Below are 57,196 nucleotides of genomic sequence, written 5' to 3' on the forward strand. Positions count from 1 at the left end.
TCCGCCACGACCGCAGCAAAGCTTTTACTCTAGCGAAGAGTATAGTTATATCGACATTGGTGATTCAATATAACGTTGTTTGTTCTTCTTTCATAAAGAAAGAATGGTGGCTACTGCGGGATTTGAACCTGCGACCCCATCATTATGAGTGATGTGCTCTAACCAACTGAGCTAAGTAGCCATCTGAGAGCGAAGTAATATAATATAATCTCGCTTCCAATGCCATTATCTTTTTAAAGATAATTACACTTTAAATAGTGGCTGGGCTACCTGGATTCGAACCAGGGAATGCTGGCATCAAAAGCCAGTGCCTTACCGCTTGGCGATAGCCCAACAATGATATCACTTAAGATATCTAAATAATGGTGCGGTCGGAGAGACTTGAACTCTCACACCTCTCGGCGCCAGAACCTAAATCTGGTGCGTCTACCAATTCCGCCACGACCGCTTTACTTTCCTAAAAACTCTTGTCGTTAATAAACATGTATTTAATAACAAACAGAGTGCTTAGGAAATGGTGGCTACTGCGGGATTTGAACCTGCGACCCCATCATTATGAGTGATGTGCTCTAACCAACTGAGCTAAGTAGCCATTTCCAAATTGTCGTTCATTTCGAGACGTTGCCGCTTCGTTGTGAACGGGGCGCATTATGCGTAGTTGAGCGAAACCCGTCAACTTTTTTTTTGAATAAATCGCGAATAAACATCTGTTCGGTTTCTTTTTAGGCAAAGAGGCGTATTTGTCGACAAAAAACAGGTCAAAAAGGCGATATATATAGGAAGTTAAGTTTCTGATGAGGGGCAATTTAGAAAGGGGAAAAACAAAAAGGCCAGTGAATTCACTGGCCTTTTTTCTAGATGTTTAATCAGAATTATACGTTGAAGCGGAAGTGAACAACGTCACCATCTTTAACAATGTATTCTTTACCTTCAAGGCGCCATTTACCTGCGTCTTTCGCTCCGCTCTCACCGTTAAATTCGATGAAGTGATCAAATCCAACAACTTCAGCACGGATGAAACCTTTCTCGAAGTCTGTGTGGATCTTACCCGCTGCTTGTGGCGCAGTTGCACCTACAGGGATTGTCCAAGCACGAACTTCTTTAACGCCAGCTGTGAAGTAAGTTTGAAGAGTCAGTAGTTCGTAACCAGAGCGGATCACTCGGTTAAGACCTGGCTCTTCGATACCCATATCCGCTAGGAACTCTTCGCGATCTTCGTCGTCAAGTTCAGAAAGCTCAGATTCGATTGCTGCACAAACAGCAACAACTACGTTGTTTTCGTTTTCAGCGTATTCACGAACAGCGTCTAGGTATGGGTTATTTTCAAAACCATCTTCTGCAACGTTTGCGATGTACATTGTTGGCTTAAGCGTTAGGAAGTTTAGGTAGCCGATTGCTGCCGCTTCTTCTTTGCCAAGTTCAACAGTACGCGCCATCCCACCTTCTGTTAGAACTGGAAGTAGCTTTTCTAGTACAGTGATTTCGAATTTAGCGTCTTTGTCGCCGCCTTTTGCTTTCTTCGCGTTACGTTGAATTGCACGCTCACAACTGTCTAAGTCAGCCAGTGCAAGTTCAAGGTTGATCACTTCGATATCTTCGATTGGAGATACTTTGCCAGCAACGTGAACAATGTTTTCATTTTCAAAGCAGCGCACAACGTGACCGATAGCGTCAGTTTCACGGATGTTAGCTAGGAATTTGTTACCAAGACCTTCACCTTTAGATGCGCCAGCTACTAGGCCCGCGATATCTACGAATTCCATTGTCGTTGGAAGGATCTTCTGTGGATTAACAATTTTTGCTAATGCATCTAAGCGTAGATCTGGAACCGGAACGATACCTGTGTTTGGTTCGATCGTACAAAATGGAAAGTTTGCTGCTTCGATGCCTGCTTTAGTCAGTGCGTTAAACAGAGTTGACTTACCAACGTTTGGTAGACCAACGATGCCACATTTAAAACCCATGATATAAACCTTATTCTGCTTTGAACGTATGTAAGCGATTTTGTGCTTTTGGTAGGCCATCTTTCAATAAGATGTCTAGGCTGCGAACCGATTCGTCAACGACGGCCTCGATACACTCTTGCTCTTTTTGAGGAGCTTTGCCTAATACATAACCTGCAACTTTATCTTTGTGTCCTGGATGGCCAATGCCTAATCTAAGACGATAGAATTCTTTATTGTTACCCTGTTTGCTGATGATGTCTTTCAGACCATTATGTCCACCATGACCACCACCTTTTTTAAACTTTCCAATACCAGGAGGCAGATCTAACTCGTCGTGAGCGACCATGATCTCTTCAGGTTTAATTTGGTAGAACTTTGCTAAGGCTGCAACTGCTTTGCCTGACAAGTTCATAAAAGTAGTTGGGATCAGCAAACGAAGATCTTCACCGTGAACCATGATACGACCCGTTAGGCCAAAGAACTTTGGTTCGTTCTTTAGTGTCACGTTATGTACACGCGCTAATTCTTCAACTACCCAAGCACCCGCATTGTGGCGAGTTTTGGCGTATTCTGGACCTGGATTAGCCAGTCCAACGAGAAGTTTTATTTGTTGGCTCAAGGTATGGATCTCTCTTGGGATTTCAAAAAGCGCCGTATGATATCACAGTTTATGAAAAAGGTGCGAGCTAGCTGATAGCTGCGCGATTATTCCTGTTTGTGATAACTAGTAGGGCAATATTACTCAGACATAAAAAAAGCACTTCATTGAATGAAGTGCTTAATGTTTTTCTCTCACGTGTTTCTAAAACAAAGCTATTGAGCTCTGATTAGTTGAACATCGCTGAGATTGATTCTTCGTTGCTGATACGACGAATCGCTTCAGCAAGCATGCGAGAAAGGCTAAGTGTTGTCACTTTACCAGTCGCAGCCATCTCTGGAGATAGAGAGATAGAATCCGTTACGATAACTTGGTCTAGAACAGAGTTCTTGATGTTGTTCGCAGCAGTACCAGAGAAAACAGCGTGAGTTGCGTAAGCGAATACACGCTTAGCACCGCGCTCTTTAAGTGCTTCAGCTGCTTTACATAGTGTGCCACCTGTATCGATCATGTCATCAACGATAACACAGTCACGGCCTTCAACATCACCGATTAGGTTCATTACTTCAGAAACGTTAGCACGTGGACGACGCTTATCAACGATAGCGATGTCAACATCACCTAGCGCTTTAGCCGTTGCACGAGCACGTACAACACCACCAAGATCTGGAGAAACCACAACTGGGTTTTCTAGGCCACGGTTAGCCATGTCTTCTAGAAGAACTGGAGTACCGAAGATGTTATCAACTGGTACATCGAAGAAGCCTTGGATTTGCTCTGCGTGTAGGTCGATAGTAAGAACGCGGTCAACGCCAACGTTAGAAAGGAAATCTGCAACAACTTTTGCAGTAATTGGCACACGAGCAGAACGTACACGACGATCTTGACGGGCATAACCGAAGTAAGGGATTACAGCAGTAATACGGCCAGCAGAAGCACGGCGCATTGCGTCAATCATTACCACCAATTCCATAAGGTTGTCATTGGTTGGTGCACAAGTTGATTGAATCAGGAATACATCGCTACCACGAACGTTTTCATTGATTTGAACAGCGACTTCGCCATCAGAAAAACGGTCTACAGTAGCATCGCCAAGAGAGATGTATAGACGATCAGCAATACGTTGGGCTAGTTCAGGTGTTGCGTTACCAGCAAATAGCTTCATATCAGGCACGGTGGAAACCTCGGGTTGCGTCCAGTTTTAAATAGATTGTGGGTGGGCTGATTGGTATTCAGCCAGAGTTTCTTTTAAAGGAGAAATGTTTCTTCCTTTCGCTACGAAAGCGGAAACTGTGTCAGGCAGTTGTTCTCGCACCAATTCGGCGTCTTTTTCGCTGTTAAATTCAGCAAAAACGCACGAACCTGTGCCAGTCAATCTCGACGGCGCGTATTGTAGCAGCCATGAAAGTTGCTTATCAACCTCTGGGTACAGCATTCGCACAATTTTTTCGCAATCGTTTACGTATTCTTGCTCTAGAAGCGTTGATAGCGCTCGCTTTGGCGTGTTTCGAGTTAATTCTGAATGTGTGAATATGTCTACAGTTGCTATGCTCACTTGAGGTTTAACCACAAGATACCATTTCTCATCCGGATTAGCTGGCTGTAGCTGTTCTCCAACGCCTTCAGCAAAGGCGGCGTAGCCTCGAACGAAGACAGGAACGTCAGCACCAAGCTTCAAACCGATCTTAGCGAGCTGATCATCCGAGAGGTTGAGTTGCCATAAATAATTCAGGGCGACCAACACGGTTGCTGCGTTTGAAGAGCCTCCACCAATACCACCACCCATAGGCAGCACTTTCTTGAGTTCAATATCCGCACCGAAAGAGGTCGATGTGTATTGTTGAAGGGCCGTAGCCGCTTTCCAAATAAGGTTGTCTTCTGTAGCAACGCCCGGAATTGCAGGGCTTATTGTGATCGCACTTGTTTTTTTATTTGCAGTGACCGTCAGTTCATCACCAAAATCGACAAACTGAAATAAGGTTTGAAGTTCGTGATAGCCATTGTCACGTCGACCAGTGATATAGAGAAATAAATTCAGTTTAGCCGGAGAGGGCCAATGGGTTGGCGTTGTTATCATTTTTTCAGTGTCCACTTCGAAACTACAATGTTGATTTTGTTCTCGTTTTGCTTGAATGACAATCGAGTAGGGAGTGGGATTGTCTCTACTTTTGCGTTGTCTTCATTCGATAGTTGCTTACTCGGCATCTCTGTATTGCGATAGTTAGCAAAATTCAGTGTCCATAATTGACTGCTGACTTGTTTGGACAGAGATTCAAGCGTGTTGGTGCTGTTGAGTTGATAGGAATCGGCTTGGTCTGGAATGCCAAGGAACCATTGTGGTAGATGATCAATGGGGATCTGTAAGCCTGTCAGCTGCTCAACCAAGATTGAAGCACTCGCATGAGTAAAGATTTGGTCATCATAGGTCACGACTTTTGCACCCGATGGATCAATGGTTAGGTTCAATGCGGTTTGACCGAGAAACGTCGTAAGCCTTAATTGACTTTTATTTGGAGAGTGCTTCCAAATGAAATTGAGGCTTTGGCGTTGCTCTGGGGAAATGTAAGCGAGCTTGCCTGACGCTTGATAGTTTTCTATCTGTAAAAGCCGATCTTGGTGACTTTGCCACTCGACGCTGGTTGGTTGTTCTGGGATAGACGAGCAACCCACCATAATTATGGTCATAAAAATAAGAGACGTGATTTTGAGAAGCTTGCTCATATTTGCTCACAACTTGTTCAAATTTATCTAAAAAACGCTTCAACTATAGCATTGAATTCACGAAGTCAGGAAAACAAATCCCGCTTGCTCTTTAAATAGAGCCATGCATCAAGTAAAATTCGCCCCTTGTTTCCATTCCCTGATCGAGAACTTCTGATACATGTCTTTGCTTGCCGTAGGTATCAATCACAATACAGCGTCGGTTGAATTGCGAGAAAAAGTCGCTTTTGGTCCAGATAAATTATCTGAGGCACTCAAGCAACTTAACGCAAATGCACACGTAAATGGAAGTGTCATACTTTCTACCTGTAATCGAACTGAAGTGTATTGTGACGTCAAAGGCGTGGCAAAAAACAAGTTGATCGATTGGTTGTCAGTTTTCCATCAAGTTAGCCCTGAAGAGCTAAAACCAAGCCTTTATATCCATGAAGAGCAGGCTGCGATTAAACATTTAATGCGTGTAGCTTGTGGTTTGGACTCTTTAGTATTGGGCGAGCCACAGATCTTAGGTCAGGTGAAGCAAGCTTATACAGACTCGCGAGAGAACAAATCTGTTGATGCTTCAATGGAAAAACTGTTCCAGAAATCATTCTCTGTCGCGAAGCGTGTTCGAACTGAAACGGAGATCGGCGGAAGCGCGGTTTCGGTTGCTTACGCAGCTTGTACGTTAGCCAAGCACATATTTGAATCGATTGCCGATTCAACCGTGTTATTGGTGGGGGCGGGTGAAACGATTGAGTTGGTGGCTAAGCATCTTTCAGCAAATGGCTGTACCAAGATGATAGTGGCTAACCGAACTCGTGAGCGTGCTTTAGGGCTGGCTGAAGAGTTTGGTGCTGAAGTGATCAGCCTAAATGAGATCCCTGATCATCTGCATCGAGCGGATATCGTGATCAGCTCAACCGCCAGTCCGTTACCGATTATAGGTAAGGGTATGGTAGAGACCGCGCTGAAGACGAGAAAACATCAACCTATGTTATTGGTTGATATTGCGGTTCCGCGTGATGTGGAATCTCAGGTCGGCGAATTAAACGACGCCTACCTTTATTCTGTGGATGATCTGCAGTCGATTGTTGATGGCAACATTGAACAACGCAAAGTGGAAGCGATTCAAGCGGAAGCAATAGTTAGCGAAGAAAGTGCGGCATTCATGAGTTGGATGCGTTCACTGCAAGCAGTAGACAGTATTCGTGACTACCGTAAATCGGCCAACGAAATCCGAGAAGAATTATTAAGTAAGAGTTTACAATCACTTGCCGCTGGCGGTGACCCTGAAAAAGTCTTACTTGAGCTAAGCAATAAGCTCACAAACAAATTGATCCATGCTCCAACGCGCGCACTTCAAAGTGCAGCAGAGCAAGGAGAACCTGCAAAATTAATGGTCATTAGACAGAGTTTGGGCTTAGAAAACCCTCAATAATATTAGACCTCCAACAGAATAAGACATTATGAAAGCCTCGATTCTAGTAAAGCTTGAAACACTTGTTGAACGCTATGAAGAAGTTCAACATCTACTTGGTGATCCAGATGTAATCGGGAATCAAGACAAATTCCGTGCACTTTCTAAAGAGTACTCTCAACTAGAAGAAGTAACGGCTTGCTTCCAGTCATACCAGCAAGCTCAAGAAGATTTAGAAGCTGCTGAAGAGATGGCGAACGAAGATGACGCTGAAATGCGTGAAATGGCTCAAGACGAAATCAAAGACGCAAAAGCGGCGATTGAACGTTTGACTGATGAGCTACAGATTCTTCTGATTCCAAAAGATCCAAACGATGAGCGCAACTGTTTCCTTGAAATCCGTGCAGGCGCGGGTGGTGATGAAGCGGGTATCTTCGCGGGCAACCTGTTCCGTATGTACTCTAAGTTTGCTGAGAAGAAAGGTTGGCGCGTTGAAATCATGAGCAGCAATGCTTCTGAACAAGGCGGCTACAAAGAGATGATCGCTAAGGTAAGCGGCGATGCTGTTTACGGCACCATGAAGTTTGAGTCGGGCGGTCACCGTGTACAACGTGTACCTGAAACTGAATCTCAAGGCCGTGTTCACACGTCAGCATGTACAGTTGCAGTTATGCCTGAGATCCCAGAAGCTGATCTGCCTGAAATCAAAGCGGGCGATCTTAAAATTGATACTTTCCGTGCATCAGGCGCGGGTGGTCAGCACGTTAACACCACGGATTCAGCAATCCGTATTACTCACTTACCAACGGGTACAGTAGTAGAGTGTCAGGACGAGCGTTCTCAGCATAAAAACAAAGCGAAAGCGATGGCTGTTCTTGCTGCTCGTATTGTTCAAGCAGAAGAAGAGCGCCGCGCGGCAGCGGTTTCTGATACACGTCGTAACCTATTAGGTTCTGGTGACCGTAGTGACCGTATTCGTACGTACAACTACCCACAAGGTCGTGTTTCGGATCACCGTATCAACCTTACTATCTACCGTCTTAACGAAGTACTTGAAGGTGACATGCAAAGCTTGCTTGATCCTGTACTTCAAGAGCACCAAGCCGATCAGCTTGCTGCACTTGCAGAGAACAACTAACCTGTATGCAGTCAGCATATACGGTTGAAAGTGCTTTAAAAGCAGCAATCGTAAAGCTTCAAGAGGGTGATAACACATCACCCTCTATTGATGCAGCGGTACTGCTTTGTCACGCCTTAGATAAACCAAGATCTTACCTACTGACTTGGCCTGAGAAGCATCTCACCTCAGAGCAAGAGTCTGAATTCAATGCCCTTCTAAAACGTCGCTTAACTGGTGAGCCTGTGGCTTATATTATCGGTGAGCGTGAGTTTTGGTCACTGCCGTTAAAAGTTTCTCCTTCTACCTTAATTCCACGCCCAGATACTGAGCGTTTGGTTGAGGTGGCTTTGGATAAAACTTACGGCAAGCAAGGTGCGATTCTAGATTTAGGGACAGGTACAGGTGCTATCGCGTTAGCATTGGCGTCAGAGATGCCGAACCGACAGGTAACGGGTATTGATCTTCGCCCTGAAGCGCAGCAGCTGGCGACAGAAAATGCGAAGCGCTTAAACATCACCAACGCTACGTTTTTACATGGCAGTTGGTTTGAGCCTTTGAGCTCTGAAGAAGCTGTGAAGTTCTCTCTGATTGTCTCTAACCCACCTTATATTGAGAAAGATGATCCTCATTTATCTCAAGGGGATGTGCGTTTTGAGCCAATTACCGCATTGGTTGCTGAAGAGAAAGGACTGGCTGACATTCGCTATATTTCTGAAAATGCACGTGGCTTTTTGGAAAATGAAGGCTGGTTGGCGTTTGAACACGGTTACGACCAAGGCTTGGCGGTGCGTGAGATAATGCAGGCGCTCGGTTATCTCGATGTTGTCACAGAGAAAGATTACGGTGGTAATGACCGAGTGACATTGGGTCGTTACTGTTCATAGTTAGTGACTGTTCATAGATAGTGACTGTCCATCGGCTGCGGTTAATCGTCTTGTGAGCAATAGATGATGAACTTGCTAAATTGATACCTTTAACTCGACAATACATTTCACCCGATGATGCATTTAACGCAGAAATACAGAGCATTAACGGGTATTGTGTGGCTCGTGTTAATGAAGCACATATAAAAATATAAAGGAATACCATGTACGAAGGTTTAAAACATTTTCACCTATTAACGATTGCGATAAGCGCGCTACTTCTTTCGGTTCGTTTCGCTCTTATGATGGCTAACTCTCCAAAGCTTAAGCATCCTTTCTTGCAGCGTTTTCCTCATATCAATGATTCGTTGCTACTGCTATCGGGTATTGGTTTGATTTTTATCACCGGCTTTATTCCATTTACACCTGCAGCACCATGGTTAACTGAAAAACTAACCTGTGTTATGGCTTACATTGCATTGGGCTTCTTTGCACTTAAGCTAGGTAAGAACAAGCTATTGAGAGTTTTCTCTTTCTTCGGTGCACTTGGCTGGTTAGCAATGGCAGGCAAAATCGCAATGACCAAGACGCCAACATTTTTCGGTTAATTATCTCCTTATTTTCGGTTAACTATCTATGTACGAATTTTTTGATGAAGACTTTGACCAGCTAGAATTAGCTGAAGGTGCATTGATCTTAAATAAAGCGATTAACCCAGAAACCCAAGACAGTTGGGCTGAGCAAGAGCTGGCAAGATTGTTTAAAGAAGCTGAGTTTGCTTTGGTTCATGAAACCGACGAACAGCAGAAGTTTGAGTCTTTTATTCGACTATTCTTCTACGAGTGGGGTTTTGCTGGCGATAAGGACGCGTACTTCTCTTCAGAAAACGCATTCATTGATAAAGTGCTTGAGAGAAAGAAAGGCATTCCAGTGAGTCTGGGGGCGATCTTTCTTTTTCTAGGTCGCAAGCTAGGCTTTCCTGTAGAGGGCGTCTCTTTCCCGACTCAATTCTTACTTAAAGTAAGCTGGTACGGGCAAGCTGCGGCCTACATTAACCCTTATAACGGTGAGTACGTTGGCGAACAAACGTTGCGAGCATGGTTAATTGGGCATGATGGCCCATTAGCTAAGGTGAAACCTGAGCACTTGGAAGTCGCCGACCATCCAACAATTATTGGTAAGTGGTTAGCTCTGCTCAAGAGTGCACTGCTGCGAGAAGAGCGTTATACACTTGCATTGAAGTGTACCGATCTGGCGTTAACGTTTGTGCCGGATGACCCGTATGAAATCCGTGACCGCGGTTTTATCTATCAGCAGCTAGACTGTCATCAAGTGGCTGCAACGGATTATCAATACTTTATCGACCAATGCCCAGATGACCCTGCATCTGAGTTACTGAAATCTCAAGTGAACGTCATGAACGAAAAGACAGTGGTTGTTCACTAATTAATAATTATTTAGAGAGAATATGATGGAACAGAAAACAGTTCATATTGGCGATATGCCAATTGCTAACGACAAGCCATTTACGCTATTTGCAGGCATGAACGTTCTTGAATCTCGCGATCTCGCTATGCAGATCTGTGAGCACTATGTAAAAGTAACAGAGAAGCTGGGCATCCCTTACGTATTTAAGGCGTCTTTCGATAAAGCGAATCGAAGCTCAGTTCATTCATACCGTGGTCCAGGCATGGAAGAAGGTCTTAAAATCTTCCAAGAGCTGAAAGACACTTTCGGCGTGAAGATCATTACTGATATTCACACAGAAGCCCAAGCTCAGCCTGTTGCGGATGTGGTTGATGTGATCCAACTACCTGCATTCTTAGCTCGTCAAACTGATCTTGTTGAAGCAATGGCTAAGACTGGCGCAGTAATCAACGTGAAGAAGCCTCAGTTCATGAGCCCGAACCAAGTTGGCAACATCGTTGATAAGTTCGCTGAGTGTGGTAACGACAACATCATCCTTTGTGAGCGTGGCGCTTGCATGGGTTACGACAACCTAGTAGTTGATATGCTTGGCTTTGGCGTAATGAAGAAGTCTTCAAACGGTAGCCCAATCATCTTCGATGTGACGCACTCTCTACAAATGCGTGACCCATCAGGTGCTGCATCTGGCGGCCGTCGTGAGCAAACGGTTGAGCTTGCTAAAGCGGGTCTTGCGACAGGTATTGCGGGTCTGTTCATTGAAGCTCACCCTAACCCAGACCAAGCTCGCTGTGATGGCCCATCTGCGCTACCTCTAGACAAACTAGAGCCGTTCTTGAAGCAGATGAAAGCACTGGATGACCTTATCAAAGGCTTTGAGCACATCGATATTAAGTAGCTGAAGCTGATGTTAAATAACTCGCTAATGTAAATTAGTTAAAGTGGTTATTTAACGATATCAAATAAACGCCCAACTCTAAGAGTTGGGCGTTTTTGTTTATCTGGGTATCAGTTCGTTTCGTTGTGCGCTTATCTGTTCTTTTGAGCGCTAATTAGCGCTAGATGATTAAACCCTTGTTAACAGAATCTTTGACTCCCTAAGAAATAACCATGAGTGTGTGAGGTCTGTCCTGTTTACAGTAAATTACTGATGTTCATCACACTTTATAAGTAAACGATTGCCTGTGATGCAGGGGAAGTTTGAGTGTAATCTCATAATTTTGTTACACTTAACTGTTGATCTATGCGTGACCAATTCGACATAAATATGAAATCGTCGTGTTACATCTAGAATGTTAATTTAAGATTAGTCATGTTGAAGTCTTATTGTTCGAACTCCAGGAAAGGGGTCGCAATAGATTATAAAAAGCAGTGGATTCCCCTAAAAAGTTCAAAGGTATGACAATGAAGCAACGCCTTATTCTAAAGACAGCACTAAGTGCTGCAATCCTAGCTACTTTAGCTGGGTGTGCGTCTCAATCAGCTCATGATTGGAACCAAGACGAAACTTACAAGCTAACGATTCTTCACACAAACGATAACCATGGTCGTTTCTGGCAGAATAAATACGGCGAATACGGCATGTCTGCGCGTAAAACGCTTGTTGACCAACTTCGTTCAGAAGTTGAAGCAGAAGGCGGTAGCGTGTTGCTTCTATCTGGCGGTGACATCAACACGGGTGTTCCAGAGTCAGACCTTCAGGACGCAGAACCTGATTTTAAAGGTATGAACAAAATTGGTTACGATGCAATGGCATTGGGTAACCACGAGTTTGATAACTCTTTAGACGTACTACAAAAGCAGATCGACTGGGCTAACTTCCCAATGTTATCTGCAAACATCTACGATAAAGCGACAGGCGAACGTAAATTCCAAGCGTACGAAATGTTTGAAAAGCAAGGCATCAAGATTGCGGTTATTGGTTTAACAACTGAAGATACCCAAAAGATTGGTAACCCTGAATTTATCGCAGGCATCGATTTCCGTGACCCTAAAGAAGAAGCGAAGAAGCTAATCGCTGAACTTAAAGAAACAGAAAAACCGGATCTAATCTTTGCTGTGACTCACATGGGTCACTACGAAAATGGTCAACGTGGTGTTAACGCTCCGGGTGATGTAGCACTCGCTCGTTACCTAAACGAAGGCGATCTAGACATGATCGTTGGTGGTCACTCTCAAGAGCCCGTATGTATGGAAGGCCCTAACGTAGCGAAGAAAAACTTCAAGCCGGGTGATGAGTGTAAGCCTGACGTACAGAACGGTACTTACATCGTTCAAGCTCATGAGTGGGGCAAGTACGTAGGCCGTGCTGATTACGAATTCCGTAACGGCGAACTAGAGATGGTGAGCTACGATCTGATTCCAGTTAACCTTAAAAAGAAAGTTAAGATCGACGGTAAGAAGCAACGTGTTCTTATTCAAGATGAAATCGCACAAGACCCAGAGTTACTTGAATTCCTACGACCTTTCCAAGAGCAAGGTCAAGCACAGCTAGAAGTTCAAATTGCTGAAACTAATGGCAAGCTTGAAGGCGACCGTAACGTTGTTCGTTTCCAACAGACTAACCTAGGTCGTTTGATTGCAACGTCTCACATGGAGCGTGCAAAAGCAGACTTCGCTGTGATGAACTCTGGTGGTGTACGTGATTCAATTGAAGCCGGTGATGTGACTTACAAAGACGTACTAACAGTACAACCTTTTGCAAACATCCTGACTTACACAGACATGACGGGTAAAGAAGTTCTAGATTACCTAAATGTAGTGGCGACTAAACCAATCGATTCTGGTGCTTACGCACAGTTTGCTGGTATCTCAATGACAGTGGCAAACGGTGAAGTATCGAATGTATTCATCGGTGGTAAACAGCTACGTTTAGATGAAACATACCGTTTCACGGTGCCAAGCTTCAACGCAGCTGGTGGTGATGGTTACCCTAAACTGTCTGACCACCCTGGTTACGTAAACACTGGCTTTGTTGACGCTGAAGTACTGAAAGAGTACCTAGAAGCAAACAGCCCGGTTGACGTAAACAAGTATGCACCTTCAGGCCAAATGGTTTACAAGTAATTGAATCCAAGCAATTGTATCAATAGGGGCTAAATTAGATTGACTCTAGCACCATGATAAATTTAACTAAAGCGACGCCTCGGCGTCGCTTTTTGTTTATCTATCGTTTGGATTTGTTATGACCCCTGCAATCAATCTCGCCAAGAAAAAGAAAATCGCTCATAGTGTGCATCAGTATCATCATGATGCGAATAATACCAACTATGGATTGGAAGCCGTTGAAGCGCTAGGTCAGGACCCAAAACGTGTGTTCAAAACGCTGTTGTTCTGTTTGAACGGTGTCGCTAAAGATTTGGCGGTTGCCGTTATTCCTGTCGATCAGAAGCTAAACTTAAAGCTGGCAGCAAAAGCAGCGAAAGGCAAAAAAGCAGAGATGGCTGATCCAGATATTGCTCAGAAAACCACGGGTTATGTTGTTGGTGGAATTAGTCCTCTTGGACAGAAAAAAGCACTGCCTACCTTTGTTCATTCTACCGCAACCGATTTTGAAACGATCTGTGTGAGTGCAGGGAAGCGCGGGCTAGAGATTGAGTTAGATCCGAAAGATTTAGTAAAACTGACTCGAGGCCAGTTTGCTGATCTATGTTTATAGATTGTCGTCATCATGACGATAAAACTATCGAATGACCAACAAAAACGCCCGCTAGACTAATCTAACGGGCGTTTTTATATCGGGTGTCTCGTCTTACTGATTCTGACTACTTCTTAAGACCTAAAGTACCACCAACACGCTTTGGTGCAGGTTTGTTCGGTCTGTTTGAATCTTGGCTGCGGTTTGCCGGTTTACCGCTTCTACGATCGGTATTGTCGCGATCGGTACGATTGCGATCCGAACGGTTTCTATCTGAATTAGAGCGCTCTGAACGAGAGTTTGATTTCCAGTTCTCGGTATTACCACCGCTTTCACCGTTCGACGAATTGCGGCCACGCTTTGAATTAGGCGCATGACGGAATTCATCCGCATTGTTACCGCGGTAAGTGCGAGTACGGTTCTCTTTTTGATTGCGACGTGCTGTTGAAGTTTGGTTCTCTTCACGGCTGTCAAAAAGTTTCGCGTCAGTCGCTTTACGAATACGTTGACCTTTCGCGTTCATTTTTGACGCATCTTCCGTACTTACTGAACCTTCACACATCGCCAAGATCTCGGTGATCTCTTCGTCGCTCAGGTAGCGCCATTTGCCGTTAGGAATACCGTCTAGTGAGATATTCATAATACGAACACGGCGCAGCTTAAATACTTCGTAACCGAGCGCTTCACACATACGGCGAATTTGGCGGTTAAGGCCTTGTGTTAGTGTAATTCGGAATGAGAACTTGGTCTCTTTCTCGACCTTACATGGCAAGGTAACAGTATCGAGAATATGGACACCAGCGCCCATTTGCTTCAAAAACTCAGTCGTAATCGGCTTATCTACACGCACCACGTATTCTTTCTCGTGATTGTTACCTGCACGTAGGATTTTGTTTACGATGTCGCCATCGTTGGTCAAGAAGATAAGGCCATCAGAAGGTTTATCTAAGCGGCCAATAGGGAAAATACGCTTGTGGTGGCCGATAAAGTCGACGATGTTGCCAGGAATATCACGCTCAGTCGTACAGGTGATACCTGTTGGTTTATTAAGAGCAATGTAAATCGGCTTCTCTTTTGAGCGAACAGGCTTATTGTCGATCTCAACATCATCACCTGGCAAGACTTTAGTGCCCATCTCAGGGATCTTACCGTTAATAGTAACTCGGCCTGCATCAATGAGTTTATCGGCTTCGCGGCGTGAGCAAAAACCAGTTTCACTGATGTATTTATTAAGGCGTTTAGCTTGGGATTCTTGTGACATGATATTCTCTTAGCGTTTCACAACGGAAATATAAATAAACAAAAAGCAACCTTTGGATAGTTGCTTTGAGTTGGAATTCGTTAACTGAGGCAATTTTAGCACTTGGTGTGAGTCTAGGCACGAAATATCGATCCTGATGCCAAATCGTTATTCGCCCGTTTATCTATCTCAACCTATTAACTGGTGCGCTTTTGATGGCGCTCTCTGTTCTCTAGCTTTTTCTCATTACTCTTTCTGAGCATGACATAGACAGCGCCCGTACCACCATGAAATTGCTGAGCAGAATGAACACATTGAACGTCGTTGATTTGCGTGAGCCAATTTGCCACGTAGCTTTTCATCATTGCTGGTGGGTTCGAACGCTCTCCCTTACCGTGAACAATGATGACGGTACGAACATCCATTCTTAAACACTGACGCAAAAATGAAAGCACTTCGTTACGTGCGTCTTTCAGTGTTTTTCTATGAAGGTCGAGCTTGGCTTGAATAGGGTATTTGCCTAGGCGCAGCTTTTTGTATACGCCTTCTTGTACACCGTCTTTTTTATAAGCAACGACATCGTCTGGCTTGATCATTGGCGAATAGTCTAATGATAAGTAGTCTTTCTCGTCGTCAGACAGCCACATAGCGGCTTCACGCTTAGCAAGGTGAGATTCTGTGACTCGGTGTACTTTTTGGTGTTCAGCGGTGTCATGGTCGATACGTTTAACATCGCCCATCATTTCTTGGAAGAGATCTAAGTCGTCATCATGAGACATATTGTGTATCTCAAGTTGGGAAGGATAGGGTAAGTATACCTAAGTTGAGGCTGGGTTTAAAAATGAAAAAACCGGAGAAGACAATAAGTCTGCTCCGGTGCAAAGCGTTTTTACATTTAGTTATAAAATAAAGTAATACTTATAAAGTAAAACAATGCTTAAAAGTAAATGATTTAGGCTGAGCGATTCTAGTGAGGAGATTTTTCAGTCATAACTTTGTAGATGAAGAAGCCTCCATAAAACATCATGAGACCCAGAGCCCCGAAGATTACTATCATTGAAGATAGTCCCACCGCATTACCAAATAGGAGATCTAGCCAAAAGTCCATGTGTATACCTCAAAGTTATATGACACGGGTTAGTGTATTAAGTGGTGTTATCAATTCACTGATCTGGATCAATTCTGTTTCATAAGTTAAATACTTGTTGGTAACTGTGTGTTTTTCGTCACATCAAGCGAGTTGTTGTATGTCTTTTGTTCGAACGATTGGAATTCACAATAAATATGAGAAAAAGCGCTTGCGGATAAATTCAGAATCCGTATTATACGCTCCATCGACAGGCAATCAGCCAGTTAGATATCTCGGTGAATAGCGCAGCTTGGTAGCGCATCTGGTTTGGGACCAGAGGGTCGGGGGTTCGAATCCCTCTTCACCGACCACATTTAGAAAGCCTGCTCATTGAGCAGGCTTTCGTCGTTTCAGGGGAAGGGAAATGGGATTTGAACCTAGGTGGGGTTCGCCTGATGTTCAAAATAGCTCTTCACCGACCACATAAAAGAAAGCCGTAGCACTCTTTGTAGTAGAAGGTGCTACGGCTTTTTTGCTTTCCGGTATGTACGTCATTCCCTAGAGCGAGTCGGGAATCTCTTGTTGTTCTAAATGCCCTTTATAGAGACAAGGGTTGACCCAATAGCCAGTAGCCCCAAACCTGTTTACTTGACATCACAGGTGATGTTTTTGATTGGAGTCTCTGAAGTGACAAAGCAAACATACGCTTCAGCTGGTTTATTAGGGCCTATTCGAATGTAACCTGCTTGTACTTCATCTTCGTTAAAAGTCACCGAGTGAGAGTTACCCGTCTTGCCATCGTAAAAGCTTGCTTCAAAATTACTATTCATTTGGCTTGCGATACGGTTGCGTGTTGTAGACGTCGTGAACGTAATGTTCGCGCATCGCATTGGTGGCTTCTCAGTAATCAAGAACTGTCCGCTTTCTTTATCTAAGACACCGCCTTTAGCATCAGGTTGAATATCTATAGCCTGAAACTGTTCAATGGTGCACGTTTCTTTGGCTGAGGCTATTGAGGGCATCAGCATCGTGAGGGCTAAAGGGAAAGCAAAAAGTACTGGTTTCATTCGAACAACGCCGTAGGTAGAAAGAGCGAAAGATAATAGCACCCCAATGGTGCTATTAAATGTAATGATTCTGTTATTAGGTAATGCTTATATTAGGAGAAGGTCATGGCTTCGAGTTGAACTAGCTGTCGTCACTAATCTCAAATTGACACTGAGCCTGTTGGCTTTGTGATTGTTGAGTGACATTAAAACCTTTCTCTTTTAACAAGTGTAAAAGGTTGCCTTCTCCAACTAGGTGTAAGGCACCAACCACAATCAAGTAGTTCCCTTTTGAGTCGAGTTTCCAATCATTGGCTGCTAGTTTGTTTGCCCAGTCTATGTTTCGATCGGTTAAAAATGCTTTCTCTAGTTCAGGCGACATCTCAGAGAGCTTTGCGAAGGCTTCCAGTTTTGCTAAATCACCCGCTTTCCAGCTTTCTATTAGGCAATGAACCACACGATCAGTTTGGTCAAATTCCTCAAGGCTACTGACTAACCACTCCTTACCGTCGTCCTTCTGTTTTGTCATCAAGTCTATTTGGAATTGAAGAGGCTCTAAGCTGATCACCGGGACATCTTGGATAGTCGCTTTGTAAGCTAGCGTCGCATCAACGCCTCCTGCGGACCCATAACCAAGATTTTTTAACTGCTGCATCTGTATGGAAAGAGATGTCGCCCAAGGCGGTGAGCTAAGCAGTTGTTGCGTCGGCATATCCAATGATTTTGAGATGTCGATTAATAATTGCAGCTGTTCTTCATTGAGTACATCGGCTGTAGTGAGTTTGTTGCGGGGATATACAACGCCATCAGATTTTCTGATATCCGTTTCGATAACTAACCCATCACTGTTTTTTAGCGTGTCGGTGATCGCTGAAGGAAGTGGGTACATACTATCGTCCCCAACGTGCACAGAACCTAAGATAGTGAGTGTCAGTTCATCCTTTTTTGCTTGCCAATAAAGAGGCTCGGCGAGCGCTTGCCTTGTTGAAAAAGCGAAAACGAATAAAACCATGTACCAGAGTGGGCGCAAAGGGAGCTCCTTTAGGAAGTATTAAACTCGTTAAAATCGATTTTGACGGTGTTTTTTAACGGTTTTTTTTGAGAACGATGTCACGTTGTTTGTACGAAAAGTATAACAACCCGAACAAACTCTTAAACCTTTCTCTCTATCAACGACACGATTTTATGAAATCCTTTAAAAAGATTGTGATTTAATTCTCAATTTTTACGTCAAAATTAAAATGACGGAAGTGTCGATGCTTGTAACTTGATGATTTTATTTAAATTAAATTTATCAATATTTTTGAGATTTGAAGCCGATCACTTTATTAGCTCGATTTAATTCACGGTAAAAAATAAGCCCATATAGTTTATCTAACTTTCGAAGCGCTCCAATTTGCTTCTTACTCAATTTTTAATTTATGGGTGAATACGATGTTGAAGAGAAACTTACTATCTGTAGCGGTATTGGCTGGCCTAACAGGTTGTGCAGTAACGCAAGCACCAGAACAAAAAGTAGTGAATGCACTGGCTGATAATCTTGATGTTCAGTACGAAATTCTAACTAACCATGGTGCGAATGAAGGCTTGGCTTGTCAGGACCTAGGTGCTGAATGGGCGTCATGTAATAAAGTGAACATGACGCTAACCAATGACGGTGAAGCGATTGACTCTAAAGATTGGAGCATCTACTTCCACAGTATTCGTCTTATTTTAGATGTTGATAATGAGCAATTTAAGATCACTCGCGTTACTGGTGACCTTCACAAGCTAGAACCTACTGAAAAATTTGACGGCTTTGCGGCTGGTGAAGAAGTGGTTCTTCCGTTAACGAGTGAATACTGGCAACTGTTTGAAACTGACTTTATGCCAGGTGCATTCGTGACGGCGCCAAACGCAGAACCTAAGATGATTGCATCATTGAATACAGAAGATGTTGCATCGTTCGTAACCGGCCTTGAGGGTAATAACCTTAAGCGTACGCCTGATGATAATAACGTAATGGCGACAGCGGTGACGCGTTTTGAAAAGAATGCTGATCTAGCAACTCAAGATGTATCAACAACGCTATTGCCAACGCCAATGTCGGTAGAAGCGGGTGAAGGTTCAGTAAGTATTGCTGGTGGTATTGCTTTACCAAAAGACGCATTCGACGCTGATCAGTTCGCTGCAATTGAAGAACGTGCAGATGTGGTAAACGTAGATGTGAGTGGTGACCTTCCTGTAAGTGTTGCCGTTGTTCCTACTCAGTTTACGGGTGATTTAGCAAAATCTGGCGCTTATGAACTAAGCATCTCGGAAGAGGGGATTGCGATTAAAGCGTTTGATAAAACGGGTGCTTTCTACGCAGTTCAGTCTATTTTTGGCCTAATAGATAGTCAGAACGCTGAATCATTACCACAACTGTCGATCAAAGATGCACCGCGCTTTGATTACCGTGGTGTGATGGTGGATGTAGCTCGAAACTTCCACTCAAAAGATGCCATCCTAGCAACGCTAGACCAAATGGCGGCATACAAGATGAATAAACTGCACCTTCACCTAACAGATGATGAAGGCTGGCGTTTAGAAATTCCAGGTTTACCAGAGCTAACGGATGTAGGGTCTAATCGTTGTTTTGATTTGGAAGAGCAAAGCTGTTTACTGCCTCAGCTAGGGTCAGGTCCAACAACAGACAACTTTGGCTCTGGTTTCTTTAGTAAAGCGGATTACGTCGAGATCTTAAGCTACGCAAAAGCGCGCAGCATCGAAGTAATTCCAGAAATTGATATGCCAGCACACGCTCGTTCTGCTGTGGTGTCGATGGAAGCGCGTTACACTCGTCTAATGGCGGAAGGTAAAGAAGCGGCAGCAAATGAATACCGCTTGATGGATCCACTAGATACATCGAACGTAACCACGGTTCAGTTCTACGATAAGCAAAGCTTCATTAACCCATGTATGGAATCTTCGACGCACTTTGTTGATAAAGTGATCTCTGAAGTGGCAGCAATGCACCAAGAAGCGGGTGTTCCGCTAACGACTTGGCACTTTGGTGGCGATGAAGCGAAAAACATCAAGTTAGGCGCTGGCTTACAAGATATTAATGCAGAAGATAAAGTGGCTTGGAAAGGTAACATTGACTTGTCTAAGCAAGATAAGCCATTCCAACAGTCTCCACAATGTCAGAAATTAATTGCAGACGGTACAGTAAGTGATTTCGGTCACCTGCCAAGCCACTTTGCAGAAGAGGTGTCTAAGATTGTTGCTGAGAAGGGCATTCCAAACTTCCAAGCTTGGCAAGATGGCCTTAAGTACAGTGAAGGTGAGAATGCGTTCGCAACAGAAAACACACGCGTTAACTTCTGGGACGTTCTTTACTGGGGGGGCACATCATCAGTGTACGAGTGGTCTAAGAAAGGTTACGACGTGATCGCTTCTAACCCAGACTACGTGTACATGGACTTCCCATATGAGGTTGACTCGAAAGAGCGTGGTTACTATTGGGGTACTCGTGCAACCGATACTCGTAAAATGTTTGGTTTTGCACCAGAGAATATGCCTCAAAACGCGGAAACATCTGTAGACCGCGATGGCAACGGCTTTATTGGCAAAGGTGAAATCGAAGCGAAACCTTTCTACGGTCTATCAGCACAGCTTTGGTCTGAGACAGTACGTAACGATGAGCAATATGAATACATGGTGTTCCCTCGCGTACTAGCAGCAGCAGAGCGCGCATGGCACCGAGCAGATTGGGAAAACGACTACAAGGTTGGCGTTGAATACTCTCAAGAAACTAACCTAGTGAATAAGCAAGCGCTAAACAGCGACTTCAATCGCTTCGCCAATATCGTGGGTCAACGTGAACTGGCTAAGCTTGAAAAAGCGGGCATTGATTACCGACTACCCGTGCCGGGCGCTCTGGTTGTGGATGGTAAGTTAGCGATGAACGTTCAATTCCCAGGTGTAGAGCTTCAATACTCAGCAGATGGTGAAAAGTGGCTAACGTATGATGAGCAACAACGTCCATCGGTCTCTGGTGAAACTTACATCCGCTCTATTTCAGAAAGTGGTGAGAAAGTAAGTCGAGTTACCTCAGTTAAATAATCGATAAGCACTATTAGTAAAAGAGCTCCTGACCTTTATCTTATTCAAGATAAAACGGGAGCTCTTTTTGTTTGATGCGAATTAGGTGTTTATCCAAAACTGAAACATATAGAAATCGCCTTTGTTTATATCGTCAACAATGCACATAAGGTGACTTTAATCCCAAAAGTGACGCGCTTCTCATTATTCTCTTCAAAAAATAAGTCCCCTGTAAAAAACTCTAAATCAGATGTGATTCAACTATCTGAATCTAATTTTTCTTCATGAAATAACGTGATCCCGATCTGTATATTTTTCCATCTTGAGTTTTTTATCAATTTTTATGTTTTTAAATTATTGATTTTAAAGAGTTAAATAACTTGTCTTTTTTTGATAGTGAGAGGGATCACTCTGTCGCCCCTTTTATTTTGAAACGCAAATTAATTCGAGCAACATAGATTTCATGCCAGGGAGGCGACCAACTACTCAAGCGGTGAAGGTGAATGATGTACCGAAGATATGCCGCTGAAAAAATCAAACTAAGGCAGTTTACTATGAAAAAAATTATCGCTCTAAGTGCTCTTTCTCTTGCTTTCGCTTCTAGTGCTTTTGCTGGTTCTTCTTACGTTACAGGTAACGTTCAATTTCACTCTGATTTCCAACCAAACGCTACGTCTACGCTAGAAGCGGGCCACACGTTTGATTCAGGTACAACGCTACTAACAGAGTTTGATGGTATCTCTCTTGGTAAGTACGACAACGACGCAATCCAAGATAGCGGTCTAGGTAACTCTCCATACATCACTCTTGGTGTTGAGCAGATGTACAACATCAACGACAACCTATGGGTTGCTGCTGGTTACCACCACCTACTAAACAACGGCGAAACGGTTCAGTATCGTCCATTAGTTAAGATCGGTTATAACTTCGACAACGGTATCTCTATCAGCAACCGTACTCGTTACCACGCAATGGAAGACAGCAAAGCTGACGACCAAACTCGTTTTGATAACCGTATCGGCTATGCAGTAAATGCTGAACTAGCGCTTAGCTACAACAACGTATACGTAATCAGCGATGCTGACAACACAATGGACCACGAGCTTCGTGCTACATGGACTCGTCAAGGTGTTCAACCTTACTTTGAGTACCGTAACCAAGCTGATAATGCTAACAACGCATTCGTATTCGGTGCTTCTTACGGCTTCTAAGCTGATTCGCTTAGCTGCTTAAGCTGAGTGAACTTCTTTGTTAAATAGCTTGCTAGCTAATTAGCGAGGGGAACATAGCGGCACTAACAGCCCGGTTAGTGCCGCGACAAGATTTGCTTTACTGTCCAAAAGCAAAGAGCCTAGCAAGTAAACCACAGTCTTGGGTTTACTGAATGCTAGGCTCTATTTTTATGACTTCTTTTTTATAGTTGTGTGTTGGTCTGTTTAGGTTCTATTTCCCGTTGTAGTGACGGTATTCAAACACCTGACCTTTTTCATTAAACACATACACAGAATACTCGTCTTTCTTATCGCCATACTCCATGCCTGGTGAGCCCATTGGCATACCCGGAACCGCCAAACCAATCGCATTACGTGGTGGGTTTTCTAAAAAGGCTTTTACGTCTTCTGCTGGAATGTGACCTTCAAATACATAACCGTCGATCTCTGCGGTGTGGCAAGAAGACAGCTCTTGTGTTACGCCTAACTTTTGCTTGATAGGGTTCATATCATCGTGGAGCTTCTCTGTTACATCGAACCCGGAATCACGCATATGCTCCGTCCATTCAGTGCAGCAGCCGCAATATGGAGATTTATGGTTTAGCACATCAGTAGCCAAAGCCTGTCCTGAAATTGCAGCGAGTGCAGTAAGAGTCATAACTTTACGAATCATGGTTAACCTCATGAATATGGTTATTATTGATATTAGAATGAGTGGGTTTGAACAATCTCAGCCTGTTGGCGTTGCTTACCACAGTAATTGACGACATCGCCATTGCTGCACCTGCAACTACTGGGCTAAGCAAAAATCCAAAAAGTGGGTAGAGCACACCGGCTGCTATTGGAATGCCTAGCGAGTTGTAGATGAAGGCACCAAATAGGTTTTGCTTCATGTTTCTTACGGTCGCTTGAGATAGCTCGATCGCGTTGCTTACAGACAGTGGCGACGAGTTGAGGAGTGTCATTTGTGCACTTTCAATCGCAACATCACTGCCACTGCCCATTGCGATACCTATGTCGGCCTGAGCAAGCGCTGGTGCATCGTTAATGCCATCTCCAACCATAGCCACACTCTTATATTGTTGTTGAAGCTGAACAATATGCTGAGCTTTCTGCTCTGGTAGTACTTCCGAGATAACCTCATCAATACCGACGCTTTTGCCAATCGCTTGAGCAACAGAATCGTTGTCGCCTGTTAATAGCACAGTGTGAATTCCGGCGGATTTTAGTTGAGCAATGGCTTGTGTGCTATCTATTTTTAACGCGTCTGAAATGCCTAATATGCCTACCAGTTTTTGGTCGATGACTACGAAGATTGGCGTCCATGCTTGTGTACGGCAAAGTTCGATAAAGTCACGGCCTATTTGAGTATCAATACCAAGTTGGGTTAAGTATTTAAGAGAGCCGACTTGGACGTGTTTTCCGTTAATGTTGGCTTGTACTCCAAGGCCTCGGCGGTTTTCAAAGTCGCTGTGTGGGAGTGCTGAAACATGCAAGCTCTCTGCATATTGGCAAACGGCTTTGGCGAGTGGGTGCTCAGACCCTACTTCCACTGAATAAGCGTAAGCCAGTAATTCCCGTTCCGTTAGATTAGGGTAAAACGCCTGCTGAACGCTTGGTTTACCTTGGGTTAGAGTGCCTGTTTTATCAAATACAACAGCATCGATTTTGCTTGCAGATTGCAACACATCGGCGTCTTTGATCAGAACGCCAAACTCAGCCGCTTTACCAACGCCAACAGTAATCGAAAGCGGTGTGGCTAAGCCTAATGCACATGGACAAGCGATGATCAGCACAGTGGTCGATACAACAAGCATGTAACTTGCACTTGGCTGTGGGCCTACAAAAAACCAAACTAGGGCTGCAACAGCTGCGATCGCGACTACAACTGGTACGAAAATGGCAGATATAGAATCGGCTAGTTTCGCAATTGCTGGTTTGCTGCTTTGTGCTTGGCGAACCATTTGAATGATTCTAGCCAACATGGTGCTTGAGCCAATTCCTGTCGCTTCAATAACTAAGCTGCCATCACCATTAATAGTGCCCGCTGAAACGCCATCACTCATCGATTTAACGTTGGGAAGTGGTTCACCGGTCAACATGGATTCATCGATGTAAGACTCACCCGATACCACAACACCATCAACTGGCACTTTCTCACCCGGTTTGACGCGTACTTGCATGCCTACTTGGATAGCTTCTACAGCAATAGTTTGTTCTTTGCCATCGACAATCACCACCGCTTTTTGAGGTTGTAGGTTAATCAAAGCTTGTAGTGATTTTGTGGTGCGAGCTTTGGCTTTGGCTTCAATGTAGTGGCCCAAAGAAATTAGACCAACGATCATCGCACTTGCCTCAAAGTAGACATGGCGAGAGGCCTCAGGGAACCATGACGGAATCAACACAACTAGCATGGAGTAGAACCATGCTGCGCCTGTACCCAAAGCAACTAACGTATCCATGGTCGCGCGCTTGTGCATCAGTGATTGCCAAGCATTGGTGAAGAAGCTACGACCTGAAGTGGCTAGCAGCACTAAACAGATCACACCGACTAACCCCCAAGCCAGTTGGTCGTTAAACGTGGCAATGGTCATGCTGCCGCCGAACACTCCCCAAGCCATCAGCGGAGCCCCAAGCAGTAGCGCACTTACTGAATTTCTCAGGAAGGCCTGTTGAGTACGAAGTTGTTGCTCTTGCTGTTTTTGTTGTTGTGTTGCTGCATCGTCAACAAACTCGGCGCCATAACCTGCAGCTTTCACCGATTGGATGAGTTCGTTTTCGATCAGGTCACGTGTTTGAGAGGTGAAAACCAAGGCTGTTTGCTCGGCGAGGTTGATCTGAACTTGATCGACGAATTCATTCTTTTTCAGTGCTTTTTCGACTGAAGAAACACAACTCGCACACGTCATCCCCTTAAGAACAAGGTGATAAGTATATTGACTCGCAACGGGTTCAGTAGGCATTGTTTTTGTAGATGCAGATTCTTTATCTTCTTCTAAATCCGAACTCGGTGAGAGGTCATTCGCTTCAGAGTAGGGAGCTGCGTGATAACCCGCGCTTTCGACCAACTCAATCACCTCGGATTCAGAAAGTAGAGTGACTAGTGCTAATTCTTGTTTGCTGACTTCTAGGTTTGAGGTTTGCTCGGTTTGTTCAAGTGCTTGAGTCAGCTTGCTAACGCACTTACCGCAGCTAAGACCGGATAACGAAAGGTGCAGTTTATTGCCCATGCTATAACCAAGCGTCGCCAACTGTTCGTTGAGTTGAACGTAATTAATTGGAGTCGAAATATCGATGTAGGTCGGCGATATATCATTGATCGTCGTATTGTCGAGTTCAGCAAACAGGGTGCGGACTTTCTTCGCACAACCCATGCAATTTAAGCCGTTGAGCGCGGTTGTGTAGTGGTTCATATCGATACTCCAATTCTCATCTACGCCTAACATAAACCTTCCCGTAAGGGTAAGGTCAAACATAAATTCAAGAATTTGATCTTAGTGGTGCATTAGCTGGTGGATTCAATTTGGGAATGAGAGAGGGGAATAAAGAATGTGCGACTATAATCTACAGGCTAATACCATCGATTTGCTACTTTGAAGACGTACTTAGTCTTTCAATAACAGCTTTCGTACAACAACAGTGCATTAATCATTCACTACTGATTGTAGATTTAAGCGGTGGTGATAAAATAGCGCCCAAAATTTAGTGATATTTTTCTGTTACAGGTTTTGTAATGGCGAGCACTAAAAGAATCACCTACATAATCAAGGTATTTAAATGACGGTTAAAACTCGTTTTGCTCCTAGCCCAACTGGCTATCTTCACGTTGGTGGTGCACGTACTGCACTTTACTCTTGGCTATTCGCTAAAAACCAAGGCGGTGAATTCGTTCTACGTATCGAAGACACAGACCTTGAGCGTAACTCTCAAGAAGCGGTTGATGCAATTCTAGAAGGCATGCAATGGATGGGTATGGAATGGGACGAAGGTCCTTACTACCAATCTAAGCGTTTTGACCGTTACAACGAAATGGTTGATAAGCTACTTGCTGAAGACAAAGCATTCAAATGCTACGCGTCTAAAGAGCTGCTTGATGAAATTCGTGCAGAGCAAGAAGAAAACAAGGAAATGGCTCGCTACGATGCTAACCACCCTAAAATTGTTGCAGCAAACGAAGCAGCAAAAGAAGGCGATGCGTGCGTTATCCGTTTCCGTAACCCTAAAGAAGGCAGCGTAGTATTTGATGACCAAATCCGTGGTCGCATTGAAATCGCAAACAGCCAACTTGATGACCTGATCATTCGTCGTACAGACGGTGCACCAACTTACAACTTCGTAGTAGTAGTGGATGACTGGGACATGGGTATCACACACGTTGTTCGTGGTGAAGACCACATCAACAACACACCTCGTCAAATCAACATCTATGAAGCACTAGGCGCGCCAGTTCCAACGTTCGCTCACTGTGCAATGATTCTTGGTGATGACGGTGCGAAACTTTCTAAGCGTCACGGTGCTGTTTCTGTAATGCAATACCGCGATGAAGGTTACCTACCAAATGCATTAAACAACTATCTAGTTCGTTTAGGCTGGTCTCACGGTGACCAAGAGATCTTCTCTCAAGAAGAGATGATTGAATTCTTCAGCCTGAACGCTATCAGCAAGTCTGCTTCTGCATTCAACACTGATAAGCTACTTTGGTTGAACAACCACTACATCAAGACATCTGAGCCTGAGTACGTTGCAAAATACCTGCAATGGCACCTAGACGCACAGAAGATCGATACAACAAACGGTCCAGCTATCACTGAAGTGATCAAGCTAGTTGGCGAGCGTTGTAACACGCTTATCGAACTTGCTGAGCAATCTCGTTACTTCTACGAAGATTTCTCTGAGTTTGAAGCTGGCGCGGCTAAGAAGCACCTACGTGGTGTTGCTAAAGGCCCATTAGAGCTTGCTCTTGCTAAGGTTGAAGCACTTGAAGATTTCACGACTGCAAACATCAAAGATGGTGTGATTGCAGCGGTATGTGAAGAGCTAGAGATCGGCATGGGTAAAATCGGCATGCCACTTCGCGTAGCAGTAACAGGTGGCGGTCAGTCTCCTTCTGTTGATGCAGTGATGGAGCTTGTTGGTAAAGAGCGCGTAATCGCTCGTATCAAGATGGCTCTTGAGTTCATCGCTGAGCGTGAAGCTAACGCTTAATTTGAGCGATTGATAGAATCAAAAAAGGGTCAGTAACTTGGTTACTGGCCCTTTTTATTTACTTAGCGTTTTATGTAGCTAAGCTTAGACTTTCTTGAAGATGATAGAGGTGTTGATTCCACCAAAAGCAAAGTTGTTGCTCATCAAGTATTCAACATCCAATTCGCGACCTGAGCCCGTGATGTAATCGAGCTTGCCGCACTGTTCATCGACATTCTTAAGGTTTAGGGTTGGGCTGAACCAACCGCTATGCATCATCTCTAGGCTGAGCCACGCTTCAATTGCACCACACGCACCAAGCGTATGGCCAAAGTAACTCTTAAGAGAGCTGATTGGTACTTCACCAAAGATATTCGCTGTCGCGTTACTCTCTGCAATATCACCTTTTTCAGTCGCAGTACCGTGCGCAGAAACATAGCCAATCTTCTCAGCTGGAAGTTGTGCGTCTCTCAATGCTTTCTCCATACAGATTTGCATGGTTTCCATCTGAGGTTGAGTCACATGAGCCGCATCACAGTTGCTCGCAAAACCTATGATTTCTGCGTAGATCTTTGCGCCACGAGCAACAGCATGTTCGTACTCTTCAAGGATCAGGGTTCCAGCGCCTTCGCCGATAACCAAGCCATCACGCTCGCTGTCGTATGGGCTAGGGGATTTCTTGGGTGTGTCGTTTTTTAAACTGGTAGCGAAAAGGGTATCGAAAACGGCAGACTCAGTTGGGCATAACTCTTCACCACCACCGGCAACCATTACGGTTTGGTAACCATGCTTGATCGCTTCATAGGCGTAACCAATGGCTTGGCTTCCTGAAGTACAGGCGCTGCTGGTGGGAATCACGCGGCCACGCAGACCAAAGAACAGACCTACGTTTACCGCGGCTGTGTGTGGCATCATTTGAACGTAAGTGGTTGCTGTGATTGCTCGTGTCGACTTCTCGTTCAGCATTACTCCGAAAGCACCAACCGCATCGGTACTGCCAGTTGAAGAGCCGTAAGCGATACCAGTTTCGCCATTGGTCAATACATCGTGACCAATTAAGCCGGCTTGCTCCAATGCATTCTCAGTCGCAACGGTAGCTAGGCGTGATACACGGCCCATGCCACGCACTTGCTTACGCTTGTAGTGTTTAGGCAGTTGGAAGTCATCAATAGGCGCGGCAAGTTTTGTGTTGAGACCATCATATTGCTCGAAGCTTGGCATATATTGAGTCGCATTTTCACAGGCCTTTAGCTTAGGCTCTATCTGTTGCCAGTCGTTACCAAAAGCAGTAACACCAGACATGCCAGTTACAACAACGCGGCGGGTCATACTAAGCCTCCATTTACTGAAATCACTTGGCGAGTTACGTAGCCTGCAATATCAGACATTAGGTAGCTGACTAGACCAGCCACTTCTTCCGGCTCACCCATACGGCGCAGTGGTACTTGAGGAAGTGCATGATCTTTGACGTGCTCATCAACCATGCCTGTGTCAATTAAGCCAGGAGCGACACAGTTTACCGTGATCTTGCGCTTTGCGAGTTCTAGAGCAAGAGACTTAGTCGCGCCAATTACACCAGCTTTTGCTGCCGCATAGTTAGTTTGACCGCGGTTACCCATAATGCCTGATACAGACGCTAGAGTGACGATACGGCCACCTTTACGCTTTTGAACCATAGGCATTACACAAGGGTGAAGTACGTTGTAGAAGCTATCTAGGTTGGTATGGATCACACCATCCCACTCTTCTTCCGTCATCGCGGGGAATGCAGTGTCACGAGTAATGCCCGCGTTGTTCACTACACCATAGTAAGCACCATGTTCAGCGATATCAGACTCAAGCTTTTCGCGACACTCGCTGCGGTTGCTGATATCAAATTGGATAAGACGTCCAGCGCCACCTTGCTCGGTGATCGATTGTAGAGTCTCCTCAGCACCTTGCTTGTCACCCATGTAATGAACGGCGATTTCAAATCCGTCTTTCGCGAGTTGAATAGCGATCGCTTTACCAATGCCTTTGCTGGCACCAGTGACTAAAACCTGACGGGTCATGATGGGCTCCTAGTTTTCATTTCTTGTAATTTTTGTTCGGTCGGCACGTAGACGTTGAGTTGGCATTGAGCCACTAACTCACCTCGGTCTTCGACTCTTGCGGTAAACACAGCCATACCGTTGTCTTCCATCATCTGTTCGGCGTAGATATCAAGGGTCTGACCTTGAGTAAACTCATCACACAGTGATTTATAGCGACGAGAGCCGAGTAAGAATCCGATTGGGGGCGTGGTGCCGTTTTTAAGTGCGTGATATCCAGACCATGCCGCTACAGACTGCGCCATAAACTCGATGCCAACATATGCTGGTACCGTTTGAGATTCGGCGTCAAAGAACAGATTATGGTCACCAATATCGACCTGACAGTGGATCGACAACGCTTCTACGCTGATAGCACGATCGATTAATATCATCGGATCATCGTGAGGGAGAAGTTGGTCTACAGAAGGGATATCAGTCATTTACTACACCAAAAATCAGGCTAATGTTGTTGCCACCAAAAGCAAACGAGTTGCTTAAGATGTTCTTTGCTTTAAGTTTCTGTGAACAGTTTACCAAATCAATCTCAATATCTTCAGCTTTATCCTGACATTTTTGTAAGGGAAGCGGTAAGTCATATTTCAAAATATGCCACGCAATTGCAGCCTCAATCGCACTTGCTGCGCCTAGAGTATGCCCGGTCAGCGGTTTGGTAGAACTGACGGGAACCTTGTTTGCAAAAATACGATGAATGGCTTTACTTTCCATCGAGTCATTGAGTGGCGTTGCTGTACCATGTGCATTGATATAACCAATGTCTTCTGCGTTTAACTGTGCAGAATGTAACGCTTTTTTCATTGCTTGTTCAGCACCATTGCCTTCAGGGTGAGGCGCTGAAATGTGGTGTGCATCAGAGCTGTCCCCACAGCCCAATAAGGCAATGTTTGACGTGTCTTGTGCTGCATTAACACCGGCTAACTTTGTTTTGTTGAGCAACATAAATGCCGCTGCTTCTCCTATGTTGATACCATCTCGGGTTGCACTAAATGGCTTACAATGTGTTGTTGAGAGTGCTTCAAGGCCGTGGAAACCATTGAGTGTCAGCTTACACAAGGTATCCACACCACCCACTAACACGGCATCAGCCATACCTGAATCTAATAAGCGCTGGGCGGTCAGAAATACGCGGCCACTGGATGAGCAAGCCGTAGATATTACGTAGTTTGGCCCCGTTAATGCGCAATACTGGCTAACGAACTCTGAGGTATCACCAAGCTCTTGTTTTGAGTAATGGTAATCTGCTGGAAACTCGCCGTTTGCCAATTTTTGTTTGAAGGCTGCTTCACCATCGGAGATCCCAGAGGTGCTGGTGCCAATAACAACAGCAATTCTATCTGCGCCAAACTGAGATTTGGCTTGCTCGATAGAATCTTCAATTTGGTGAAGAGCCGACAGCGCCAGTTGATTGTTGCGAGTGGCGTATTGCGTAAGATCTGAAGGAATCGGTGGTAGTTCACCCGCGATCTGACCAACGACAGTATGTTTACCATCGTTCAGCATATCGTGCACTTCGACCATATTTGATTCACGCTCGTCTTTCAGACAGCCATGAATATCGGTAACCTCAGAGCCTAGCGCTGAGTGGAAACCACAGTCTTGTATGTAAATAGGCATAGTGTTCAACTCTTACTTGGATTGTCGACAATCGTTGAGTTCAACGTTTGTATGGTGATGTTGTAGCCCTGGGTCAAATGTTTGAAAACAATGTCGCCTGCCGTTTTGTGTGTACCAGGATCTGTTTGGTAATCAATTTGAATGATTGCCTGTTGGTTTTCATCAAATACGGTTCTTGTTTTGTCGGTATCGACTAGGTGCCAACCTATGCTTTGTAAAGGCTGAGCCCATGCTTCAGCCGGCCATAAGGTAAGCATTAAATTAAATAGCACCTGTTCAGGTTGTGGCAAAGTTGCGCCAAGCCCAGACAAAACCTGCGTATCAATTACTTGATTCTGGTATTGCAGCGATAGAATGCGAGTACCCCAAGAGGAGAACCCCGCCAAAACCACTTTACCCGGTGTGACTTCGACTTGAACCGGAAGCTGCTGTGTATCATTTTCCCACGTAGCGCTAATCAACTGACTGGCTGTTAATGAGTATCCCAGTTCAGCTGGCAGTGGTAGTGCTAGATCGGTGTCTTGATCGATAGACACGCTCGCACCACTTGGCTGCTGAGAAACCATCGAGCAGGCACTCATTAGAATGCCCACTAGTATGGCGAAGGTTACCTTTAATGTCTGGATCATCTAAAAGCCTCTCGAGTAATTGGTCCTTCTACGTTTTTACTACTGTTGATCGCGAGTGGAGAAAGCAGCCAAGCGACAAAGATCCCTGTCAGAACCGTCACCCCGAAGCTATGAATAGCATGAGTCTGGCTCAGCGACAGTAAGCCGAATGAAAGTAGTGTTGTGAGACCTGACAAGGTGATCGCTAATAAGGTGCTCAGCGATTTCTTTTGCTCAGCAAAGAACAGGGTGTAGTCTATGCCAATCCCTAAAATCAGAATCAAACCAAGCAGGTTAAATAGGTTCAGTGTCGAGCCTAAAACTCCGGTCACCGCCAAACCTGCTACGCCTGCAATCAATGAAGGCAACAGCATTAACAGGCTTTGCTTCACACCATAGCGCCAGCCTAACAGCATGCCAATAGCTGCCAATGCTATCAATAACAGCTCGGTAATCTTGACGCGGTACTCAGCAAAAAGAGAGGAGATTTCATCCGCTTTATTGAGGTGTTTCACACCTTGCTTCTGAGCAAAATCTGACTCCAACCACTGTGAGAACAGCTCAGCATCAGTGACGTCTTTTATCAAAATGACCGACGCTGCTTGCCCGTCGATAGGTTTTAACCAAAGTGGTCGAACGGGTTCTGATACCGGAGACTCCAAAAATCCAGATACTGTGATTGGTTCGAATTTTGGTAGTTCTGGAAAGGTAGACCAACCGAAAGAGCTTTGTAATATATGACTTTGTTGGCTATAGAGTTGTTCAACCAACTGATAGTTATCATGCTGTTCTTGTTTACTTAACAAGTGTTGATTGATGCTGCGATACCCGGAGATACCTTGGCTATTGACCAGCGAATCTAAGCTTGTGGTGATTTCTGTCAATTTTTTGAGTAGCTTTTGGTCGCTCTGAGCTGTGACCAAAAGCATATTTTGACCACTGCCTAACCCTGATATCTCAGTAATGGCTTGCTCTTGTTGTTTGAGTTGTTCGGGCATAGCCTGAAGCTGGCGAATATCGTCGTCGTAACGAATTTGACTGAGTGACATCAAGCTAACGGCAGTCACTGTTAACGGTAAGCCAATTCTAAATTTTTGGTTGCTCCAAAGGCTCAACCAAGTATGCCAAAGTTTCGACAGGGGAAGAGGGCGCTCTTGGCCTGGTTTTACCGCTAAAACGGGGTACCAGCACACCACACTGGCGTAAGCTGCGATCAGTCCAATCGACGAAAACAGAGCCAGTTGCTGCAAGCCTGGGAATGGCGCAACCAGTAGCCCTAAGTATCCGATTAAGCTGGTGATTAAACCTAGAGTGATGGCAATGAAAATATACTTTAGGCCTTTATCGCTCTGCCAGTGGCTTCCTGCGGCCAAACGGTCAGTGAGATAGTGAAAAGAGTAATCGATGGATACGCCAATCAAGCTAGCGCCAAACACCAAGCTGAATAGATGCACCTTACCAAAGATAGCGACAGTGCTTGCCAGTGCAACCAATAATCCTGTACTGATTGAGAGTAAAGATAAGGCAAGTGGTAGTGCACTACGAAATGTCAGCCACACCAATAAAATAACGCCTGCCAATGAGCCCAAACCAATGGTACTGATTTCTGATTTCGCGCTTTCGGTACCGTAATTGGCGTAGAACACCACACCAGTATGCTGCACCTTGACGCCAAATTGTTTTTCGACCTCGCGCTCAATTGAATCAAGATCTGGAAGTTGTTCTTGAATCGCCAAGCTATAAGGTGAGCCCGCCAGAGTAGCCGTGACTAAAATATGAGTTTGCTCATTCGACTGGGCCGTGAGATAGCCCTCTTTCAGAACAAAGTTACTTGATTGGACGCCAACAGCACTGATGTAGTCGCGAAATAACAAGAATGGGTCGAGAGATAACTCTGCTGCAGTGACGCCTGAGAATGGATTGTACAGAGACTGAATGACATATTGAGCTCGCGAATCAGGCGAGTGTGTCAGCGTCTCTTTTTGTTGTTGGGTCAGCAGTTGAGATCGGTGACGAAAATAGAAATCGCTCCACTGGCTTTGAGTGCTGGCGTTGATTTTACCTTGAACTTGCTTAAACAGAGTTGGCTGACTTGAAAAAGTTCTTTGGTTGAGAGCTTTTTCAAAAGCGTCAGTCGCAACCATGGTTTGTTCGATATCGGGAGCGCTTATGATAAATACCACTTGCTCGCTCATTGAGCTGGATATCTGCTGAAAGGCTTGCTCTACCATTGGGTCTTGCTGATTTTCGGGCAGTAACTTTAGAATGTTGCTTTCAATCGGTACCGACGAAGAAAAAGCGAATTGTTTGATCAACAACCCGCTAAATAGCATTACAACAACAAGCCAAACAAGGGCAAGACTAGAGTTGGAATTGTTTCGCTTCAGCATCTGATAATACTTCCGGTAGATGGCTTAACTGGCTAAATTCGATCACCGTGCTGTCTCCACGAATCTCTCTCAACTCAATACGTTCAATATCATTTTTACCTTGCAGCGTAATGGCTTCAAACACCGCGTTCATCGGAGCACTTTTCGGCTTTAGAGTGAGTGTCCATCGTGTGTCTTGTGAACTTGCGTTTGCACTTTCATCAGTGTTTGTAGTGGTTGCAGGCTCAAAGTCGAGTGAGAATTGTTCTTGGAGTTTTTGCGTATCCCCGTGGAACACCGATAAGAATATATGGCTGAAATAAAACGCCATTGGGTTTTCTTTGTCGGTGATGATTTTAGCGGGTTGATCAGCAAACCTTTGGCTCAGTTTGTTATCGGTTAGCACCAAGCTAACAGGAAAGGGGGTAGTTTGTGTCCAAAGCAAACCATTCGACTTGTCTAACAGGAAAGTACCTTGTGATGTTAGAGGCTGGGCGAACATTTCCATGTTGCGCGTTTGGGTGAACTCACCACGCACTATGTTGTTTGCGCTTAATACTGTTTGCAGATCTGAAATAGAACCAACCGTAGCTGTACTTTCATTAGCAATAACAAAACTACTCGCCATCATTGAGGCAAGCCCTAGTAGTGCGATGCTTATGTGTTTGCGACTGCGTTTAAACAGACTCATGTTTCACCTGCTGCTGTGTGTTAGATACTTGAGGTTGGTCTGATTGTTGGTCGCTTGGTTGCTGCTCAGTTGATTGGGGTAAGCAGCCAAACTGGTGCCAGTACTCGACTTTATCTGTAAACACTTTCGGTGAAGCGAAGCACATCTCTTGTTCTTCAATGGTCACCGCAACCTGCATTGTGTGGGCGCGTGTCATGCGAGCACCTGTGTTGGCATCGTGAATTTCGTAGTCAACACGCAGGCGGTTTTCCCATTCAGTCAACTTAGCCGATACTTTGATCTGATGATTGAACGGTATCGCCTTAATGTACTTTACACGCGTGTCGATGATCGGCCACATGTAGCCTGAGTCCTTCATCTCATGGTAGTTGTACTCAATCTTATCCATCATGATGCGCCTTACTTCTTCAAAAAATCGGAAGTAATTACCGTGATAGATCACGCCCATCGGGTCGGCATCTTGGAATGAGGTAATCAGAGTCACCTCAGATTGTAATGGATGAAGGATTTCAGACATAAATCACTCTCAACAATATTGCGTAAAGGGTTGGCTACTTTATGAAGTTAGCTACTTTATGAGGTTAGCTACTCTATGAGTAAAGTGACCAGTGCTGACTTTGAATACGAGCAATGAAGTGGCGTAGATCGCCTTCAAGTGGTCGATCTTCTACGATAAATTCAAACTCTTTGAGCACTTCGTCGCGAATGTGCTTGAGGTTCTCACTCATGTGGTGCTCATCAAGCTCATTGTGGCGCTTACGAAGTTCGAGTGCTTGTGTCCCCGCCAGTAGTGACGCTGCTGCCACTTGTTCGGTTAGCTCTAGAACGCGTAAACAGTCACGAGCTGCGATGGTGCCCATACTCACTTTATCTTGGTTGTGACACTCGGTTGAGCGAGAGAATACGCTTGCTGGCATGGTGTGTTTCAATGCTTCTGCTGTCCAAGCTGAAACGCCAATCTGTACTGCTTTAAAGCCGTGGTTGATTGGCTTACGTTCGCCTTCAGCACCCGTTAGGTTGAATGGCAAACCGTTGTTGAACTTGTAGTCCATCAGCTGAGCCATTTGACGGTCAAGCAGATCAGCAAGGTTCGCAACTGCAGTTTTTAACGTATCCATCGCCATTGCAATGTGTCCACCGTAGAAGTGTCCACCATGCAGTACGCGTTCATTATCACCATCGATAATCGGGTTGTCGTTGGCACTGTTTAGCTCATTCTCGATCATTTGGCGTAGCCAAGGCAGAGAGTCTTGAACCACGCCGATAACATGTGGAGCACAGCGCAGAGAGTAACGATCTTGGAGTCGATCACTGTTACGTGGCGGGCGATCCGCTTGCAGATCATCACGCAGCCATGCCGCAACTTGCTGCTGGCCTGGATGTGGTTTAACAGCAAATAGCGCTTCATCGAAGTGGAAGTCATTGCCATGCATGCCGACAGATACCATTGCGGTGATCTTAGTTGATAGCTGAGCTAGATATTCTGCGCGCTTGTAGGCGATACAAGCCAGTGCCGTCATCACTGATGTACCATTCATCAATGCTAAGCCTTCTTTTGGCTTGAGTTTGATAGGGCTAATGCCTAGCTCTTTGTAGACGTCACTGGTTGGGCGAATTTCACCCTTGTAGATAACATCGCGCTCGCCGATCAGGGCTGCAGCTAAGTAAGACAGAGGCGTCAAGTCGCCACTAGCACCAACAGAACCTTCTTGCGGAATACGCGGTGAAATATTTTGGTTGATCAGGGTAACGATTTGATTGAGCAGATCGTGAGTCACACCAGAGACACCTTGCGACAACGAACAAAGACGCGTTGCTAATACTGCACGAGCTTGCTCATGAGACAGTATTTCACCCAAGCCACAACCGTGGAAGCGTGTTAGATGCAATGGTAATTCATCAACAAGGTTTGGTGGAATTGCTACGGTACATGAATCTCCGTAACCCGTTGTCACGCCATAAATCACGCCTTCTTCTTTCAACAGGCGTTCTAAGAAAGCGACACCTCGGTCGATCTTAGATGTGAACTCGTTACTTGAATTCATCGAGGCTTTTGCGCCCTGTGAGATAGCGACAACATCCTCAATCGTGAGGCGTTCGGCACCAAAAGTGATGCTATTTGGATTCTTTTTCGTCATGGTGCTGGTTGCTCAATGTCCAAAAGTTAAAAAAGTTGTACCACTGAAGCGGTGCTTGCAGTGTGTAGTGCTGAAGTCGGTCTGCGTATTTCTGTACGACTTGCTGTAAAGATTGTTCGCGAGTCTTTCTTGGTAGCTCGATTTTGTCGCTAAAATGCTCGAAATAGACATTAAAATGCGGCTTAGATTGTGAGTCGTCACGTAGGCCAAACAGTAAAAATACGGGTGCTTTTAGCACAGAGGCTAACATAAATGGACCTTGAGGGAATGGAGCTTCCTTACCTAAGAACTCAGCCCATACTGAGCGGCTCTCTTTGCTGGTGGAAGTTCTATCGCCAACAATGACGATCCATTCTCCTTGCTCCAACTTCTGTTGTAATAAGATAGCCGTATCTGGCCCCATTGATGTCACTTGAATCAGGTTTAAATCAGACTGCGGGTTAACTGCTTTCATTACTGAATTAAAACGTTCAGCGTGCTCAGTGAAAACCAGAGCGTTGATTTTAATGTTCGAGTGTCTGCGACCCAAAGCTCGGCACAGCTCAATATTGCCAAGGTGAGATCCAAGGATTAGCACACCTTGCTTATTTGCCACCATGCTCTCGAACTGGTCTTGGCCATTAATAGTCAGGTTATCTGCCGAGAAATCACCTTTCCATGCCGCGAGCTTGTCGAGCATCGTATGGCCAAATGAAAGCAGATGGTTGTAACTGGTTAATTCTCCGGGGAGCTCAATATTTTGCTGTTCCGCATAGGCTTTTAATTGGAATAGATATTGTTCGGAAGCGTTTCGCGCACGCTGGCCCGTCAAGTGGTAGTAACGCATCACACCACGCAGAATGAGGTTGAACACACCGCGACCTAACAAGGTATAAATGGCTAATAACAGCTTAATGCCTAATACAGTGCCGCGTTCTTGAGTGCGGGACCAGTGTGGTTGTTCAGAAGCTTGCGGCTCTGAATCAGTCGATAAATTTGGGTTATTATCAGCTGAATCGGATTTGAAATGGCGAGCAATCAGTTTTGGTGCTCTTGGCAGCATGCCGAAGAATAGACGTGTATGCATCCAACTGATTTTGACGTTATCCCACAGCGCATCGAAATGAGAGATGCCGTTCTCAGGATAGATAACGCGCGTTTCAACGAAGTCTATGTCGCAACCTTCCCAATACAGGCGAACCAAAATCTCGATATCGAAGTCCATTCTCGAACCAACATCGTACTTATTCAACACAGTTTGAGTTTGGTTGATAGGATACGCTCTAAAGCCACACATGCTGTCTTTAATTGATAAAGAAAGGGTTTCTATCCATACCCAGATATGTGTCGCGTAGCGCCCATAGAGCCTTGCTTTGGGTACGCTGTCGTCGTAGATAGGCTGGCCTGATATCAGACGTTGTGGCTTAGCTTGTGAGGCCTCAATCAATGTTGGCAAGGCTTCCAGGTCGTGTTGCCCATCAGCATCTATCTGAATAGCGTGGCTAAAGCCTAGTTGCTGCGCTTTTTTGATTCCGGCTTTTACTGCGCCGCCTTTACCTTGGTTCTGTTCAAGCGTCACCAAGGTTACGTTTGAATTCTCTGCTAGGGGAGACAGAAACTGTTTTGTTGTGAGTTCACTGCCATCGTCAACGATGATGATCGGTAACTCAAAATGATGGAGTGACGACACCACAGCCGGCATGGTTGCACCATGGTTAAAGCACGGGATAAGGAAGCAAGCCTTGTAGCTGCTTTCTTTTGTGTGGTGTTGAGAAGTAGCCTCGACGGGAGTGCTATTCACTTTTCTCTCCCAGCTTCATTTTGCCTGAAGAGTGGGTCTGTTCACCGTTGTTTGAGGTGTAACTGAAGCTCAGCTTGTCTTTGTCAGCATCCCATTTGAGTGATAGCTGGATTGTAGCATCAGGCAGGATAGGCTCTTGGAACTTGATGACTTCCATTCCTTTAAAGAAACCAGGAACGCCTAACTCTTGGATTGCGTAGTGAAGTGCCCAATCAATTTGCGTGACGCCAGGTAGAATAGGGAAGCTCTTGAAGTGCCCCTTAAAATCGGTGATATCTCCGCTAACATGAAGTGTCAGGGTCGATTCATTTTCTACCGTGTCTACAGCAATGATGTTTGGTTTTCTTTTATCCATAGGGCGTGCTTAGAATCCTTGGGCAAATATTGGTTCTTTGACAAAAATATAAAAAGATAATCTCAGTGTAAAATACGATCAGCGGTTTCTATGATTTTATTAGCTGTTCTATGTGAGACGTTAATCGCTTGCCTTGGCTGTTGAGAGGAATCTCATCAACAATACGATACTTTCGTGGGATAGCGATTGGCTCTAACCACTTTCTGAGCTCTGTACGCAGCATCAACCAGAATTTGCCTTTGCTCATGGTCGATAGAGCGGCTTGGCCTTCATCTGATAATACCAAAACAGAGGCTAAGATTAATCGCTCAGGCTCCTCAAATGGAATCACCACGCATTCGCTTATCCAAGGCAGTTGCTCCAGTCGTTTCTCCACTTCAACCAGTGATACTCGTTTTTCTTCTATCTTGATCACGCGGTCGGTTCGGCCTTTCAATATGAATTGATTATCCGAGACCATTTCGCATTCATCAGCGGTTTGATACCAGCTATTCTTATCGATGTAGGGCGACAATAACTTAATGCAATTCTCACTGTTGAGACTAGCCTCAATACACTCAAAAAGTTGCCAAGGGGTTTGAGCGCTCTCTTGTTGGCGAAAGGCGATGCCACCGGTCTCTGTGCTGCCAAATACCTCGATAGGTAAATGTCCTAGTAGATCTCGTGACTGGTGAGCCGACTCGGTAGGCAATGGACCACCCGAAGAGAAGATTCCTGCAAGTTGTACCTTGTTGGTCTCATGCTTTAATCGTTTAAGTAGCGCTGGGCTGCTGATCAGTACACAGTTTTGATTTGCGTGAGATAAGATCTGTTCTGGGTATTCAAGGTTGTGTCGAGCAAATGGAACACCAGAGCATAGTGGCCATAAGATTCTAAACAGCAAACCATAGATATGTTGATGAGAAACTGTGCTTTGGATTTGGTTTCCCTTGAGTAACTCCCCCCAGTTCTTGTGTAACTGAGCGGTCTCAATATCGAGGTGTTCTAACGTTTTATCTATCGCTTTTGGCGTGCCACTTGAACCTGAAGTGAACAGAGTTAATGGGACTGTTGCCAAATCAATGGTCGTAAGATTCTCGGTTAGAGGTTTTTGTGCTTCAGTGTTTGAATCCAATAAGGTTTGGATATTACGAACGTCACTCACCTCAACTTCGCCAATCGAGTTATCAACTAGCAGGCAATCAAACTGCTTACTTAACTCAGCAAGCGCACATGGCTGGTAGTTGCCCGGTAAGATGATGTGTTTGTTGGCTGCTGCACATGCCAAAAAGGCCACCGCAAATAGGTAGCTGTCTTGGGTACAAATCGCGATTCGTTGAAAAGGGGATAAAGACAAAAATTGTACGAGTTGAGATAAGTCGTCGTTAAGTGTTTGCCACGTAATCTCGCTATTGTCGTCAAAGCAGACAATAGATTCAGGGGCTCTGTCCTGGCTGAGAAGCTCAGACAACGAGGTGTAAGATACGGTTTGGGTCATAACAATTTAACTCTGACGAATGCGCTGTCTTACTACCCACTCTCCTGCAAAGAGTAACCCTGCAAACAGATAGCTGAGTAAGCCATTGTATAGGGTCCATACTTCTAGCGGTTGGAAGCAGGTGTAAAGGGCAATAGAGCCATTGATAACAAAGAACAAGCACCACATTTTGGTGACTTTTCGTGTGTAATCAACGCCACTTTGCGGAAGTTCAGGCTCTTGAAGGCGAGCAAGACGTTCGATAATCGTTTGTGGTTGCCATAGGCTCGAAGCGAATACAACCAGCATACAAACATTAACGATAACGGGATAATAGGTTAGCCAGCCGTGTTGCTTAAAGGCTAAGCCTAAAGCCAGCAGAACAATACCGGCACTTCCACTGATCCAAGCTAGGTGTTTTAGCTCTTTGATTTTAGCCTGACCGCCGGTGAAAATGCGTACAGCAAAGATAGCGGCTAAGGCAATACCAACGGTTTGTAAGCCAAACTTGTTGAGTCCAAAGTAAACCGCTATTGGATAAGTGAAAAGTATAATTGCCGACAGTAAAGTCAGCAGAGGACGCATTAGGCGTCCTTCAATAGTTCAACCACAGATTCGACAACGTCATTAACGGTGCGCACTGCTTTGAACTCTTCAGGTTTGATCTTCTTACCTGTGACGTTCTGTAGGTGAACGACCAAATCAACGGCATCAATGCTGTCTAGGTCTAGATCAAGATAGAGATGAGCTTCAGGGGTGATATCTTCAGCGTCAAGCTCGAACAGCTCAATAAGCGCATCTTTAACCTGGTTGTATACTTCTTGTTGGTTAGCTTGTGTCATAAAGATCTGTCTAGTTATTCGTTTGAGAAGAGATGTAGTTCGCTAGATTTTCAACTGACGCAAAGTGCTGTCGAGTGTTTGAATCATCTGCATCGATAACAATGTTGTACTTTTTCTTGATAGCAAGGCCAAGCTCAAGGGCATCGATAGAGTCTAGTCCAAGTCCATCACCAAATAGTGGAGCTTCCGTTTCAATCTCATCAATGCTCATGTCTTCAAGGTTCAATGCGTCGATGATCAGTTGTTTCAGTTCGTTGTGTAATGTTTCCACTTTGGCCTACTTAATGCTTTATCTGAATGCTGCTTTAAGGGGGCGATTCTACATTATATGAGGTATTTTCGAAATGCCGATATCGCCTGTTATGTTATTGATACGCTAAATGTTTTCTTCGGAAGGGAAAATTGTTTGTGCAAGATGATGATTAAGGCGCCTTGCTGCCGAAGTTAAATTATTTGAGCCTTCAATAAATGGTTCGACTTCTATTTTACCTTTCACCGCGACATGAAAAAAGGGCTTCGACGCAGGAACTTGATACCATTTTTTCTCTTTCGTTAAGAATGTCGGAGAAACCGTAATATGAATCACGCGTAAATCGGTTTGTGTTCGAGTCGCGATTTGTGCCGCCCCACGCTGTAAGGATGGTTCAATTCCTGGCGTTGTGCGAGTTCCTTCGGGAAAAATCAGCAGGACATTGCCACGTGAGAAGCGTTCTTCACAGCGCTCTAAAAGATCGTCAGGGGCTTGGTTCGGTATATAACCTGCCGCTTTGACAATCCTTTTCATAAAAGGGTTTTCCCAAATGGCCGCTTTGACGAGGCAATCACATTGAGGAAGTTGGGAGGCGATCAGCACATAGTCAATCAAACTTGGGTGGTTGGCAACGATGATGCAATTACGATCTTCACGTAGCAGCTCGGCACCATCAATTCGGTAATCGATTGCTCCGGTGAACTTCATGATCTGGCAAAACGCATTGAATGAGAAACGGATTAATCGCTGTGCTTTAAGCTCTCTTTTAATGGTATTGGGAGTGGTTAGCGCGATAGTCGGTAAGATTAAGAAGCTCAATACTAAGCCACCCAAACCAAAGATGGTAAAGCAGAGGCCTGTCGCGAATACTCGCCAATACTGGTCTACTCTGCTCATTACGCTGTACCTGTCTCGGTGTTATTTACCCAAGACCAAGTTTGGTGCTTGCCAGCAATAGCCCACTTATTTGTACCTAATAAGATATGTTGGAGCGTTTGTAACCCTTGTGGTAACACGGAAGATGCTTGGTTGGTCTCTACTGTCCTAGTAATAGAGTATTCACTGCCAGCGGTGAGCATTAAGCCCAGCGCATAATCAGCAAAGTTCTGTGTTTCGTACTCTTGGTAGAGCTCGGGCAGAGGTTGGTCGAAATCGATAACTAACACTCGATGCGACGGATATTGATGAAGGTAAAGATAAGCTTCGATCAGAGCGTTATGGAAAGTATCTTGCCCTGCGGCTATTGAAGTCAGTGGAATCGGTGCTTTGGCGGCAATGGTGGTTAGACCGGCTGCGGTATTATGTACCGACTGCGAGAACGCCATTGGTGAGGCATCGTCACCTTCTAATATCGACTGAATCAAAGTGGCGGTTCGATGCAACTCACCATGTCGGCTAGCAAAGACCAGATAATCAATCGAGGTGTCTTTTAATAGGGTTAACGCGGTTTGGACAGCAAGTTTGCTTTGCACACTCATTCGGCGGCGCATCATTGGAGGAATAGCTTTAAATTCAGTTGAGCCATCTTGTGGCCAATCTAAATTAGTGCTCCACGCTTGCCATTCAGCAATAGAATTGAGCCCCGCTGAATTTGCAGACCATTTCTCAATATTAAACGACATTAATTGGGATTGATTTGACATAGAGTATTGATTTGCTTTGAGTCTAACTAAATACTATGCGCGCTTATAAATAAACACAGATAAGGAATTTAAATGAAATTACTAAAAATAGCAGTTTCAATGTTATTCATATTCGTTCTTGCAGGATGTGGACGCGTCCAACCTGTAATGAATGTTGAGGATACTCCAGTTGCACTGAATCTTCAAAGTAAACAGGTTAAATCAGCTATTTCTGAATCTGCTGAAAATCGAGGCTGGTTGGTTTCAGAAATAAAGCCTGGTTTGATCCGCGCTGAATTGTATGTTCGTTCGCACCACGCTGTGGTTGAAATTCCTTATAGTGATAAGTTTTACTCTATTCTTTACGTTGAATCAGAGAATTTGAAGTACGACGATGGTGAAATACACCGTAATTACAACCGTTGGGTTAATAACTTAAACGTTGATATTAAACGTAAGCTTGCGCAAATGGCAGCTGAGTAACTCTCTATTATTTAAAGTTAGGTTTTTCGTGTCGGAATATAAATTAGATCCATTCAACGCATTAGAAGCAAAAACAGAAGCGCAGAAATTGTCTTTCGCTCCGATTGTTTTTCATACTGCTCGTACACTTCGTGATTTAGGCATTTTGAAAGCGTTAGATGACGCGGGCAACGAGGGTTTACCAGCAGAGTCTATCTCTGAATCGACCGGTGTCTCTGAGTACGGCGTGAAAGTCCTGCTCGATATGGCGTTAAGTGCTCATATTGTGACTTGGGAAAAGCCTAACTACAAAATGGCTAACCTTGGTTTCTACCTTCTGCATGATGGTATGACTAACGCAAACATGGATTTCACAGCCGATGTTTGTTATGCCGCGATGATGCATCTAACAGAAGCGATTGAAGAAGGCACACCTGCAGGCTTGAAAGAGTTGGGTGATTGGGAAACCATTTACCAAGGCTTGTCTCAATTGCCAGAAAAAGCAAAAGAGAGTTGGTTCAAGTTTGATCACTTCTATTCGGATCGCTCGTTCCCTGTGTTACTTGAAAAAGTCTTCAGCAAGAAACCTAAGTCGCTGGTGGATATCGGCGGCAACACGGGTAAGTGGGCGATGCAATGCTGCAACCATGATGCGGACGTTGAGGTGACGATTGTTGATTTGCCACAGCAGCTAGAAATGGCAATGGCAAACGCGGCAAAGCATGGTCATCAAGAGCGAGTCACGCCATTCCCAGCGAATATGCTCGATAAACAGCAAACTCTGCCAACGGGCGCGGATGTTTGGTGGATGAGTCAGTTCCTTGATTGTTTCTCGCCAATGGAGATTCTGAGCATATTAAAGCGCGTTCGCTCTCATATGTCAGAAGATGCGACTGTCTATATCCTTGAACTGTTTTGGGATTCACAGAAATACGATGCGGCTTCTTATAGCTTAAACGCGACGTCTCTCTACTTTACCTGCTTGGCCAATGGCAACAGTCGTTTTTACCGCAGTGAAGATTTCTTAGAGATTGTTGAAGAAGCGGGCTTTGAAGTGGTAACGCGTACCGACGATATCGGTCTTGGTCACACGCTTCTAGAATTGAAAGCTGGCGCGCAATAAAAATAACAAACATGGCTTAAATAATGAAAAAACTATCAACTCAAGTGGTGATCATCGGAGCTGGGCCATCAGGGTCTATTGCTGCGTCTTTACTTCATAAAAAAGGCATCGATGTTCGAGTGATTGAAAAGAGCGTATTCCCTCGCTTTTCTATTGGTGAAAGCCTATTACCAGCTTGTATGGAAGTGATTGAACAGGCTGGGATGACTGACGCAGTGATCAACGCTAACTTCCAATACAAAGATGGCGCTGCCTTTCGCAAAAATGGCGTTTATACGGCGTTTAATTTTGAAGACAAGTTCTCTTCTGGCCCTGGAACTACGTTTCAGGTTCAGCGAGGTGCCTTTGATAAGGTTTTGGCAGATACGGCTGAGGCGCAGGGTGTCTGCATTGATTACCAACATGAGTTAATGGGCATTAATTTCACCGACGACAGCACCATTTTAGATGTACAAGTGCTGGGTGGAGAGCGTTATCAGATAGAAGCGCAATACGTTCTGGATGGCAGTGGTTTTGGTCGAGTGCTACCAAAAATGCTTAACTTGGCAGAGCCGTCATCGCTCCCTCCACGCAAAGCTATTTTTACGCACATTAACGATCATATTGCAGAGGTGGATACCGATCTTGAATATGACCGAAATAAAATTCTTATCTCTGTGCATCCAACCAACCCTGATGTTTGGTATTGGTTGATCCCGTTTAGTAACGGTGTCTCTTCGTTTGGTGTCGTAGGAGAGCCTAAGTTCTTTGAGTCCTATCCAGAAGACAAGATTGCTGCAATTAAACAGCTGGCAGCGGAAGAGCCGGGCTTGGCTGAGATACTGGCAAGCGCCGAGTATCCAAACCCTGCGGGTGAAATTGGTGGCTATTCTGCCAATGTAAAACATTTGGCGACGGATAAGTACGCGTTGCTTGGCAATGCTGGTGAGTTCCTTGACCCGGTGTTCTCGTCAGGCGTGACGATTGCGATGAAGTCGGCACAGTTTGCGGTTGAGTGTGTCGAAAAGCAACTTAACGGTGAGAAGGTAGATTGGGAACGCGATTATGCCGCTCCTTTGATGGTTGGTGTAAACACCTTTAGAACGTATGTTGAGGGGTGGTACTCAGGTACTTTGCAGGATGTGATTTTCTATCAAGATCCAAATCCAAAGATTAAGCAGATGGTGTGCTCAATTCTGGCGGGTTACGCATGGGATCAAGCCAACCCTTATGTGAAAGAGTCTAAGCGCCGATTGGCGACACTGGCTGAGATATGCCGAAACTAGGTAATCGATTTTGTATGTAGCAATACTCTAAATTGCCACGATGGATCGTCATAAATTAAAAACAGCCGCAATGTGCGGCTGTTTTTGTATCTGAAAAATATGGGCGGTCAGCTTAATCGGATTTAAGCCTATTTTAAGTCGATGCTGTTCAACCGTCCCATAAATATAAGTAGATCAATTACGTCTTTGTGAGCATCAAGCAGCGCACGTTTGGTTTGGCTATAAGCTGCAAGTCGGCCGTGCTTTCTGATTGAACATACCTTGGTTTTGTACTTGTAGTCACCATTCTCAGAGAAGACGCGCCACTTAGCGATGTAGCACTCGTCGCGGTGCTCAGGATCACTCTGAGTTGGATTTGGCTTGAATACAATTTTGGGTTCTAAACTATGAGGCAGGCGCGTCATTAGGTAGGGCTCTTTGAGGACTTTGGGCCAAAATTTACCCCAAAGCTGTCTGCCCAGTTCATCTCTTAATTTAATGGTTTTCTTTAGTGCTTTGTCTTCACCCATACGAACAAAACCGACCGACCGATGCAGCACCGTATCTTCGGGAGTATGGATGTGGATCTTAAAAGCGGTTTTGCCTTTCGAGATAAAGCGGTAACCGGTAGCACCAATTAGATTATTCTGACTCATAGTTTGCTAAGTGATGATTATGTTATTAATAAGATTACGCCAAATACTGCAAAACCGAAACTAATACCCATGAAAAAAATAAAGCCTTAGCATCTTTGCTAAGGCTTTATTAGAAACTCTGAGACGAGAGTGTCGCTAACTACATGATTTTCTGCATCACATCACCAATTTGAATGCTTCCCGCAAGGCTTGGCTGATCAATCGTGAGTTCCGCTTCGTTTTCGTAAACGCGAGAAACCGTTAGGGTGATGTCGCTTTGAGAAACCTTGTTGCGTGGCAAACCGCGTTGGTCGATAAACGAACCTGTGTGCCACAGTTGTAACTTGTCACCTTGTTGTACGCCATGCATTCGACCTAAATCAATGGTCACAGTGTTACCAAATACCGCTGCAACCTCTGGAAGGGTGATCTTACATGACACTTCCGATTCTAAGTCCAACATAATATTACGGCTAACACGCAGCATCATGCTGCCGTAGGTTGATGCCCAGAAACGGGCACTGCGGGTGTCGACTTCACTGGTCTTAGCAAATGGCCACTTTGCCACTTCACGATAGCTACGGTTGTAAACCTGATGTCCTGTTTTACCATCGAAGACTTGCATCTCTAACGCAAACTGGCGATTGATGATGTCGTCTTTCAACAGTTTGGACTCGATGGTCGCGGTTAAATCGGTAATGTCGCCACCAATGATGTATTGTGCGCCAGTGTCTTGGGCGATCATCTTGATCACTTCAGGTCGACGTTTGTCGATGTCGTAATTGGTCGTGCCAACGGAAACAAAGCTGCGAGACTCTTGCGCCAGCTGTCGATCTACGACATGACCAAAATCATCACCGATGTTATAGATTCTGCCCATTACAGCTTGCTGTGGGGAAGTCACATCGATGTTGCCGACCAAAAATGTCTTCTTATATTGGCTCTCATGGCAAGCATTTGCCGAAGGATAGATATCGATCCTTGCGGTGATCATTATATTGCCACTGCGTTTTTTCTCTTTTTCTACCAAGATGTAGCGCACTTCATGATTGGTAAATTGAAACTCTTTTTTGTTTGCGTCGAGGTAGGGCGTGAGGTTGGCAATGCTACCAATGTCGGCTCCTGAGAACTGGATCGCTTTATATACCGCGTCTTCCAGAGCATGGACCCTTGCCGTTTCCTCTGACGATACGATGGCTGCTGTACCGGTAACCTCATACCAAGAGGCATGAGCACTGAAGCTTATGGTTATCAGTGAACTTATTGAAAATAAGTAAGAAATTATTTTTTTCATCTATTCGTTACCAGTTGGGTATAAATATTGCTTAACAAATAACTATAAGCTTGAAGCTGACTTAAGTGCGTTTTTCTTAATCTGAACCATTAATGAAAAGCAAAGACTGTTCCAACATTGTAATCCATTGAAAAGAATAATGGTGAGAACATATTGGAACAGGTGGCACTAAAACTATCTGGAGATTAGAGAATGAAAAAATGGCTCGTAGTAATGAGTGTCATGTTACTGACATCATGCGCTTATTCGCCGATCTATAACGGCAAGTCTGAATATTCAGGCAGTCAGTTTATGTTGATGGACAGCCCTCGCCATACCATGGATTTTTTTGTGGAAAGTATGACTGAAGATTTGATCATTTCGAATACAAGTATTTCAGCGAGAACGCCAATAGCAATTACTTCGTTTGTGGACCTGCAGCACATGGACACAACGAACTGGCTAGGCAACTCGGTATCAGAAGGCTTCATTCATCAGTTTCAGCGTCGTGGCTTCAAGGTGGTTGATTTTAAAACTACTGGCTCTATCCAAGTGACTCACCAAGGTGACTTTGCGTTGAGCCGCGATTGGAAAGACTTAGCTCAAGAGCAAGACGTACAGTATGTACTGACAGGCACCATGCTTCGCCAAGAAGGCGGTGTACTAGTAAATGCTCGCGTTGTTGGCATGCAAACTCGAATTGTAGTGGCGACGGCACAAGGCTTCTTACCTGCAGACCGTATTGGCCGTGACCTAGATACTCTCAACAGTATTCGAACTCAAGATGGCGTGATCATTCGTTCCGATCCAACGATCAGTCAGCCTTATACTGTTATTCTTCGCCCTTAGGAGTTCGAGATGAAGAAGTTAATGTTTGTTGTTGCCGCTTTATTGCTTGTTGGCTGTCAGCCATTGCAGAGCATGAGACCTGATGATTTCTTAGTGGCTGTTGGCTATGCGAGTATCAGTGAGCAGAAAGGTCGTAACGACGAAGAGAGACGTATCCGCGCGATGAGAGCCTCTAAGATCGATGCTTATCGTGAGCTTGCTGAACAGGTTTACGGCATGCGAGTAAGCGGTCGAGCAGAACTTGAAGATCAACGGCTTGGTACAGAGCGTACGTCAGGTGCGGTTGATGGTGTTATCCGTGGCGCAGAAGTGGTGCGCAGTTACCCTGTGGGTGATAGCTACGTAACAGAGCTTCAGTTGGATATTCGCAAGATGGATCAGCTACGTAACTACGGTGAAGTTCAGGCAGTACCTGAGAAGAGACAACAAACACTGTTCTAATTTCGGTGTTCGAATTGAATATTCAGTGATATTGGTTGCTACTTGCTTTCCAGATGGCATATCGGCAACCAATAACTAATATGGATGTAAAAGCGGCAAGTATGAAAATACTTGCCGCTTTTTTGTTTATCGATTTTGTCAGGGTGTTCAAAGGCTGATTAGAAATTTTGATAAAGGACAACGACAGAAATAGCCTGAGATACAGATACAGATACAGATACAGATACAGATACAGACTTAAGTAGGAGTGTTGTTGAAGAGGTAGCTTAACTAGGCTTTTACGTTGGTTCCCAGCGTGGAAATAGTATGCGTTTGACCACCGGCATTGTAGGTCATGCCAATTTTACCGTGGCTTTGCTGCATCATATTGCTGAGTTTTTTGAAGCTAAGGTGTGCTCGATTCAAGGCTTCGCCATTAACAAGGTTCGCTTGCTGGCAATCGTGCACTATCGACTGGATCTTTGTGACTAACTGAGCAAGTTCAGGATTCTCGGTCAGTTCTGAGATATTGGTATGGGTCGCGATTCGCTGATCGGTTGATCTTAATTGTTCAACAAGGACTACTTTTTCTTTGGCGATTCGCTCAATATCGTTTGATTGTCGGCTCGTAATAGCGGTTTTCTCTGAACTTAATAATTCAGATAAGGCTTTGGCATTTTGAAGTTGAAAATTAACTAAATCTGCTAGTGCCGCCATAACGTAAACCTATTCATAACCTCGTATGCTTTAAGACAATCACTTCAATCAAAAGTGAGTGTTGGCTTAAAGACCTTTTAATTCATCTTCGAACTTGATCATGTTGTCTGCCAGTTTTTCTGGATCAACAGTGTATGAACCGTTCGCAATCGCTTCTTTGATCGCTGCTACTTTCACAGAATCAAAGCTTGGTTGTGCTGCCATATCTTGGTGGAGCTGACCAATTGCTTTGCCTTGTTGGCTAAGTGAAACCGCATCTTTGCTTGCTGGTGATTTAGTTGATACATCAGAACGTGATGCCTCAGAACTAGAATCAGAGCGTACTGCTGATCGGTTAGTGGTCGTTAGGGTTTGCCCTGAACGAATATTATCAATGCCTGCCATAGTTAAGCCTTTTTCTTCAAAAATGGGAACCTGTACAGTCAATATCGACCAAGGGTTCGAATACTTTAGCAATTTTTAGCTCAATAGTCGAAAAGCGACAAAACACCGCCGCCGTCATATTTGGCGTTAGAGTAGAGAGTGAAATCGTTAACGATACCGTCAATTTAGAAGTAAAGAGTTAAAAGTAAACTGTGACTTCAGACATGCTGGTAACAATTCCTTCAATTATACGCTGTGATTTGTCATTTTTCACTCTTACTTGATCACCCATAGAGCCATCGGTAAGCGCAGTCCCTTTGGTGGTAATGGTCATGCCACCTTTTACTGCCTGTATGATAACCTTCTCGTTTCGGCAGACGACACAGATATCGCCTCTTTCTACAACATCGCCCGGTCTTAGGTTCTTTTTTACCTTAGCGCCGATGACTTGTTGTGGGGCTGTGAAACCTTGGCGACGAAACTTGTTAAGAGAAATCATAGCGGTGGTGACATCGTATTGACCGACGATTTCGCCTCTCGCGAGTGAACGAGTGGTGGTGACAAGGGGCACCGACATCGAAAGACGCACGGGTACATAAACGCGCCACTCATCAGGAACACATTGCACTAAAACCGTAATACTGCTGCGGGTATTGGTGGTGGTTGAGGCGCTGGTCTCTAAAGGAATTGGGCAGTCTGTCGCTTTGATTCTTGAATCAACATTTGCTGAATTAACAAAGAGTTCGCCGCCTTGTGGCTGCTCTACCGTATCAAGGATATGTTGTTCTGCTGCAGACTGAATCATCTCAATTTGTTCTGGGGTCGCAGCTTGTACAAAAAAACTAAACAATATTGATAAAATGCCGATAAACTTAGCGACAGTTTTAAAAGTAGCTCTACACATTGCTATGGAAAAAAGCGGCAGATTTGTTTTATAATACATCATTCCGTTTCTCTAGTGGTTCGTAGCCTGCAGTAGACTAACACTTTTTATCCAAAAAAGTTTGATATGGAGATGAGCTCATGACGGGTATTCTTGATTCGGTGAATCAGCGTACGCAACTCGTCGGTCAAAACCGATTAGAATTACTAACCTTTCGCCTAATGGGGCGTCAGCGTTACGGCATTAATGTCTTTAAAGTAAAAGAAGTGCTTCAATGCCCTAAGCTGACGAAGATGCCAAACTTGAACCCACTGGTTAAAGGTGTCGCACACATTCGTGGCCAAACGATCTCTGTGATCGACTTGAGCTTAGCGATTGGTGGCCGTCCTACAACGGATGTTGAAAAGTGTTTTGTGGTTATCTCTGAGTTTAACCGAACCATTCAAGGTTTCTTAGTAAGTTCAGTAGAGCGCATTATTAACATGCACTGGGAATCGATTCTTCCGCCGCCGGATGGCGCAGGTAGAGCTAACTACCTGACAGCGGTAACCAACATTGACAATGAATTGGTAGAAATTCTCGATGTTGAGAAGATCCTTGCAGAAATTTCTCCTGTTGATGAAACAATGGACAGCAAGATTGCTGAAGACATTGCGAAAGTAGAACAAGAGAAAGAACTGGTTCGTCGCATTTTGATCGCTGATGACTCGACCGTTGCTCGTAAGCAGGTCCAACGTGCTATTGAGTCAATTGGCTTTGAAGTTATCTCAGTGAAAGATGGTAAAGAGGCCTATGAGAAGCTGGTGCAGATGTCATCAGAAGGCAGTATTTACGACCAGATTTCGTTGGTGATTTCAGATATCGAAATGCCAGAGATGGATGGATACACGCTAACTGCTGAGATTCGTCGTCACGCCGAACTTAAAGATTTATACGTAATTTTACACTCATCATTGAGTGGTGTATTTAACCAAGCCATGGTTGAACGCGTAGGAGCCAACTCCTTCATCGCGAAATTCAACCCTGATGAGCTTGGTGCAGCGGTAAAAGCTGCGTTAACTAACTAAAAGAGACATTAATGACTGCTATAACAATAAGTGATCAAGAGTATCGCGATTTCAGCCGTTTCTTAGAATCTCAATGTGGCATTGTATTAGGTGACAGCAAGCAGTATTTAGTGCGCAGTCGTTTAAGCCCATTAGTAACGAAGTTTAAGTTAGCTTCGTTATCTGATTTGTTGAGAGATGTAGTAACAGGTCGAAACCGTGAGCTGCGTGTGGCTGCTGTCGATGCCATGACGACGAACGAGACACTTTGGTTCCGTGATACTTACCCGTTTGCTGTGCTTGCGGATAAGCTTCTACCGGAAATAGCGGCAAATAAACGTCCTATTAAGATTTGGTCTGCCGCAAGCTCTTCAGGCCAAGAAGCATACTCAATGGCAATGACGATTCTTGAAACTCAAGCTCGTAAGCCGGGTATGCTGCCAAATGTATCGATTACCGCAACTGACATCTCAGCAAGTATGTTGGATATGTGCCGCACGGGCGCGTACGACAACCTAGCTTTGGGACGCGGACTTTCTCCTGAGCGTCGTCGTACCTTCTTTGAAGATGCGGGTGATGGTCGTATGAAAGTGAAAGACAACGTGAAGCGCATGGTGAACTTCCGTCCTCAAAACTTGATGGACAGCTATGCATTGTTAGGCAAGTTCGACATCATTTTCTGTCGTAACGTGCTGATTTACTTCTCACCTGATATGAAGTCAAAGGTACTTAACCAGATGGCAAACAGCCTCAACCCTGGTGGTTACCTACTATTGGGTGCGTCTGAATCGTTAACAGGCTTAACGGATCGTTTTGAAATGGTTCGCTGTAATCCAGGCATCATCTACAAATTAAAGTAATGAATAGCACCAGTATAAGGTGCGACGTTACTGCTTAAATTCAAAACCCAGCCAAGTGCTGGGTTTTCTTTTTCCTGCTTAAGCTATATCTTTAAGTCAGAGTGACATTCCAATTTACTCTATTTTTTGGCTTGTATATTGCAAGTTTACCTACGAGTAACCTGTAAAAGTATTGATAGACCGCTTTGTTTTAAAAGTTGGTATATATATTGCTTTGGTTATTTCATAACAGTCAGTTCTTGAGTTGAGGTTTACATGGCTATTTCTTTTGACAATGCTTTGGGCATTCACCAGCACACAGTTGGTGTACGTGAGCGTAACGCTGAGGTGCTTTCCACCAATATCGCGCAAGCAAACACGCCTGGGTATAAAGCAAAGGGATTAGACTTTAAGAAATCACTGCAAGCGGCAAGTTCTGGGGCAAGCATTGGTCTTAGCCGTACAGATGGTCGGCACATTTCTGCCTCAACAACGGTGAACGGGGAAACGAAGTATCGAATTCCTACACAACCTGATACAGGAGATGGCAACACGGTTGATTTGGATTTGGAAAGAAACCTTTTCATGCAAAACCAAATTAGGCATCAAGCCTCTCTCGACTTCTTAGGAAGTAAGTTCAAGAATTTAACTAAAGCGATTAAAGGGGAATAATTAGATGAGCTTATTTAATGTATTCAATGTGACTGGTTCTGCGATGAGTGCTGAATCTGTTCGTCTAAATACTACCTCGAGCAACCTTGCAAACGCGGACAGTGTAAGTAGTTCTGCTGAAGAAACTTACAAGGCTCGCCACGCAGTGTTCGGCGCTGAGTTAAATCGAGCACTCAACAGTGACCACACTGTGCCTGTGAAAGTATTGGGTATTGTAGAAAGCGATAAGCCGCTGAGCGCGGAGTACAACCCTGATCACCCATTAGCGAACAACGAAGGCTACATCTACAAGCCTAACGTGAACGTTATGGAAGAGATGGCAAACATGATTTCGGCATCACGTGCGTACCAAACGAACGTACAGGTTGCTGACTCGAGTAAACAAATGCTGCTGCGTACGCTGCAGATGGGTCAATAAGGATAAGGAGGTAGCACATGGCTGGAATCAACAACAATGTTGGTCAAAGCGGCTTGTCCTATGTTGACCAGCTGAAGAGTCTTCAAGATGGCGCTAAAAAGCCCGATGAAACAACAGGTAAGCAGGATCTTAAACAAGAAGATTTCTTATCTTTGTTGACTAAGCAATTAGCACAACAAGACCCTTTCAAGCCGGTTAGCAATGACCAGATGATTGCGCAAATGGCTTCATTTGCGACTGTAGATGGCATTGGCAAAATGAATACACAGTTTGAAAGCTTGAATTCATCAATGACCTCTAACCAAGCACTTCAGGCATCCTCTTTGGTTGGTCGTGACGTATTGGTTCCTGGTGCGGCAGGTGTAAAACCCGGTGATGGCGGTATGGCGGCAATGGTTAAGCTTCCTCAGGCAATGGACAATGTAATGGTCCGTGTTGAGAACGAAGTTGGCCAATTGGTTCGCACATTTGATATCGGCTCTAAACCATCTGGTGATACACGTGTTGAATGGGACGGAAAAGACGAAGACGGTAACCCATTGCCGGCCGGTAAATATAACGTGAAAGCGTCGGGTTTACTGGATGGCGAGAACACAGAGTTCCAAGTTTCCAGTTATGCGAACGTGAACAGTGTGCTTCTTGGTAAGGGTGATGGCAACGTACTACTCAATCTGGCTGGTTTCACATCGCCAGTACGACTTGCTGAAGTACTAGAAGTTGGTAAAGCGTAGCTCTTTATTGAGTGACTATGCTAGCTAGATAGATTAGGAGAATATTGGAATGTCATATGTAGCTTTAAGCGGCCTATCCGCTGCACAATTAGACCTGAATACAACCAGTAACAATATTGCGAACGCAAACACGTTTGGCTTTAAAGAGTCTCGTGCAGAGTTCGGTGATGTTTACTCAAACTCGTTGTTTACTAACGCAAAAACGACGTCTGGTGGTGGTGCGCAAGCTAGCCAAGTGGCGCAACAGTTCCACGAAGGTTCAAGTATTTATACGAACAACCCAATGGATTTGCGTGTAAGTGGTACAGGTTTCTTTGCAGTATCGAAAGATCGCATGGTGCCAGAGATTAACGAACTAACGCGTAATGGTGCATTTCACCTAAACAAAGACAACTACATGGTTACGGCTAATGATGAGTTTCTTTTAGGTTACGATGTGGATCCAAACTCGGGTGAAGTTCTTTCTTACGCGCCAAAGCCTCTCGACATTCCTGCTGAGTTTGGTAAGCCAAAACAGACAGAAAACATTGAAGTAGGGGTCAACCTTCCTGCAAATGGTGATCTTAAAGACCCGGCTGCATTTAACTACCAAGATGCTGATACTTATAACCGTGCAACGTCTTCGACGGTATACGATTCTATGGGTCAGTCTTACAAGTTAACGACTTACTACCTCAAAGATCAGACTCAACCAAACACTTGGCAAACGTACTACACCATGTCAGATGAGAATGGTGAGAAGCCATTGAACATTACTGGCGGTGATGCGACGAATGCAACAGGTCATGTTGGTCACACAATGAAGTTCAACAATGATGGTACGTTAGCAAGCCTAAACAGTGGTCAGCCAATTAACTCTGATCCTCTAGGTGCAGGTGCGAACCCAATTGACTTGAACGGTGCCGATCCAACACAGGTGCTTAAGTTTGGTCTGGATTCTTCAACTCAGTTTGCTGCTCCGTTTGAATTGACTAAGTTTGATGAAGATGGTGCGACAACAGGTTTCTTAACTAAAATCGATTTCGATGAGTACGGCAGTGTTCTAGGTACTTACTCAAATGGTGAAAACGTGATGCTTGGCCGTGTAGGCTTAGTTCGTGTACCAAATGAGCAAGGTCTAGATAAGAAAGGTGGCACTCAATGGGATTCTACTAATGACTCAGGTGACAAGATCTGGGGTGAATCGAACAAAGGTTCATTTGGTAGTATCAACAACGGCTCTCTAGAGCAATCGAACATCGATATGACTCAAGAATTGGTTGATTTGATTTCTGCTCAACGTAACTTCCAAGCGAACTCGCGTTCTCTAGAAGTACACAACCAGCTACAACAGAATATTCTTCAGATTCGTTAATCGTTTCGAGCGTTTGAATCATCTGCGAATACCCAATTCAATGTTATTGAATTGGGTATTGTTGTTTGTCTTCTTATTTGCCGCCCCTATTGCCGCACGGTAATGCCACTGGCAACAATTCTTCCTCAATGATCCTTTAATGATCACCCATCCTTGTTCATTTTATATTTAAACTATTGATAAATAACAGTTAAAAATATTGGCACAGTGTTTGCTTTATAAGCTCTAGAAGATGATTTTTTGGAGCAAAATTATGGATCGCGCACTGTTTCTTGCCATGAGTGGCGCAAAGCAAAATATGCAGGCTTTGCAGCTACGTGCAAACAACCTTGCCAACGTGAGTACAACTGGTTTCCGTGCTGATTTAGCACAAGCACGTTCAATGCAAGCGTATGGTGAAGGCATGCCTACTCGTGTTTTCAGCATGACAGAGCGTCCTGGTCATAATTTTGCGCAAGGTAGTGTGGTTACCACTGGCCGAGATCTCGATGTTACCGTTCAAGGTGATGGTTGGATTTCAGTGATGGATAACACCGGCCGCGAAGGCTTAACGCGTAACGGTAATCTAAGGGTTGACCAAAACGGTTTGCTAACTAACGCAAGTGGCCATTTGGTGCTAGGTGAGAACGATGCGCCAATCACACTGCCCATCCCAATCAGTAAAGTAGAAATTGGTACTGACGGTACGATTTCGGTGATTCCTCAAGGCGCTCCAGCTGAAGAATTGGCCGTAGTTGATCGTATTAAGCTTGTACGTCCAGACAACCAAACTTTGTTTAAAGATACGAATGGTCTATTCCGTTCGAAAAACCCAGATCAGGCATACGA

Annotated in this window: 57 protein-coding genes and 5 tRNA genes (1 of these 62 cut by a window edge); 24 read left to right on the plus strand and 38 right to left on the minus strand. The window is 44.6% G+C overall.

Annotated features, from left to right (window positions below; genetic code table 11):
- Positions 1-104: 104 nt before the first annotated feature.
- The 9 genes from BCV39_RS11710 to lolB form a co-directional block, all read right to left on the minus strand.
- Positions 105-181: transfer RNA gene (locus tag BCV39_RS11710), tRNA-Met, on the minus strand.
- Between the two features lie 77 nt (positions 182-258).
- A tRNA-Gln gene (locus BCV39_RS11715) sits at positions 259-333 on the minus strand.
- Between the two features lie 30 nt (positions 334-363).
- Positions 364-448: transfer RNA gene (locus BCV39_RS11720), tRNA-Leu, on the minus strand.
- 67 nt (positions 449-515) lie between these two features.
- Positions 516-592: transfer RNA gene (locus BCV39_RS11725), tRNA-Met, on the minus strand.
- A 280-nt stretch (positions 593-872) separates the two neighbouring features.
- Positions 873-1,964, minus strand: a complete 1,092-nt coding sequence (gene ychF, locus BCV39_RS11730; protein ID WP_010439159.1) for a redox-regulated ATPase YchF — start codon at positions 1,962-1,964, stop codon at positions 873-875.
- A gap of 10 nt (positions 1,965-1,974) precedes the next feature.
- Positions 1,975-2,565, minus strand: a complete 591-nt coding sequence (pth, locus tag BCV39_RS11735) for an aminoacyl-tRNA hydrolase (protein ID WP_004739815.1) — start codon at positions 2,563-2,565, stop codon at positions 1,975-1,977.
- 208 nt (positions 2,566-2,773) lie between these two features.
- Positions 2,774-3,718: a ribose-phosphate pyrophosphokinase gene (locus BCV39_RS11740; RefSeq protein WP_004739814.1), complete on the minus strand. Its 945-nt coding sequence runs from the start codon at positions 3,716-3,718 to the stop codon at positions 2,774-2,776.
- Between the two features lie 27 nt (positions 3,719-3,745).
- Positions 3,746-4,621: a 4-(cytidine 5'-diphospho)-2-C-methyl-D-erythritol kinase gene (ispE, locus tag BCV39_RS11745; protein ID WP_048669175.1), complete on the minus strand. Its 876-nt coding sequence runs from the start codon at positions 4,619-4,621 to the stop codon at positions 3,746-3,748.
- Positions 4,618-5,265 carry a lipoprotein insertase outer membrane protein LolB gene (lolB, locus tag BCV39_RS11750; RefSeq protein ID WP_102431676.1) on the minus strand — a complete coding sequence of 216 codons (648 nt, stop codon included), beginning with the start codon at positions 5,263-5,265 and terminating at the stop codon, positions 4,618-4,620. The genes ispE and lolB overlap by 4 nt, the downstream gene beginning before the upstream one ends.
- Before the next feature lie 160 nt (positions 5,266-5,425).
- Here lolB and hemA point away from each other — a divergent pair, with 160 nt between their 5' ends.
- The 8 genes from hemA to ybaK all read left to right on the plus strand — a co-directional run bounded on the left by hemA (position 5,426) and on the right by ybaK (position 13,730).
- Positions 5,426-6,685, plus strand: coding sequence for a glutamyl-tRNA reductase (hemA, locus tag BCV39_RS11755; protein ID WP_048659779.1), 1,260 nt, complete (start codon positions 5,426-5,428; stop codon positions 6,683-6,685).
- A 28-nt stretch (positions 6,686-6,713) separates the two neighbouring features.
- Complete coding sequence (prfA, locus tag BCV39_RS11760) at positions 6,714-7,802, plus strand: peptide chain release factor 1 (protein WP_019821589.1); 1,089 nt, start codon at positions 6,714-6,716, stop codon at positions 7,800-7,802.
- A 5-nt stretch (positions 7,803-7,807) separates the two neighbouring features.
- Entirely contained in the window at positions 7,808-8,668 is an 861-nt protein-coding gene (prmC, locus tag BCV39_RS11765) for a peptide chain release factor N(5)-glutamine methyltransferase (protein ID WP_102431677.1), read from the plus strand.
- Between the two features lie 203 nt (positions 8,669-8,871).
- A complete protein-coding gene (locus tag BCV39_RS11770) occupies positions 8,872-9,255 on the plus strand; it encodes a SirB2 family protein (RefSeq protein WP_102431678.1) in 384 nt (127 codons plus the stop codon).
- A 28-nt stretch (positions 9,256-9,283) separates the two neighbouring features.
- Positions 9,284-10,093 (plus strand): SirB1 family protein, encoded by an 810-nt coding sequence (locus tag BCV39_RS11775; RefSeq protein WP_017069620.1) that lies wholly within the window; start codon positions 9,284-9,286, stop codon positions 10,091-10,093.
- A 22-nt stretch (positions 10,094-10,115) separates the two neighbouring features.
- Entirely contained in the window at positions 10,116-10,970 is an 855-nt protein-coding gene (kdsA, locus tag BCV39_RS11780; RefSeq protein ID WP_017069619.1) for a 3-deoxy-8-phosphooctulonate synthase, read from the plus strand.
- Between the two features lie 506 nt (positions 10,971-11,476).
- Positions 11,477-13,138, plus strand: a complete 1,662-nt coding sequence (gene ushA, locus BCV39_RS11785) for a bifunctional UDP-sugar hydrolase/5'-nucleotidase UshA (protein WP_048659781.1) — start codon at positions 11,477-11,479, stop codon at positions 13,136-13,138.
- A 118-nt stretch (positions 13,139-13,256) separates the two neighbouring features.
- Positions 13,257-13,730: a Cys-tRNA(Pro) deacylase gene (gene ybaK / locus BCV39_RS11790; RefSeq protein WP_102431679.1), complete on the plus strand. Its 474-nt coding sequence runs from the start codon at positions 13,257-13,259 to the stop codon at positions 13,728-13,730.
- Between the two features lie 106 nt (positions 13,731-13,836).
- Here the strand turns inward: ybaK and rluF are convergent, their stop codons facing one another.
- The 3 genes from rluF to BCV39_RS11805 form a co-directional block, all read right to left on the minus strand.
- Positions 13,837-14,970, minus strand: a complete 1,134-nt coding sequence (rluF, locus tag BCV39_RS11795) for a 23S rRNA pseudouridine(2604) synthase RluF (RefSeq protein ID WP_048659785.1) — start codon at positions 14,968-14,970, stop codon at positions 13,837-13,839.
- A gap of 176 nt (positions 14,971-15,146) precedes the next feature.
- Positions 15,147-15,728 (minus strand): DNA endonuclease SmrA, encoded by a 582-nt coding sequence (smrA, locus tag BCV39_RS11800; protein WP_017062320.1) that lies wholly within the window; start codon positions 15,726-15,728, stop codon positions 15,147-15,149.
- Between the two features lie 188 nt (positions 15,729-15,916).
- Positions 15,917-16,057 carry a DUF3149 domain-containing protein gene (locus BCV39_RS11805; RefSeq protein ID WP_017062321.1) on the minus strand — a complete coding sequence of 47 codons (141 nt, stop codon included), beginning with the start codon at positions 16,055-16,057 and terminating at the stop codon, positions 15,917-15,919.
- Between the two features lie 255 nt (positions 16,058-16,312).
- On the opposite strand from BCV39_RS11805, the gene BCV39_RS11810 reads away from it, so the two are divergent.
- A tRNA-Pro gene (locus BCV39_RS11810) sits at positions 16,313-16,389 on the plus strand.
- Positions 16,390-16,662: 273 nt separating this feature from the next.
- Here the strand turns inward: BCV39_RS11810 and BCV39_RS11815 are convergent.
- Both BCV39_RS11815 and BCV39_RS11820 read right to left on the minus strand, forming a co-directional pair.
- Positions 16,663-17,085 carry a hypothetical protein gene (locus BCV39_RS11815; RefSeq protein WP_102431666.1) on the minus strand — a complete coding sequence of 141 codons (423 nt, stop codon included), beginning with the start codon at positions 17,083-17,085 and terminating at the stop codon, positions 16,663-16,665.
- 121 nt (positions 17,086-17,206) lie between these two features.
- Positions 17,207-18,094 carry a TraB/GumN family protein gene (locus BCV39_RS11820; RefSeq protein ID WP_102431665.1) on the minus strand — a complete coding sequence of 296 codons (888 nt, stop codon included), beginning with the start codon at positions 18,092-18,094 and terminating at the stop codon, positions 17,207-17,209.
- 404 nt (positions 18,095-18,498) lie between these two features.
- On the opposite strand from BCV39_RS11820, the gene BCV39_RS11825 reads away from it, so the two are divergent.
- A complete protein-coding gene (locus tag BCV39_RS11825) occupies positions 18,499-21,150 on the plus strand; it encodes a beta-N-acetylhexosaminidase (protein ID WP_102431664.1) in 2,652 nt (883 codons plus the stop codon).
- A gap of 533 nt (positions 21,151-21,683) precedes the next feature.
- Complete coding sequence (locus BCV39_RS11830; protein WP_019824160.1) at positions 21,684-22,340, plus strand: oligogalacturonate-specific porin KdgM family protein; 657 nt, start codon at positions 21,684-21,686, stop codon at positions 22,338-22,340.
- 232 nt (positions 22,341-22,572) lie between these two features.
- Here the strand turns inward: BCV39_RS11830 and BCV39_RS11835 are convergent, their stop codons facing one another.
- Positions 22,573-23,013, minus strand: a complete 441-nt coding sequence (locus BCV39_RS11835; protein ID WP_102432348.1) for a DUF411 domain-containing protein — start codon at positions 23,011-23,013, stop codon at positions 22,573-22,575.
- Complete coding sequence (locus BCV39_RS11840) at positions 23,003-25,786, minus strand: heavy metal translocating P-type ATPase (protein ID WP_102432349.1); 2,784 nt, start codon at positions 25,784-25,786, stop codon at positions 23,003-23,005. The genes BCV39_RS11835 and BCV39_RS11840 overlap by 11 nt, the downstream gene beginning before the upstream one ends.
- 331 nt (positions 25,787-26,117) lie before the next feature.
- On the opposite strand from BCV39_RS11840, the gene gltX reads away from it, so the two are divergent.
- Positions 26,118-27,545, plus strand: coding sequence for a glutamate--tRNA ligase (gene gltX, locus BCV39_RS11845; RefSeq protein WP_017069020.1), 1,428 nt, complete (start codon positions 26,118-26,120; stop codon positions 27,543-27,545).
- Positions 27,546-27,629: 84 nt separating this feature from the next.
- Here gltX and BCV39_RS11850 read toward each other — a convergent pair whose 3' ends face one another.
- From BCV39_RS11850 to BCV39_RS11930, 17 genes are all read right to left on the minus strand, one after another.
- A complete protein-coding gene (locus BCV39_RS11850) occupies positions 27,630-28,853 on the minus strand; it encodes a beta-ketoacyl-ACP synthase (protein ID WP_017062286.1) in 1,224 nt (407 codons plus the stop codon).
- Positions 28,850-29,575 carry a 3-ketoacyl-ACP reductase FabG2 gene (locus BCV39_RS11855; RefSeq protein ID WP_019824153.1) on the minus strand — a complete coding sequence of 242 codons (726 nt, stop codon included), beginning with the start codon at positions 29,573-29,575 and terminating at the stop codon, positions 28,850-28,852. Before BCV39_RS11855 ends, BCV39_RS11850 begins: the two co-directional genes overlap by 4 nt.
- Entirely contained in the window at positions 29,572-30,036 is a 465-nt protein-coding gene (locus BCV39_RS11860; protein WP_057622866.1) for a hotdog family protein, read from the minus strand. The genes BCV39_RS11855 and BCV39_RS11860 overlap by 4 nt, the downstream gene beginning before the upstream one ends.
- Positions 30,029-31,228 (minus strand): beta-ketoacyl-[acyl-carrier-protein] synthase family protein, encoded by a 1,200-nt coding sequence (locus BCV39_RS11865; protein WP_102432350.1) that lies wholly within the window; start codon positions 31,226-31,228, stop codon positions 30,029-30,031. The genes BCV39_RS11860 and BCV39_RS11865 overlap by 8 nt, the downstream gene beginning before the upstream one ends.
- Before the next feature lie 5 nt (positions 31,229-31,233).
- Positions 31,234-31,857 carry a DUF3261 domain-containing protein gene (locus BCV39_RS11870; RefSeq protein ID WP_048659797.1) on the minus strand — a complete coding sequence of 208 codons (624 nt, stop codon included), beginning with the start codon at positions 31,855-31,857 and terminating at the stop codon, positions 31,234-31,236.
- Complete coding sequence (locus BCV39_RS11875) at positions 31,854-34,226, minus strand: MMPL family transporter (RefSeq protein ID WP_102432351.1); 2,373 nt, start codon at positions 34,224-34,226, stop codon at positions 31,854-31,856. Before BCV39_RS11875 ends, BCV39_RS11870 begins: the two co-directional genes overlap by 4 nt.
- Positions 34,198-34,896, minus strand: coding sequence for an outer membrane lipoprotein carrier protein LolA (locus tag BCV39_RS11880; RefSeq protein WP_102432352.1), 699 nt, complete (start codon positions 34,894-34,896; stop codon positions 34,198-34,200). Before BCV39_RS11880 ends, BCV39_RS11875 begins: the two co-directional genes overlap by 29 nt.
- Complete coding sequence (locus BCV39_RS11885) at positions 34,883-35,413, minus strand: acyl-CoA thioesterase (RefSeq protein ID WP_102432353.1); 531 nt, start codon at positions 35,411-35,413, stop codon at positions 34,883-34,885. The genes BCV39_RS11880 and BCV39_RS11885 overlap by 14 nt, the downstream gene beginning before the upstream one ends.
- A 73-nt stretch (positions 35,414-35,486) precedes the next feature.
- On the minus strand, positions 35,487-37,034 hold the full coding sequence (locus tag BCV39_RS11890) for an aromatic amino acid ammonia-lyase (RefSeq protein ID WP_048659799.1): 1,548 nt from the start codon (positions 37,032-37,034) through the stop codon (positions 35,487-35,489).
- Positions 37,012-38,814, minus strand: coding sequence for a glycosyltransferase family 2 protein (locus tag BCV39_RS11895; protein WP_102432354.1), 1,803 nt, complete (start codon positions 38,812-38,814; stop codon positions 37,012-37,014). The genes BCV39_RS11890 and BCV39_RS11895 overlap by 23 nt, the downstream gene beginning before the upstream one ends.
- Positions 38,807-39,169: a 3-hydroxyacyl-ACP dehydratase gene (locus tag BCV39_RS11900; RefSeq protein WP_048659801.1), complete on the minus strand. Its 363-nt coding sequence runs from the start codon at positions 39,167-39,169 to the stop codon at positions 38,807-38,809. The genes BCV39_RS11895 and BCV39_RS11900 overlap by 8 nt, the downstream gene beginning before the upstream one ends.
- An 88-nt stretch (positions 39,170-39,257) precedes the next feature.
- Entirely contained in the window at positions 39,258-40,646 is a 1,389-nt protein-coding gene (locus BCV39_RS11905; protein ID WP_102432355.1) for an AMP-binding protein, read from the minus strand.
- A 6-nt stretch (positions 40,647-40,652) separates the two neighbouring features.
- A complete protein-coding gene (locus BCV39_RS11910; RefSeq protein ID WP_048661929.1) occupies positions 40,653-41,210 on the minus strand; it encodes a septation protein IspZ in 558 nt (185 codons plus the stop codon).
- A complete protein-coding gene (locus BCV39_RS11915; RefSeq protein WP_004739745.1) occupies positions 41,210-41,467 on the minus strand; it encodes an acyl carrier protein in 258 nt (85 codons plus the stop codon). The genes BCV39_RS11910 and BCV39_RS11915 overlap by 1 nt, the downstream gene beginning before the upstream one ends.
- 10 nt (positions 41,468-41,477) lie before the next feature.
- A complete protein-coding gene (locus BCV39_RS11920) occupies positions 41,478-41,738 on the minus strand; it encodes a phosphopantetheine-binding protein (protein WP_004736154.1) in 261 nt (86 codons plus the stop codon).
- Between the two features lie 105 nt (positions 41,739-41,843).
- Positions 41,844-42,614 (minus strand): lysophospholipid acyltransferase family protein, encoded by a 771-nt coding sequence (locus BCV39_RS11925; protein ID WP_102393643.1) that lies wholly within the window; start codon positions 42,612-42,614, stop codon positions 41,844-41,846.
- Complete coding sequence (locus BCV39_RS11930; RefSeq protein ID WP_170960949.1) at positions 42,614-43,360, minus strand: beta-ketoacyl synthase chain length factor; 747 nt, start codon at positions 43,358-43,360, stop codon at positions 42,614-42,616. The genes BCV39_RS11925 and BCV39_RS11930 overlap by 1 nt, the downstream gene beginning before the upstream one ends.
- 72 nt (positions 43,361-43,432) lie before the next feature.
- Here BCV39_RS11930 and BCV39_RS11935 point away from each other — a divergent pair, with 72 nt between their 5' ends.
- The 3 genes from BCV39_RS11935 to BCV39_RS11945 are packed head-to-tail and all read left to right on the plus strand — an operon-like array spanning position 43,433 to position 46,189.
- Positions 43,433-43,822, plus strand: a complete 390-nt coding sequence (locus BCV39_RS11935; RefSeq protein WP_017062271.1) for a hypothetical protein — start codon at positions 43,433-43,435, stop codon at positions 43,820-43,822.
- Between the two features lie 28 nt (positions 43,823-43,850).
- Complete coding sequence (locus BCV39_RS11940) at positions 43,851-44,924, plus strand: methyltransferase (protein WP_017062270.1); 1,074 nt, start codon at positions 43,851-43,853, stop codon at positions 44,922-44,924.
- Positions 44,925-44,947: 23 nt separating this feature from the next.
- Positions 44,948-46,189: a tryptophan 7-halogenase gene (locus tag BCV39_RS11945; protein WP_017062269.1), complete on the plus strand. Its 1,242-nt coding sequence runs from the start codon at positions 44,948-44,950 to the stop codon at positions 46,187-46,189.
- A gap of 128 nt (positions 46,190-46,317) precedes the next feature.
- Here BCV39_RS11945 and BCV39_RS11950 read toward each other — a convergent pair whose 3' ends face one another.
- Together BCV39_RS11950 and BCV39_RS11955 are read right to left on the minus strand one after the other, a co-directional pair.
- Positions 46,318-46,824, minus strand: a complete 507-nt coding sequence (locus BCV39_RS11950) for a hypothetical protein (protein WP_017062268.1) — start codon at positions 46,822-46,824, stop codon at positions 46,318-46,320.
- Positions 46,825-46,963: 139 nt separating this feature from the next.
- Positions 46,964-48,097, minus strand: a complete 1,134-nt coding sequence (locus BCV39_RS11955) for a flagellar assembly protein FlgT (RefSeq protein ID WP_017062267.1) — start codon at positions 48,095-48,097, stop codon at positions 46,964-46,966.
- 192 nt (positions 48,098-48,289) lie between these two features.
- Here BCV39_RS11955 and BCV39_RS11960 point away from each other — a divergent pair, with 192 nt between their 5' ends.
- Complete coding sequence (locus BCV39_RS11960) at positions 48,290-48,925, plus strand: FlgO family outer membrane protein (RefSeq protein WP_017064137.1); 636 nt, start codon at positions 48,290-48,292, stop codon at positions 48,923-48,925.
- Positions 48,926-48,934: 9 nt separating this feature from the next.
- On the plus strand, positions 48,935-49,366 hold the full coding sequence (flgP, locus tag BCV39_RS11965) for a flagellar assembly lipoprotein FlgP (RefSeq protein ID WP_016791311.1): 432 nt from the start codon (positions 48,935-48,937) through the stop codon (positions 49,364-49,366).
- A 270-nt stretch (positions 49,367-49,636) separates the two neighbouring features.
- Here the strand turns inward: flgP and flgN are convergent, their stop codons facing one another.
- The 3 genes from flgN to flgA form a co-directional block, all read right to left on the minus strand.
- Positions 49,637-50,062 carry a flagellar export chaperone FlgN gene (flgN, locus tag BCV39_RS11970; protein WP_017062264.1) on the minus strand — a complete coding sequence of 142 codons (426 nt, stop codon included), beginning with the start codon at positions 50,060-50,062 and terminating at the stop codon, positions 49,637-49,639.
- A 66-nt stretch (positions 50,063-50,128) separates the two neighbouring features.
- Entirely contained in the window at positions 50,129-50,446 is a 318-nt protein-coding gene (flgM, locus tag BCV39_RS11975) for a flagellar biosynthesis anti-sigma factor FlgM (RefSeq protein WP_017062263.1), read from the minus strand.
- A 178-nt stretch (positions 50,447-50,624) separates the two neighbouring features.
- A complete protein-coding gene (gene flgA / locus BCV39_RS11980; protein ID WP_048659809.1) occupies positions 50,625-51,371 on the minus strand; it encodes a flagellar basal body P-ring formation chaperone FlgA in 747 nt (248 codons plus the stop codon).
- A gap of 77 nt (positions 51,372-51,448) precedes the next feature.
- Here flgA and BCV39_RS11985 point away from each other — a divergent pair, with 77 nt between their 5' ends.
- The 7 genes from BCV39_RS11985 to BCV39_RS12015 form a co-directional block, all read left to right on the plus strand.
- Positions 51,449-52,375 carry a chemotaxis protein CheV gene (locus BCV39_RS11985; protein ID WP_048609568.1) on the plus strand — a complete coding sequence of 309 codons (927 nt, stop codon included), beginning with the start codon at positions 51,449-51,451 and terminating at the stop codon, positions 52,373-52,375.
- Between the two features lie 11 nt (positions 52,376-52,386).
- Complete coding sequence (locus BCV39_RS11990; RefSeq protein ID WP_004736174.1) at positions 52,387-53,214, plus strand: protein-glutamate O-methyltransferase; 828 nt, start codon at positions 52,387-52,389, stop codon at positions 53,212-53,214.
- A 255-nt stretch (positions 53,215-53,469) separates the two neighbouring features.
- A complete protein-coding gene (gene flgB, locus BCV39_RS11995; protein WP_004736175.1) occupies positions 53,470-53,865 on the plus strand; it encodes a flagellar basal body rod protein FlgB in 396 nt (131 codons plus the stop codon).
- 4 nt (positions 53,866-53,869) lie between these two features.
- Positions 53,870-54,283 carry a flagellar basal body rod protein FlgC gene (gene flgC, locus BCV39_RS12000; protein WP_102432356.1) on the plus strand — a complete coding sequence of 138 codons (414 nt, stop codon included), beginning with the start codon at positions 53,870-53,872 and terminating at the stop codon, positions 54,281-54,283.
- Between the two features lie 17 nt (positions 54,284-54,300).
- Positions 54,301-55,014: a flagellar hook assembly protein FlgD gene (gene flgD, locus BCV39_RS12005; RefSeq protein ID WP_010439286.1), complete on the plus strand. Its 714-nt coding sequence runs from the start codon at positions 54,301-54,303 to the stop codon at positions 55,012-55,014.
- Between the two features lie 49 nt (positions 55,015-55,063).
- On the plus strand, positions 55,064-56,368 hold the full coding sequence (gene flgE / locus BCV39_RS12010; protein ID WP_048609567.1) for a flagellar hook protein FlgE: 1,305 nt from the start codon (positions 55,064-55,066) through the stop codon (positions 56,366-56,368).
- Positions 56,369-56,621: 253 nt separating this feature from the next.
- On the plus strand, positions 56,622-57,196 hold the 5' portion of the coding sequence (locus tag BCV39_RS12015) for a flagellar basal body rod protein FlgF (protein WP_102432357.1). Its footprint extends 175 nt past the window's final position; 575 of the gene's 750 nt are visible here — the first part of the coding sequence; its start codon is at positions 56,622-56,624; its stop codon lies off the right edge, out of view.

The sequence above is a fragment of the Vibrio sp. 10N.286.55.E10 genome (genome assembly GCF_002872555.1).
Taxonomy (GTDB): domain Bacteria; phylum Pseudomonadota; class Gammaproteobacteria; order Enterobacterales; family Vibrionaceae; genus Vibrio; species Vibrio crassostreae.

Excerpts from the sequence above, each read along its gene's own strand:
- ychF (WP_010439159.1), bottom strand. The coding sequence starts at position 1,964 with ATGGGTTTTAAATGTGGCATCGTTGGTCTACCAAACGTTGGTAAGTCA.
- ispE (WP_048669175.1), bottom strand. The coding sequence starts at position 4,621 with ATGATAACAACGCCAACCCATTGGCCCTCTCCGGCTAAACTGAATTTA.
- lolB (WP_102431676.1), bottom strand. The coding sequence starts at position 5,265 with ATGAGCAAGCTTCTCAAAATCACGTCTCTTATTTTTATGACCATAATT.
- hemA (WP_048659779.1), top strand. The coding sequence starts at position 5,426 with ATGTCTTTGCTTGCCGTAGGTATCAATCACAATACAGCGTCGGTTGAA.
- prfA (WP_019821589.1), top strand. The coding sequence starts at position 6,714 with ATGAAAGCCTCGATTCTAGTAAAGCTTGAAACACTTGTTGAACGCTAT.
- prmC (WP_102431677.1), top strand. The coding sequence starts at position 7,808 with ATGCAGTCAGCATATACGGTTGAAAGTGCTTTAAAAGCAGCAATCGTA.
- BCV39_RS11770 (WP_102431678.1), top strand. The coding sequence starts at position 8,872 with ATGTACGAAGGTTTAAAACATTTTCACCTATTAACGATTGCGATAAGC.
- BCV39_RS11775 (WP_017069620.1), top strand. The coding sequence starts at position 9,284 with ATGTACGAATTTTTTGATGAAGACTTTGACCAGCTAGAATTAGCTGAA.
- kdsA (WP_017069619.1), top strand. The coding sequence starts at position 10,116 with ATGATGGAACAGAAAACAGTTCATATTGGCGATATGCCAATTGCTAAC.
- ushA (WP_048659781.1), top strand. The coding sequence starts at position 11,477 with ATGAAGCAACGCCTTATTCTAAAGACAGCACTAAGTGCTGCAATCCTA.
- ybaK (WP_102431679.1), top strand. The coding sequence starts at position 13,257 with ATGACCCCTGCAATCAATCTCGCCAAGAAAAAGAAAATCGCTCATAGT.
- rluF (WP_048659785.1), bottom strand. The coding sequence starts at position 14,970 with ATGTCACAAGAATCCCAAGCTAAACGCCTTAATAAATACATCAGTGAA.
- smrA (WP_017062320.1), bottom strand. The coding sequence starts at position 15,728 with ATGTCTCATGATGACGACTTAGATCTCTTCCAAGAAATGATGGGCGAT.
- BCV39_RS11805 (WP_017062321.1), bottom strand. The coding sequence starts at position 16,057 with ATGGACTTTTGGCTAGATCTCCTATTTGGTAATGCGGTGGGACTATCT.
- BCV39_RS11815 (WP_102431666.1), bottom strand. The coding sequence starts at position 17,085 with ATGAAACCAGTACTTTTTGCTTTCCCTTTAGCCCTCACGATGCTGATG.
- BCV39_RS11825 (WP_102431664.1), top strand. The coding sequence starts at position 18,499 with ATGTTGAAGAGAAACTTACTATCTGTAGCGGTATTGGCTGGCCTAACA.
- BCV39_RS11830 (WP_019824160.1), top strand. The coding sequence starts at position 21,684 with ATGAAAAAAATTATCGCTCTAAGTGCTCTTTCTCTTGCTTTCGCTTCT.
- BCV39_RS11835 (WP_102432348.1), bottom strand. The coding sequence starts at position 23,013 with ATGATTCGTAAAGTTATGACTCTTACTGCACTCGCTGCAATTTCAGGA.
- BCV39_RS11840 (WP_102432349.1), bottom strand. The coding sequence starts at position 25,786 with ATGTTAGGCGTAGATGAGAATTGGAGTATCGATATGAACCACTACACA.
- gltX (WP_017069020.1), top strand. The coding sequence starts at position 26,118 with ATGACGGTTAAAACTCGTTTTGCTCCTAGCCCAACTGGCTATCTTCAC.
- BCV39_RS11850 (WP_017062286.1), bottom strand. The coding sequence starts at position 28,853 with ATGACCCGCCGCGTTGTTGTAACTGGCATGTCTGGTGTTACTGCTTTT.
- BCV39_RS11855 (WP_019824153.1), bottom strand. The coding sequence starts at position 29,575 with ATGACCCGTCAGGTTTTAGTCACTGGTGCCAGCAAAGGCATTGGTAAA.
- BCV39_RS11860 (WP_057622866.1), bottom strand. The coding sequence starts at position 30,036 with ATGACTGATATCCCTTCTGTAGACCAACTTCTCCCTCACGATGATCCG.
- BCV39_RS11865 (WP_102432350.1), bottom strand. The coding sequence starts at position 31,228 with ATGCCTATTTACATACAAGACTGTGGTTTCCACTCAGCGCTAGGCTCT.
- BCV39_RS11870 (WP_048659797.1), bottom strand. The coding sequence starts at position 31,857 with ATGATCCAGACATTAAAGGTAACCTTCGCCATACTAGTGGGCATTCTA.
- BCV39_RS11875 (WP_102432351.1), bottom strand. The coding sequence starts at position 34,226 with ATGCTGAAGCGAAACAATTCCAACTCTAGTCTTGCCCTTGTTTGGCTT.
- BCV39_RS11880 (WP_102432352.1), bottom strand. The coding sequence starts at position 34,896 with ATGAGTCTGTTTAAACGCAGTCGCAAACACATAAGCATCGCACTACTA.
- BCV39_RS11885 (WP_102432353.1), bottom strand. The coding sequence starts at position 35,413 with ATGTCTGAAATCCTTCATCCATTACAATCTGAGGTGACTCTGATTACC.
- BCV39_RS11890 (WP_048659799.1), bottom strand. The coding sequence starts at position 37,034 with ATGACGAAAAAGAATCCAAATAGCATCACTTTTGGTGCCGAACGCCTC.
- BCV39_RS11900 (WP_048659801.1), bottom strand. The coding sequence starts at position 39,169 with ATGGATAAAAGAAAACCAAACATCATTGCTGTAGACACGGTAGAAAAT.
- BCV39_RS11905 (WP_102432355.1), bottom strand. The coding sequence starts at position 40,646 with ATGACCCAAACCGTATCTTACACCTCGTTGTCTGAGCTTCTCAGCCAG.
- BCV39_RS11910 (WP_048661929.1), bottom strand. The coding sequence starts at position 41,210 with ATGCGTCCTCTGCTGACTTTACTGTCGGCAATTATACTTTTCACTTAT.
- BCV39_RS11915 (WP_004739745.1), bottom strand. The coding sequence starts at position 41,467 with ATGACACAAGCTAACCAACAAGAAGTATACAACCAGGTTAAAGATGCG.
- BCV39_RS11925 (WP_102393643.1), bottom strand. The coding sequence starts at position 42,614 with ATGAGCAGAGTAGACCAGTATTGGCGAGTATTCGCGACAGGCCTCTGC.
- BCV39_RS11930 (WP_170960949.1), bottom strand. The coding sequence starts at position 43,360 with ATGTCAAATCAATCCCAATTAATGTCGTTTAATATTGAGAAATGGTCT.
- BCV39_RS11935 (WP_017062271.1), top strand. The coding sequence starts at position 43,433 with ATGAAATTACTAAAAATAGCAGTTTCAATGTTATTCATATTCGTTCTT.
- BCV39_RS11945 (WP_017062269.1), top strand. The coding sequence starts at position 44,948 with ATGAAAAAACTATCAACTCAAGTGGTGATCATCGGAGCTGGGCCATCA.
- BCV39_RS11950 (WP_017062268.1), bottom strand. The coding sequence starts at position 46,824 with ATGAGTCAGAATAATCTAATTGGTGCTACCGGTTACCGCTTTATCTCG.
- BCV39_RS11955 (WP_017062267.1), bottom strand. The coding sequence starts at position 48,097 with ATGAAAAAAATAATTTCTTACTTATTTTCAATAAGTTCACTGATAACC.
- BCV39_RS11960 (WP_017064137.1), top strand. The coding sequence starts at position 48,290 with ATGAAAAAATGGCTCGTAGTAATGAGTGTCATGTTACTGACATCATGC.
- flgP (WP_016791311.1), top strand. The coding sequence starts at position 48,935 with ATGAAGAAGTTAATGTTTGTTGTTGCCGCTTTATTGCTTGTTGGCTGT.
- flgN (WP_017062264.1), bottom strand. The coding sequence starts at position 50,062 with ATGGCGGCACTAGCAGATTTAGTTAATTTTCAACTTCAAAATGCCAAA.
- flgM (WP_017062263.1), bottom strand. The coding sequence starts at position 50,446 with ATGGCAGGCATTGATAATATTCGTTCAGGGCAAACCCTAACGACCACT.
- flgA (WP_048659809.1), bottom strand. The coding sequence starts at position 51,371 with ATGATGTATTATAAAACAAATCTGCCGCTTTTTTCCATAGCAATGTGT.
- BCV39_RS11985 (WP_048609568.1), top strand. The coding sequence starts at position 51,449 with ATGACGGGTATTCTTGATTCGGTGAATCAGCGTACGCAACTCGTCGGT.
- BCV39_RS11990 (WP_004736174.1), top strand. The coding sequence starts at position 52,387 with ATGACTGCTATAACAATAAGTGATCAAGAGTATCGCGATTTCAGCCGT.
- flgB (WP_004736175.1), top strand. The coding sequence starts at position 53,470 with ATGGCTATTTCTTTTGACAATGCTTTGGGCATTCACCAGCACACAGTT.
- flgC (WP_102432356.1), top strand. The coding sequence starts at position 53,870 with ATGAGCTTATTTAATGTATTCAATGTGACTGGTTCTGCGATGAGTGCT.
- flgD (WP_010439286.1), top strand. The coding sequence starts at position 54,301 with ATGGCTGGAATCAACAACAATGTTGGTCAAAGCGGCTTGTCCTATGTT.
- flgE (WP_048609567.1), top strand. The coding sequence starts at position 55,064 with ATGTCATATGTAGCTTTAAGCGGCCTATCCGCTGCACAATTAGACCTG.